The organism is Vallitalea longa, from assembly GCF_027923465.1.
Lineage (GTDB): Bacteria > Bacillota > Clostridia > Lachnospirales > Vallitaleaceae > Vallitalea > Vallitalea longa.
Map to the genome: position 1 here is coordinate 1 of NZ_BRLB01000025.1, position 57671 is coordinate 57671.

Consider the following 57671-nt stretch of genomic DNA (forward strand, 5'->3'; position numbering starts at 1 on the left):
AATGTAATAAGTGGTTCAACCATTACTCTTCCAAGTGTACCTGTAAGAGAAGGTTACACATTTGAAGGTTGGTATACAGATACTGAATTAACAAAAATATTTGATGAAGATAGTATTATAACATCTAATATGAATATTTATGGTAAATGGAATAAAGAAATAGAGTATTACACAGTTGATTTCTATAAGACAGGTGAAGACACAGAAATATATCATTCAGCTAATGTAATAAGTGGTTCAACCATTACTCTTCCAAGTGTACCTGTAAGAGAAGGTTACACATTTGAAGGTTGGTATACAGATACTGAATTAACAAAAATATTTGATGAAGATAGTATTATAACATCTAGTATGAATCTTTATGGTAAATGGAAGGAAGAAAATACACATCCTGATAAACCATCAAGACCATCAAGACCAACAAGACCTACAAAACCAGCAGAACCAACTGTATCAGTCAATAAACCTGTTGTTAAAACTAATTCTGATATAGAAACAACTTTAATATCTCAAAACATATCACAAACAGCTGATATAACAAAAGACACTGCAATTTTAAAAGTTAAAGGTAATACTGTGAATGAAGTAGTTGCTAGTATAAAAGAATTAGAAGAAAACAACTCACAAGATAAATATGAATCTGTGATTGAATTTACATCTGAACTTCCTAAAGATAGCAAAGGTAAAAATATCAAGGAATCAAATGTAGAATTTAATAAAATCAATATTAATAAAATTGTTGAAGAAACAAAAGCAGATGTATTGTTATCAACAGAAGTTGCAGATATTAAATTCAGTAATGATGCTTTGAAAAATATAATCAATCAAGCCGAAGGATTAAAGCTTAATGTTACAGCACAGGCTGTTGATAAAAAAGAATTAACAGATAAAGTACAAAAAGCTGTCAATGAATATCCTATTTATAAGTTTGAGGTAGCATCAAACAACGAAAATATTTCAAATGTTGATAATTCAGAAGTGACAATAAGTATACCTTATGAGTTAACTAAAGATAAGAATCCTCAAAATATAGTCATCAACCATATAAGTGAGGACGGGAAATTTGAATTAGTAAAAGATTGTTATTATAACGAAGAATCAGGAAAAATCACATTCAAAACATCCGATTTCTCAACTTATGTTATAGGATATAATGATGTTGAATTCAATGATATTTCTACTAAGTGGTCTAAAGATTATATTAACTTTGTTGCTGCAAGAAATCTATTTAGTGGTACAGGTAATAAAGTATTCAACTCAGAAATGACTATGACTAGAGGAATGTTCGTTACTGTTTTAGGTCGTTTAGAAGGAATTGATACAAGCAGATATTCAGAAACAAGATTCTCAGATGTGGACATCAACGATTATTATGGAACTTACGTTCAATGGGCAAAAGAAAAAGGTATTGTCAATGGAGTAGGAAACAATAAATTCGCACCAAATGAGAATGTAACACGTGAACAAATGGCAGCAATACTTGTAAATTATGTTGAGAAAACCAATAAAGATCTTAACGATGTAACTAAGAATAATAAATTTACTGATGATGAAGAAATCAGTAATTATGCAAAAAATGCAGTAAAACAAATGAAAAAATGGGGAATTATCAAAGGAAAGAATAACAATGAATTCGACCCTCAAGGTAATGCAACAAGAGGTGAAGTAGCTAAAGTCATAACAGAATTCATTATCAACTCCATTAAGTAATGAATTAATATTGTAATAAATAAATAGTAGTTAAAAGATTATAGCTCCAAAAGAAAACTAATTATATAGTTTGCTTTTTGGAGCTATTTTTTTATTTTATAGTAAACTTTTGTTTCTTGAGCATATGAACTAGAAGCTGAACGCTACAATAAGTTGAATGTTGTAGATGTTTAGCTTTTTTATATAATAAAGAGCTTATAATTTGTTACAAAAGTAATTATATGTTGACAAATGCTCAATAGGGTGCTAAGATATAAACAAGTTACAAAATAACAATTAATGAGCAAATGTAACACATGAACAGGGAGGTTTTATTATGACTAACACAACATGCAGGATGAATCACATATTCAGACCGGACAAAAAAACTTTTATCATGGCTATGGACCACGGTTCCAACTTTAACGTGCTACCAGCCTTAAAAAAACCAGGAAAAGTTATAAGAGAGATAGCAGAAGCAGGAGCAGATGCTTTTCTGACTACTGTTGGATTAACTGAAAAATTTGCAGGGGATTTTCTTGGAAAAGGGATAATACTTCGTATTGATGGAGGAGTATCATTCTTAGGTGACCATTCAAAACCATTACAAACAGTAGTAACAGCAGAAGATGCTCTCAGGTTAGGTGCAGATTCCATAATTACTATGGGATTTCCTGGTTCCAAATTCGAAAATGAAATATTAAGTAATTTGACTCGTAATATATTGAGTGCTCATAAATGGGGAATTCCTGTTACAGCAGAAGCATTACCACGAGGATTTGAAGGTGGGGAAGACTCAAGGACTCCAGAAAATATTATGTTCTCATGTAGACAGAGTACAGAATTCGGAGCAGACATAATAAAGACTATATATACAGGAGATAAAGAAACATTTAAAGAATTAACAGAAAGCGTGTATGCACCTGTCGTTATTCTAGGAGGCTCCAAGAAAGTTCCGGAACGTGTATTGTTGCAAGAGATAAAAGATGCCATGGAAGCAGGGGGAGCAGGAGTGGCAATGGGACGTAACATATGGGGACATGATAATCCTGCAAGATATGCAGCTGCCATAGCTAAACTAATACATGAAGATTGTAGTGTAGACGCTGCGCTAAAAGAATTGAATCCTAAGTTTTAGTTGGAAAGGAGAATGAAGACATGAGCAAATATAAGGTTAACGTCATATCTAATGAAAAAGAAGTAACAACACATGAACTAGAGTTGAAACAGCCACAAGATAAACAAGTGCTTATTAAAGTAGATGCATGTGCAATATGTACTCTAGAACAAAGAGTATACAAAGGTGTAATGAAAAGATATCCTTTTGCTGGAGGGCATGAAGTAGCAGGAACTATAGAATCTATTGGTGAAAATGTAAAAAATGTAAAAGTGGGTGATAAAGTAGCAGTATTTTTATTAACATCTTGTGGTGAGTGCTATTATTGTAGAAAAGGATTAGAAAATCAATGTGTTCAATCCTTTAGAACTTCTATACATGAGGGTTTTGTCGGTCCAGGTGGATTGTCAGAATATATGTTGGTAGATGCAAAAAGAGTTTATAGATTAGCAGATGACATTAATATGTCACATGCAGCACTAACAGAACCATTAGCGTGCTGTGTACATAGTATCAACAACGCGAAAGTTGAATTAGGTAATGATGTAGTAGTTATCGGTGTGGGTATAATGGGAGGATTTCATATACAATTAGCAAAACTGAGGGGTGCTAGAGTAATTGCATGTGATATCAATAAAGGAAGATTAGATGTTGCTAGGAAGTTAGGTGCTGACATAGTCATTAATTCTAATGAGACCAATGCAATAGAACAAGTGAAAACATTGACTGAAGGACGTGGTGCAGATGTGGTATTTTGCACAGCCGCAATATCACAATTAGCTGCTGACAGTGTTGAAATGGTAGGAAAGCTAGGAAGAGTTATAATGTACAGTTCTTTTCATCCAGATAATCCAATAGATCTAAATGTCAACAAAGTCCATTCAAAAGAAATGATTATCACTGGAGCTGTGAATCCATGTACTTCTGATTTCTTAACTTCTACAAGGTTATTATCATACAATCTTATCAATGTATCCGATCTAATATCCGATGAGATAAATATTAATGATATACAAAAAGCATTTGAAAAGGCTATTGATCCATTAACATATCGTATTATTGTAAAATGCAATAGATAAATTTGAGTTTTGGGGTATTTAAGTAAACACTGTATTTTATAAAATATATATTTGGTAACTAGATAAATGCGTAAATGCAGTATACTACATAGTTGCATTTATCATCGATAAGTGAGATAATTAGCTAAAATTATATTATATTATTTATAAAATGGAGTGGTGTTATAAGATGACTAATGATAATGTTTTCGGAAATTCCCGTTTGGATTATATAAGAGTAGCCAATTATTACTATAAATCTGGTCTTACTCAAGAAGAGATTGCCCAGAATATGAATATATCACGTCAACGCGTTAATAGAATGTTGAGTAAATGTATTAAAATGGGTATCGTTCGTATTACTATTGAAGGTGTTGATGAGACAAATCTCGGATTAGAAACACAGCTTGAACAGAAATACGGTCTAAAAGCAGTCAGAATATCTGGTAATATATCTGAAGAGAATGTTTATGAAGAAATAGGAAAGACTGCTGCTAATTATCTAGCGGGTATTATTAGTAAAGGAGATATCATCGGCTTTTCTAGAGGAAGAAGTATGTCAGCTTTAGTTGATTACATGCCTGTCGTAAAGGTTAATAATGTTGTTGTTACTCAATTAATGGGAGGATGGAATAATCAACAAACTAAAATAAAGGTTGATGATATAGTTCATCGTTTTAGCGAAAAAATACATGCTGCATCCACGTTACTTTATGCTCCGGTTTTAGTAAATAATCCAAAACTTAGAGAAGCTATAATAAACGAGCCTTTTTTCTATGAAGCATATAATGTAATAAAATCCTGTTCTATTGCTGTTGTAGGAATCGGAGATGCGACAAGTAAAACAATCTTACCTAACATGGAAAAAGAAGATTATGAATATTGTATTCGTAATAATGCTGTTGGAGAGATATGTGCACATTTTTTTGATAAAGATGGAAAAGCCATAAAAACACCACTTGACGAGCGTGTCATTAATGTTGATTTAGATGATTTCTTTAATATACCATTACGTTTAGGGGTAGCTGGATCAAAGTCTAAGATTCCAGCAATTCTTGGAGCATTAAGAGGCGGATATATTAATTCATTAGTGACTGATCTTGATACAGCTCAGTTTTTAAATGATGTTGAATAGATAATATAAAATATAGCAATTTACCTCCTTAATCGGTGATTGTTACTAGATATGTTAAATAAATATTTAGTCAACAAATATGAGGAGGTTTTTTTGTGTCTAATTCTAAGAATAATAATCAACAAGGTTCTCTTGGTTTAGTAGCATGTGTTACTATTATTGTTGGTGGAATGATAGGTAGTGCTATTTTCTCATTATCGGGAATGACAATCTATTATGCAGGTCCAGCAGCTATTATTTCATGGATTATAGCTGCTATAGTTCTTCTTATGTACGGTCTACAAATCGCGGAGCTTTCTACGATTTATCCCAAATCAGGCGGCGTTTTTGTCTTTCCTACAAAATCACTTGGAAAAACAGAAAAACAAGGTAAAATATGGGGATTTATTTCCGCATGGGGTTACCTTAATGCTAATGTCGTAGGAATAGCATTTGCTGCAATTTATGTGGCTACTTATCTAAGCGTAGGATTCCCTATTTTTGAAGGAATGCAGATACCTTTAGCAATCGGTGCTTGTCTGTTTTGTTTTATACTTAATATATTGAAAGTTAGTGTAGCAGGTAAAGCCAATACCGTATTGGTCATATTATTAACTTGTACAATGATAGTTTTTGTAGTTATCGGGTTATGTACTAAAAATTGGGACTCATCTTTGCTAACTCCATTTTTCTCACAAGGAATTAAAGGTAGTACAGGATTTTTAAGTGCCATTCCTAATGCTATGGTTGCATATGGGTCAATAGTTGCAATAGCTTTCATGGTATCTGAAGTAAAGAATCCCAATAAGAATGTTCCAAAATCAATGTGCATAGCAATGAGTGTTGTCATAGTTCTATATGTATTGATTTTAATTACAACCGTAGGATTGATAACATCTAATTTCCTAGAAGAAAATCCTGGAATGCGTTTTATTCCACTATATGCTGCTGCATTTACTAAATTACAAGCATTTCCATGGCTTGCAAAAGTAATCTCAATATCAGCTGTTCTAGCTTTGCTTACAACAATAAATGTTCTCATAGCCATAACTTCTAGAGCTGTTGTAGCTATCGCTGATGGAGGAATGCTTCCAAAATCACTTAGCAAGATTAATTCTAGAACAGGTACTCCTATAATTGCAAGTATAGCTGTTACATTAGTAGCTATGATAATATCCTGTTTCCCTCAATTTACTGCTGAAATAGTTAATATAGGCTCTCTCTTAGCTGCTATAACTATTTCCATAAATTGTGTTTCATTAATAGTTGCACGTAAAAAAAATAAATATGTTCAGGGTAATTATCGTGCTCCCGGTGGTTCTTATCTTCCAATTATAACACTAGCGATAATTATAGTATCTTACATACCTGGAATAATCAGCGGAGCAGCCTTATGGTATTACATAATTGCTTGGTATGCTGTAGGAATAATAATTCTATTTATTAATCGTTCTTTGGCTAAGAAGTAAGATATTACTAACCTTTTATAACTATATAAATTGGAAATATATTGATAAGTAATTTAAGAAGGGATTGATCGGGTATGAAACATATTTTTGGAACAGATATGAAAGTTGGAAAATCATGTATAGCATTTGGACAATTTGATGGATTACATAAAGGTCATATGGCTGTTATAGATGAGCTTATTAAGGAGAAGACAAGTGATTCAACTTCTATTCTTCTAAGTTTAGATTATGTTTGTGATAGCATAAATGAAAAAGTTATATATACAGAAGAAGAAAAAGAACTTATACTCAGGAACAGTTCAATTGATTTGATGTTATCTTATCCCTTTACAGCGGATGTCAAGAGAATGGAGCCAGAGAGATTCATAAAAGAAATTCTCATAGATAAATTAGGTGCAAAAACAATTGTAGCAGGGGAAAAATGCAGATTCGGTAGAGATTGTAAAGGCAGTATCATGACATTGAAACATTTTGAGTCAAAATATAATTATAAAGTAGTCTGTCCAAAAACAGTTAAATATAAAGGACAAGCTGTTACATCTAAATTAATAAAAGATGAGATATGTGAAGGGAATATCAATAAGGCCAATGAATTTTTGGGACATGCTTTTAAAATGATCGGAGAAGTAGTTCATGGTAAGGCAATAGGCAGGACTGTAGGAATGCCTACAGCCAATCTAAAAGTAGCTGATAACAAATTGATGCCTCAAAATGGAGTATATGCGACTTTATCTGAAGTAGATAGTAAAGTAGTAAAAGGACTTACTAATATTGGTCTTAGACCTTCCGTTGATAATAATGATTATATAACCATAGAAACTTATTTGCTGGACTTTTCTAAAGATATTTACGGCAAGAAAATAGCTCTGGACATCCATACATATATAAGAGGGGTTATCAAATTCAGTAGTATAGATGAAGTAAAAAAACAGGTGGATAAAGATATACATTCCATTAGAAAATATTTGGATAATGTGAAATTATTGGATGTAATATAGATTATCATTCGCTTTTTAATGAAATACACAAAAACAGCTCATTACTCTTTTCACAAAATGGCTTTGAGCTGTTTCTTTATGTAATTAATCATTTAATATAAATCACATCTTACATTGGCAAAATCACAAGCTAATGATGATTTACCTAATAAATTACCATCTTCCAACAAAGCTACCCTAGGACATTTGGAACAATATTTATTGATACGGCATTTAGCACAAGTAGTATCTTTCCATTTAAGATTTTGTAGTTTGCTGATTAATGGATTATTATTCCATATATCATCAATAGAATTATTATATATGTTTCCTACCTTGATGAAATATTTATTACAGGGATATGCATCTCCATTACTGTCAATAAAAAGAGAATATTCAATGTTAGGACAAATCAATTCATTTTCAGTATGCTCATGTAAATTGAAGTCTCTTATTTTATCAATTTCCAGTAGAACTTCATGTAGCTGTTCTGAAGACATCCTTAGATCTTGTGGAGAGAAGACACCATTGGTTTTAGAAAAAACATCAGCATCAACTTGGTATCCGAATCCATTTTCGTCACAGAACTCTTTTATTTCTTTAAAAGAATTATAATTATAACTCATGATTATGGTCTTTATTTCCAAAGGAATATTATATTTCTTTATAAGCATTATGTTATTTAGTACTTTTTTTAGAGAACTAGGTAAGATTATAAAAATAAATAAAGTTAAAAATAATTATAACAATAAATAAATAAAGTAAATTTAAACTGTTGAATGATTTGGATTGAGATGTTAGTATTTATTGTAATATAAATAATATAATGGAGGGTAGATTATTGAAAAAATATTTTAAGGAAATTAGATTTCACATTTTTATGAGGGTCCTATGCTATGGATTTGTTACATTAGCTACAGCAGCCATTCCAGCATTGCAAAAACAATTATTTGATTTAATACTGGGAGAAGAAGCAATAATAGATTCATTCCCTGTCATTATAGTAACATATGTGGTATGTTTGTTATCTGCATCTCTCTTTGGTTATTTATCAATGCTGTATACATGGAAGGCATCTTTGAGATTCGAATTATCCTTGAAAAGAGATTTTTTTAAGTCAGTTTTCAACTATAAATATGAGGACTTTGCCTCAAGAGATATAGGTGAATATATTTCTATTCAAGGAAATGATATTACAGCACTTGATATGGATTATCTGACACCGTTAGTAGATATAATACAAGCATTTATCCAAATATTGATTTTTGGAGTTTTCTTATTCGTAAATGTAGACTGGAGAATATCTACAGTGATACTTATAGGTTCAATATTGACTATCATTATTCCTAAGGTTACTTCTAAACCCCTTGCCGATAAAAGGAATACATGGCTTAATCAAATGGGTAAATATGTATCAAGGATTAAAGATTTCCTTGAAGGATTTAAACTCATCCAAAGCAGGACAAGGAACAATATTAATAAAGAACATGAAAAAATATTGGAAGAAACAAAAAACATGAGATACAAATATGGAAAGTTCAAATCTCTGACATTTGCATTAGAAAATCTTGGCTTGAATATAGTAAGTGCAGTAGCTTTTATAATTGCTGCAATTCTATTATTGAACGGTGACTTGACAATGGGTTCATGTGTAGCAGCTTTTGGCTATATAAACAGTTTCATCTCACCTATCAATGATTTGATGTATGATTTTAACTCTGTCAGTTCACTAAAGAAAACAAAAGAAAAAGTAATTGCTTATTTAGAGAAAGAAATAAACCAAGATCTAAAAGTCAAGAAGAAATTCAACCAAAACATCACTTTTGAAAATATCAGCTTCAGATATGATAATTTTTCTTTGGATAACTTCAGTTATGAATTCGTTAAAGGTAAGAAGTATGCATTAATCGGTCATAATGGTTCAGGAAAATCTACTTTGATTAATGGATTGATGAACTATATTACTCCAATTAGTGGGAGAATAGATATTGATGGAGAAAACATAGATTCTATAGATACAGCACATATCATGTATTGCCTTAACCAAAATGAGCATATATTTTCTGATAGTTTTATAAATAATGCAACGGTATTTTCTTCCTATCAGGAATCAAGTTTGAATAGAGTAACTGATAATCTAAGATTGAAGATTATTGATAATCTAAAAACACAAGATAATTCACAGAATTTGAGTGGAGGAGAAAAACAAGTCTTGAGTATTATAAGAATGCTTACATCAAGTACAGAGATATGTCTAATGGATGAACCTTTTGCAGCTGTTGATAGTAAGACCACTGAAATATTAGAGAACATGCTGATGGATCTTCAAGACAAAACAATAATAATGGTAACTCATGATCTATCGGAGAATCTAGCTAAATTCGATGAAATACTTTTGATGGAAAAGGGTAAAGTAATAGGAAAAGGCACTTACAAGGAAATATCAGAGAAACAAGAATTCAAGAAACTAATAAAAACTTATTTGCATTAAACTACTTACATATATAATTATAAATATACTTAAAATGTCACTTTAAAACTTATGTAAACAATTTTACTCTTGCATTTAATGAAATTTGTGTTATACTTATGTTAATTGAATAGAAACCTTCAGGGCAGGGTGTAATTCCCGACCGGCGGTAAAGTCCGCGAGTGAAAACTGACTTGGTGAAATTCCAAGACCGACAGTAAAGTCTGGATGAGAGAAGGAAATGACGAAAGTATTAAGTGCTTTTGTTGTTGCGTAATATCTTAGTTAATGATTATTAACTAAACTCATGTATATAATCACCTTGAAGAAAATATTCTTCAAGGTTTTTTGTAATATAGGAAAGTTCTACTTTCTATTTTTCTTATAATATTTTATGAGGCGTAGACTTTTTTGTTATTATACAATAAATATTAATATACACATTGGTATCTTATTTCGAGATATATCAATTAATAAAATTCTTCTCACATCATATCCCTTGCAGATTTCTATCTTTAATTAGTATCAGTGTAACTTATGTTACAGGTTTGTACTAGGAGGTAGATAAATCGCAATGAAACAGTTAAAACCCAATAAAACCAATAATCCGTATCAGGAACAAGAACATATCAAATACATGAAAAGAGCTATAAGACTATCAAAAAAAGGCTTAGGACATGTTAGCCCTAATCCCTTAGTTGGAGCGGTAATAGTAAAACAAGGAAGAATAATAGGTGAAGGTTATCATGCTAAATTAGGTGGCAACCATGCCGAGATCAATGCACTGAATAGCTGCAAAGAAAATCCAAAAGACGCTACTATGTATGTAACCCTAGAACCATGCACCCATTACGGAAGGACACCTCCTTGTGTTGATGCAATTATAGAAAATGGAATAAAACAGGTAATAATAGGTTTTATAGACCCTAACCCATTAGTATCTGGTAAAGGTGTAGAAAAACTAAGGAATAATGGTATCTCAGTCATATGTGGTGTATGCCAAGATGAAATCAAGGAATTGAATAAAATATTCATCAAGTATATAACATCAAAAAAACCTTACTGCATATTGAAAACCGCTATGACAATAGATGGAAAAACCGCTTCTGTAACTGGCAAATCCAAATGGATTTCATGTAAGAAATCTAGAGAATATGTTCATAGAATTAGGCATGAAGTAAAAGGGATAATGGTAGGAATCGGAACTGTTATCACAGATAATCCCTTATTGACAACAAGATTGCCTAATGATAGAGGTATAAATCCCATACGTATAGTAGTTGATACGAAATGTAGAATCTCTCTAGATGCTAATGTCATAACTGGAAAAGGAAAAACAATTATAGCAACTACTGTTGATGCACCAAAAGAGAAAGTAAAGAATCTAGAGAAAAAAGGAATAGGGGTTCTTATTATAAACAAGAAAAACAATATGGTTGATATAAAACAATTGATAGGTATATTAGGAGAAATGGAAATCGACAGCATCCTATTAGAAGGAGGAAGCAGCTTGAATTTCAGTTGCTTAGAGGCAGGTATCGTAGATGAAGTAATTACTTTTATAGCTCCTAAGATTATTGGAGGCAACAATGCGAAAACGTCAATAGGCGGAATAGGTATACCACTTATCAAAGATGCTCATATGTTAGAAGACATGAATATCAAAAAGATTGATGAAGATATTATGATAAGAGCCAAAGTAAAACCGAAACCATGATTAAAGGGAGGAATGTTATGTTTACAGGATTAATAGCAGAAGTAGGGAAAATAGTCAAGGTAGAAAAAGGAATTGATTCTGCAAAACTGACTATAAAATCTCATAGATTAATGAGTGATATCAAAGTAGGTGACAGTATTGCCGTAAATGGTGTTTGTCTTACTGTAACATCATATGATAATACAATGTTTACTGTTGATGTCATGCCTGAAACAATGTCAAAATCCAATATCAGAGGACTGAGTGAAAATAGCTTAGTCAATCTGGAACCTGCTCTAAGAGTGGGGGATAGGTTTGGTGGACATATTGTGACAGGACACATAGATGGTATAGGTACTATCAGTAGTATGATAAAAGATGATAACGCTACTAGAGTTAGAATCAATATGAATGAAGAGTTAAACAAGTTAATAATCCGCAAAGGTTCTGTAGCTGTGGATGGTATAAGTCTAACAGTTGCTGATGTTTATGAAGATGGTTTTCAGGTTTCAATAATACCTTTGACAGGAAAGGACACAACTTTACTGAACAAGAAAATTAGAGACAAAGTAAATATAGAATGTGATATCATCGGTAAATATGTTGAGAAGCTCATGGCTAATGATAAAGATGAAGTGTCAAAGAAGTCAAGAGTGGATAGAGACTTGTTACTTGCTAATGGATTTATTTAAAATAGATTTTACATTAACATCCTATAGAGGTAATAGATATATGTTACTGTAAAAAGTAACTTAATACAGAATCATATGAATTTCGTATAAATTAATTAAGAGGTGAATGGAAATGAAATTTAACACTATTGAAGAAGCAATTAGTGATATTAAAAAAGGAAAAATGATTATTGTTGTAGATGATGAGAATAGAGAGAATGAAGGTGACCTATTAATTGCTGCTGAGAAGATCACTCCTGAAGCAATGAATTTCATGATTAAAAATGCAAGAGGAATTGTATGTGTACCAATGCTTGAAGAACGTCTTAACGAATTGAATATACCGTTAATGGTAAGTAAGAACACTGATTCTAAGAAAACGGCATTTACAGTTTCGGTAGATTATTGTGAAACGACTACAGGAGTATCTGCATATGAGAGATGTGAAACTGTTAATAAGTTAGTAGATAAGAACATTACTGGGGATAAGTTCACAAGACCTGGACATATCTATCCACTTATAGCTAGAAAAGGCGGAGTATTAAAAAGAGCTGGACATACAGAAGCAGCTGTAGATATGACAAAATTAGCTGATATGTATCCAGCAGGTGTTATATGTGAGATTGTGAATGAAGATGGAACAATGGCTAGATTACCAGAATTGATGAAATATGCAAGTAAGCACAATCTGAAAATAATATCTATAGAAGATCTAATCAAGTATAGGAAGAAACATGAGAAGATTATCGAAAGAAAAGCTTCTGCGAAGTTACCTACTAAATATGGTATGTTTGAATTATATGGATATGTTAATAAAATAGATAACGAGGAACATATTGCATTAGTTAAAGGTAAAGTAGATGATGGTGAACCTACTTTGGTTAGAATACATTCAGAATGTTTGACAGGAGATGTATTGGGTTCTACTAAATGTGATTGTGGAGATCAGCTGCATGAAGCGATGAGAAGAATAGGCCAAGAAGAAAAAGGTGCCATAATATATATGAGACAAGAGGGTAGAGGAATAGGACTCATCAACAAGATAAAGGCTTACTCATTACAAGATAAAGGAATGGATACAGTAGAAGCCAATCTGGCTCTTGGTTTCAAAGAGGATCTGAGAGAATATAGTGTAAGTGCTCAGATATTACAAGATCTTGGAATATCTAAAGTAAAATTGATGACTAATAATCCAGAGAAAGTAGAGGGGATAGAAAAATATGATGTAGATGTTGTTGAACGAGTTCCAATAGAAATTGGGTACAACAAGGATAATCAATATTATCTGGAAATAAAAAAAGAAAAGATGGGACATATATTGAGTCTCACAAGATAAATTTATAAAAATTATCTCAACGTTAAAGAAATAGGGAGGAAAAGCAAATATGAAAACTTTTGAAGGAAATCTGATAGGTGAAGGACTGAAATTCGGTATTGTCATAGGAAGATTCAACGAATTCATATCCAATAAATTATTGGAAGGAGCGTCTGATTCCTTAACTAGACATGGTGTATCTGAAGATGATATTGCCGTTGCTTGGGTACCAGGAGCATTCGAGATCCCTCTTGTTGCCAAAAAGATGGCGCAAACAGGGGAATATGATGGCATAATCTGTCTAGGTGCTGTAATAAGAGGAGCTACTTCTCATTTTGATTTTGTAGCCAATGAAGTATCTAAAGGTATAGCAAATGTTTCTTTGAATACAGAAGTTCCTGTAATATTCGGAGTTCTGACAACAGATTCCATAGAGCAAGCTATAGAAAGAGCGGGAACAAAAGCAGGTAATAAAGGATTTGAAGCTGGTATGGCAGCAATAGAGATGGCTAATCTGCTTCATAATATTAACTGAAAGAAGTCAAATGCAAAAAGGGTATTCAAAAAGCTTCGTGCTTTTTGAATACTCTTTTTGTTTAATTTATGTATGTATTAATCATAGTCAAAATTTAATGATTTGAATTCAATTGGGCTAGATAATATAATAAGTGTTTCTGTACTTCCATACTGTTGTATTTTGCCAATTAAAATTTCCAGGTCAGATGTATTGGTACAAAGTACTTTAATAGTCATGGAGTATTTTCCAGTAACATGATGACATTCAATGATTTTTTTGTATTCTTGAACTAGTGTTAAGAATTCTTTTCTTTTAGCGGATTTAATTGAGATGTTTATTATGGCTTTTACTGTTTTGCCTAATTTTTTAGGATCAACTATTGCTCTGTAACCCGTTATTATGCCACTCTTTTCTAGTTTTCTTACCCTCTCAGCAACAGCAGGTGGAGTTAGTGAAACTTTTTCTGCTAATATTTTCATGGGCATTCTTCCGTCATCTTGCAAATATTTAATTATATCGTAGTCGGTTGAATCCATTTCATCCCTCCTATAAAATAAATTATATCTGACAAGGAAATTATAATTTTAGTTTTTCTACCAAAATAACAATTTTTTTTTATTGAATATATAGTTATCTTACTTAATTGATATCAAATGTAGAGTTAAAAATATAAAGCCAATCCCCTTGTTCCGATATGTTTGCAAAAGTCTGACCTTTTCTTTTGCAATATAAAATATGGTTTACTTATCTATTATAACAGAAAAATAAAAATAAATCATCAACATACTTCGATTTAAAAAGATAAAATTATATATTTTTTCTAAAAAGGGTCCTATTGTATATATTGTCAATACTTAAATAAAATAATAAATATTATAGTATAACTAAAATTAATAAAGGATATAATAAAATTGATATATTTATCAAATAATTTGTTGCATGTTATACACAAAAAATAAATATAATGTTAATATACGAGTAGAGAGAGCTACATTCAATCAAAGACATTTAATTTGCGTTGAATATTACTTAAATAATACATAACTTTTTAACTGCAAAAAGAGATTTATAAATTAAGTATTAACAAGTTTTAATTCTCTTTTTGAAGCTAATGTAATTGAACTATTTCTTTAATTAAGTTCAATAAAGGAGAATAGGTATCGAAAATTTTATTTAAGATTAGGAGGCATAAGTATATGTCAGAAAAAACGCTTAATCCTTTTAAGATTGCACAGAAACAATTAAAAGAAGCATGCGATGCACTAGGAGAAGAAGATGCTGTATACGAATTATTAAGTCAGCCAGAGAAAGTATTAGAAGTTACTATTCCAGTTAAAATGGATGATGGAACTACTAAATTATTTACTGGATATCGTGTTCAACATAACGATGCATCTGGTCCTACTAAAGGCGGAATTCGTTTCCATCCTGGAGTAACAAAAGATGAAGTTAAAGCGTTAGCTACTTGGATGACTTTCAAATGTGGGGTTGTTGGTTTACCATATGGTGGCGCAAAAGGTGGAGTCATTGTTGATCCTACTGTACTCTCAAAGAGAGAACTTGAAAGGTTATCAAGAGGATATGTAAGAGCTATTGCTCCAATCATTGGAGAGAGAAGAGATATTCCAGCACCTGATGTAAATACAAATGGTCAAACAATGGCATGGATGGTTGATGAATATTCTAGCTTAAGAGGTGTTGGTCAAACATTACCAGCTTCTTTCACAGGAAAACCTGTTGAATTTGGTGGATGTTTAGCAAGAACAGAAGCTACTGGTTATGGTGTTATGCTTATGATGAGAGAAGCAGCTAAATACAAAGGCATGGATATAAAAGACATGAGAATTGCAGTACAAGGTTTTGGAAATGTTGGAAGTTATGCTGCAATGTATGCTCAAGCTTTTGGAGCTAAAGTTGTTGCTGTATCAGATGTTTCATGTTGTTTATATAATGAAAATGGCTTAGATGTTAATGATATAATGAAATATTCAAAAGAAAACAATAAACTAATTACTGGATATACTGGAGAATGTGAAGAACTAGATAGAAGTAAGATCTTTGGTATTGAATGTGATGGATTTGCTCCATGTGCACTTGAAAATTCAATAACAAGTGAAACTTCTAAAGAAATTAAAGCTAAGATCATTACTGAAGGTGCTAATGGTCCAACTACTCCAGAAGCAGAAGAATATCTACTTGAAAAAGGAGTATTCTTAATACCTGATATATTAGCTAATTCAGGTGGAGTTATTGTTTCTTATTTTGAATGGGTACAAAACCTACATAACTACTATTGGCGTTTTGATGAAGTACAAGAAAAACAAGAAGTAAAAATGGTTGATGCTTTTGTAAAAGTTATAAACGCTATGGAAGAAAGAAATGTAGATATGAGAAAAGCTGCTTATTTAGTAGCTATTAAGAGTCTTGCAATGCCAATGAGACTCAGAGGATGGTTCTAGATAAAATAATTAACTAAGGAACAATGTAGCAACATTTGAAGCTTTAACTGTTCCTAGGATACGATTAATAATATTGATTGGATACAAATTTATACTGGTTTTTGTGAAGTGGTAGTTTTTATGAAACCCTAGATATCTACATTTATTGAAAATAAATATAAATATATTTAATCGTTCCGTAGTTAAATTTTAGTAATATATATAGTCTTCCTTAAAATTAATTAACTACTAATAACTGTGACTAATGCTATTACTTTTAGTATTAATAATTAGTAGTAAACGAGTAAAAGTACCAAAATCTAATTTAGTACTTTTACTCGTTTTTTCATGATTATATTTTTATAAAAGAAGGTTTAAATAACCTGTTCATTAATTTAAGGCACTGTTCAATGCATGAACAAGTGTATCTTCATTAAAATCTTTTATATGTTTTTCATATATTTTTCCGTTCTTAGTAATTACAGCTGCTGGAAATTCTTTTATATCTAGTCTATCAGAGATTCCTCTTGATTTGTAAACATCTACTCTGTTAACAGATATTTTGTCTCCAAAATAATTTTCTATCTTTTCAATGTCTGTTAGGAATTCTCTTGAACCAGTATCTATAGCATTATAAATATATGTTAAACCAGGTTTTTCTTTTTGCATTATAACAGTATTGAATGTTTCGTGCTCAGCTATGTATTTCTCTGATGCGAAACCAGCAATGGCACCGTCACCCACAGCTGTAGCAACTTGTTTTAACCATTTTTCTCTAACGTCACCACAAGCGAAAACACCTTCAATATTTGTCTGCATTTTTTCATTTGTAAGTATATAACCTTGCTTAGTTAGATTAATCTGATCTTTGAATATTTCAGTATTAGGTATATAACCGATGAATTCAAAGCATGTGTCGCATTTTACTGGTTTAAGTTCACCTGTTTTTAGATCTTTGAGGACAACTGTGTCAAGGTGTTCTTCACCTTCAAAAGAATCTGTAACGGTATTCCAGATAAATTCCATCTTAGGATTTTTCAAAGCCGCTTCTTTAGCTATTTCATTACAGTCCATGATTCCTTCATCATGCATAACTGATACAATAACTTTATTAGCGAATTTAGTTAAGAACATTCCTTCTTCGATTGCAGCATCTCCGCTACCTATAACGACTACATCTTTACCAGTATTCGCAGCAGCATCACAAGTTGCACAGAAAGAAATACCTTTATCAAATAGATAATTTTCTTCATTTCTTGCTTTTGTAACTCTTGGACGTCCTCCTGTAGCTAAGACTACAGTTTTTGCTATGAATTTATTTCTAAATGTTTCAACGATTTTTTCTTCACCTTCAAGCTGAACACTCTTGACATCTGTCAATTTGAATTTTACACCCATTTTTTCAGCTTGTTTTTTCATTTGGTTAGTGATTTCTTCACCTTTTGGACTATTAGGAAATCCAGGGTAATTCTCTATTTCATTGGTATAAGTAGCAAGTCCTCCTACCAAAGCTTTTTCTATAAGAAGAGTACTTAGTCTGGCTCTAGCTGAATAAATTGCAGCAGTTAGACCAGCTGCTCCACCGCCAATTACGACAACATCATAGTTTTCAACACGCTTTTCTCTTGGCATGACCAATCCTCCATTAATTTATATTTGGGTTAATAATAGGAAACAAACGTTTAAGCATAAGTTCAAGATAATTAATTACAAAAAATCTAAAACCCCAGATTTTTCGTAATTAAAACATGAACTAAAATGCTTAAGCCGATAATAATGAAACAAACGTTTAAATACAAGTTCAAGTAACCATTTAACATAAATCTAAAACCCCAGATTTTTGTTAAATGGAACATGAACTAAAGTATTTAAGCCGTAATAAGGAAACAAACGTTTAAGCATAAGTTCAAGATAATTAATTACAAAAAATCTAAAACCCCAGATTTTTCGTAATTAAAACATGAACTAAAATGCTTAAGCCGTTTGTTACATAAAGTGTTTCACAAGTAATTTACTTCCGACAATGGCACCGAAGAACATGGCTATGGCGAATACCCAACCGGATAGTGATAGGGAAGCTATTCCGCTGAATAATGCTCCGATGTTACATCCGTAGGCGATTCTTGCACCGTATCCCATCAAAAGACCACCTAGGACTGCAGCGAATACTTGTTTTTTTGATTTTATTTTCTTGAATTTAAATTGTGATGCTAGTAGTGTGGCTAGTAATGCACCGAATATGATACCAAGATTTCTCATAGTACCAGGATCGTTCAAGAATCCATTATTCAATGTAGCTTGAGCACCATCACTACTGAAGTAATACCATTTATCTACGCTGCCGCCTATTGCTTCATAGATCCATGCACCCCAGTTAGCGAATACACCAGATACACCCCAAGGGTTACCTGAAGTCGCTAGAGTTACAATCTGGAATAATGATAGCAAGACAGCACCTGTTATATAAGGCCAAGCATCTTTCAACCACTTTTTATAGAATTCATTTTTACTAACTTTGTTAAAATATTCTTTAAACGAACTCAAAATGACACCTCCGCATAAGGCATGTTTTTATAGAATAGAAAAGTTCGAATTTCTATTTATTTTAAATTATTTAAGGCATAGCTTCATTGTATTCTATTGATTTAGTGAGTTTTTTCTATTATTACTTCCCACTCACCGTCATCTACTTCTTCAACTTCAACATTATGGCCATCTTTACGTGCCCATTCTGGAACATTCTTCATAGCACAGCTATGGTCTATTTGAACAACTAAAACGTCACCAACAGCTAATTCTTTTAATTTATTTTGAGCCTTTACTAAAGGTACTGGACAAGCTTCTCCTAAACAATCTATAACTACTTCATTCATAATAATATCCTCCTATTTTCTAATTTTTTTATTTTATATTTTTACTTCACTAATTAATTATCTGCTTTTGCTTTTTCATATTTAACTGCTGCTATGTATAATAGCAGAATTATCAACAATTGGATGACGACAGCTCCTAACCAACCGAAAATGTCTGGTAAGAAGATAGCTTTTCCTTTGCTTATGATATGTTCTTTCCACCATCCGAAGTCGTGTGCTCCCCAGAATGAACCAACTATGAAGAACGCTAGTGAAAGTAACTGCATAGAGAATCCTTCACCTACACGCATTAATGTACCTGAAGCACAGCCACCAGCAATAACCATACCTATTCCGAATAGAAATGCTCCAATAACAGTAGCAAGACTAATTGGTACTACATATCCCATACCAGGAACAGGAAGACCATTTCTGAAATATCCGTATTTGATTGCTGTAAAACCTATTGTAGTAATGGCAAATGCTATAAGAACAGCACGTGTCAATGATGTACTACCAGTCAAGTAAGGGTCGCGCATGGATGCTGTAAAGCAGAATCTAGCTTTTTGTAAGATGAAACCAAACAAAATTCCAGTCATCCAGAATAATAGAGTATTATTGGTTTCTAAACCTAACAATACACCTATAAAAGTTATAACAATTAAAACAAGAATACCAATAGGTATCTGATTTTTCTTAGGTTTTCTTCTTCTTGTTCTTGCACGAGAAGATGAACTTCTCCTAATAGTAGAAGTTGTTCCATTTTCACTCATGGTAAACACTCCTTAAAGATTATTGTATAATTTAACTTGTAGCGATAAGCCACTTATTAGGGTATATACAAACTTTGGTTACGTTTGTAATATACGGATATACATATTTTCACAAGTACTAAGGTTCTTTAAACTAGATTAACTTATAAGATTTAATAAGATTGTTGAGTTTTTAACAATTTCCCAATTCCTATGATACCATATAATTATAAAAATGTAATATGCACTTTGCTAATACTGTATTAATTTTTTTTATAGCATAATATTTAATAGTTAATTGTATATATGTTAAAATAAAGTAAAAATATATAAGATTTATCAATGCGAATATATAACATTTAAAATTTTATTGCAATTTTTTCTAGTTTGTTTTATAGTAATGCTTATAGAAGATAGTTAATTTGATAACAAAGATTGGAGGGATAATATGCATTTAGAATCTTTAAAGTACTTTAAAGATGTAGCATTTGAAAAGAGCATTTCAAAGGTTGCTAAGAAATCACATATTTCTCAATCAGCATTAAGCCAACTTATACAAAAGCTTGAAGAAGATTTTGGCTATAAGTTATTAAACAGAAGCAACAAAGGTGTTGCGCTTACTGATATGGGGGAAATAGTCCTAAAATATTCTATAAACATTATCAGAAACTACGAAGCTATGGTGGAGGAATTAGAAACAACAGTAAAACAAGTCAACAAAGTCAGAATAAATGGTACTTGGGCATTGGTGACATATTCATTACCTTGTGTTATATATAAAATAAAGAAAAAATATCCTAATCATCAATATGAGTTGATTGCCAGTAAAAAGGAAGATACTATAACTGATGTTCAGAATGATATTTGTGATTTTGGTATTATCAATGGTAATATCAGTAGTGAACATGGATTATTCACTCATTCCATAGGGAAAGAAAAAATAGTTCTTATAGCCCCTGGTAAATACAATATTACTGATAAAATAAAACTAGAAGATCTAGTGAAATACGATATGATAATGTGTAATAGTAATAATCATATCAGTAATAACTTGAAAAAGGAACTGAAAAATATTGACAAAAGTCTAGATGATCTCAATATCATATTCAATGTAACTACAGATGGAGCTGTGAAACTAGCAGTTAGCAATGGATATGGATTGGCTTTTGTACCTTATGAAACCATAAAACATGAACTATACGAAAAAACAGTAAAAGTTATTGAAATAGAAAATGTAAGTCTAGATGATGAGATATATGTTGTCAGTAAAAAATTCAATAAATTGAGTAAAGCTCAGAAAGAATCCATTGAATATTTTATGGAAATTGGTCAAAAAAGTTTTTGCTAATGTTTAGTTACAGTTATTTCCCATACACCATTAAAAACTTCTTCATAGTCAAATGAACAAGTTACTTTATTGAAATATTCTTTTATTGATTCTACTACACAGCTATGATCTGTTATTAAAGTAAACGATTCTCCAGTATCCATTTTTTTATATTCTTTTTGTGCTTTCAATAATGGAATTGGACAAAAATCACCGAAACAATCAATTTTATTCATCATAAAACTCCTTTTATTGTAAATTCAGGGTCGGCATGTTAATAAGCAAATTATAACATAATTGCTTATAAACTAAAACATGACATTTATCAATTATTAAAAGTATTAACATATTAATAAAAAGCTAAATAATTACTAGAGGTGGTTACAATTGGAAATACCTTTCAACAAACCTTATTATACATATAAGGCAATAGAAAACATAGATAATGTGATAAAAAGTGGAAAGATAGGAGCAGACGGTTATTATACCAGTAAATGCAGAGAACTGTTAGAAAAGAGATTAAATGCAAAAAATCTATTATTTACCACTTCTTGTACCCATGCACTTGAATTGGCAGTAAAGCTGATAGACCTGAAGAAAGATGAGCAAGTCATCATGCCCTCATATACTTTTCCGTCCACAGCCAATTGTGTATTAGCTGATGGGGGAAAGGTTGTATTTACTGAAGTCAATCATGATGATTTATGTATAGACACTTCCAAGATAGAAGAAAAAATAACTCCCATGACTAGAGCCATTATAGTGGTTCACTATGGAGGAAGCCCATGTGATATGGATAAGATAATGGATATAGCCAATAGAAATGACCTTTTTGTCATTGAAGATGCAGCTCAGGGATTGTTCAGTACTTATAAGGGACGACAGCTAGGTACTATAGGACATTTTGGATGTTATAGTTTTCACGAAACCAAAAACGTTTCTTGTGGTGAAGGCGGAGCCATTCTGATTAATTCCAATGATGAACATCTTATAAGAAGGGCAGAATATATAAGGCAGAAGGGTACTAACAGAATAGATTTCAATAATAAAAATGTGGAATTCTATCAATGGGTTGATGTAGGTTCTAGTTATTGCCCATCTGAGATGTTAATGGCTTATTTATACGCACAACTGGAAAGTATGGATATCATTCATAAAAAGAGGCTAAACATATTCAATAGATATGTGAATGTGTTGGATAAGATAAAGTCTGATAAAATCTTTTTCTATTCTAAAGGAAATGACGAAGAAGATTTTAATGCCCACATTTTTTATATTATATTCAAGAAAGCTGATTATGCTGATGGATTCATTGATATATTAAAAGATAATGATATTATGGCGTATAGACATTTTGTCCCATTGCATCTAAGTAAAATGGGATTAGCACTAGGTTATCAAGAAAATGATTTCCCTTACGAAAGGGACTTGTATAAAAAGCTTGTAAGACTCCCCATATATGCTGATATGACAGAAGAAGAGCTATCCAAAGTAGAAGAAAAAATCATTGATGCAATTAAAGAAATCTGAGGTAATGAAGAAAGGAATCACTATGATATCAATAATAATACCAGTATATAATAGTGAAAAAACCATAAAAAAAGTTTGTGAAAAAATTATCAAGGTGATAGGGGATAGTAATATAGATTACGAAATCATCTTAATAGATGATTATAGCATAGATAAAAGTTATGAAATCATGAAAAGTCTTAACAAACAGTATGAACATATAACATGTATCAAGTTGAAACACAACTACGGACAGCAGAATGCTTTGTTATGTGGACTTAGACATGGTCATGGAGATTATTTTGTAACTATAGATGATGATCTCCAGAACATGCCAAAGGATATCATGACTCTAATAAAAAAATTGAATCAAGGTTATGATGTGGTATATGGCATACCAGATACAAGGGTTCATAAGAATTATAGAAGTATCGGCACGAAACTGAAAGAGCTAATGTTTTCTCTAATACTCAGAAAGCCTTTCAATATCAAGCTGACTTCATTTCGTATAATAAAAAGAAGTATTGTTGATAAGATTGCCAAAGAAGAAGCCTCTTGTGTATATCTATCAGCATCTATACTGAAATATACCAGAAACATTGGAAACGTATATGTTCCTTACTATAATAGAATATATGGAAAATCCAATTATGATTTTAGGAAATTATATAAACTGTTTTTCAATATTTTAGTATATTATGGTAATATGAAATTGTTCAACAGATATAAAAAAAATTCTCCCCAATATATAATTGATGAGATATTGAAATAATATATCTGAATGTTAATATACATGTAGCTAATAAAAGAACGGAAAAATAGCTCAGGCAAGAAACTCATGGATATCTATAGCTTGAGCAAAATGAAAGGATTAGATTACAGTCATGAAATTAATGATATTAGGCGCATCTGGTGCTCAACTTAATGCTATAAAAAGAGCTAAAAAAATGGGTTATAAAGTATTGGCCACAGATTATTATACCGATTCACCTGGAAAATCAATCGCAGATGAATGTGGTTTGGCAAGTACTTTCGATTATGACGAATGTCTAGAAGTCGCTGAAAAAGCCAGCATTGATGGTATAATGACTACAGGTACAGACCAACCTGTATATACAGTCAATAGAATTGCAGAAAAACTGGGGTTACCTCAGTTTATATCAGTAGATACAGCTTATGGAGTGACCAATAAGCGGTATATGAAAGAAAAATACAAAAAAGCCAATATACCCACTACAGATTATCGTATAATAAAAAAAGATTTCAAAGATGAAGAATTACAAGGACTGAAATTCCCTGTTGTAGTAAAACCCTTTGATTCTCAAGGTCAGAGAGGAATATTTAAACTAAATACCATAAAAGACGTGAGAAAACGTTTTGATGATGTCATAGAATATTCCAGAGAAGATGCCATTCTAGTTGAAAGCTACTACAAGAATGATGAGATAACTGTAAGTGGCTGGGTCAGGAACGGACAAGCAAAAGTACTGACAATAACTGATAGAGTCACTTTTGGAGACGATAAAAACATAGGAATATGCTCATCCCATGAATTTCCATCAAAACATTATAAAAGATATAAAGACGAATTCATAGATCTGACACAAAAAATTGTAGATGCCTTCCATATATCAGAAGGACCAATATATTTCCAAATGTTCGTTGGTGACGAAGGAATAAAAGTCAATGAAATCGCCTGTAGAATCGGTGGCGCATACGAAGATGAATTCATTCCACTTATAACAGGTGTAGATATACTTAAAATGGTTATAGACGGTATTATGGGACAAGATATAGATTATACACAACTAGAAAAATACGACATGAAAAACAACAAAAACCATCTCACCGTACAACTATTCTTCGCTAACTCTGGTACCGTAACATCAATTACCCCAAAAGAAGATATTCTAGAATTAGATGGTGTTCATAACATGAACTACAATTATAAAGAAAATGACTATATCAAACCTATGGAAAATGCTTCTGTAAGAGCTGGTTATGTTATTGTAACAGGAAAGAGCAACGAAGATATACAAACCAAAGTAAATAATGTCTACAAAAAAATGCTAATGCTAGATAACCAAGGCAACAATCTAATTATCAATGGACATCATTATAAACGTTATGTAGAATAATATTTAATATAAAATGCAAAACTTATTTTACTAAACTAAATAATCCTTTAACTTCCCCTTGGTTACAACGAAGGGTATAAGTGTTAATAATCACGCAGACCGACCGTTTCTCAGGGTAAGGCAAGTGATTATTAACACTTATACCCTGACCTACCAACTATCGTTAACTATATATAACTAAATATTCATATAGCAACAAGTATTATTATAGACAGAAAGGATGACATGTAATGAAATCAAAATTCATATTGGCAATAATAATCATCATGTTATTAATGACAGCTTGTGGAAAAAAACATGATAATACTGTAAAAATTGCCCAACAATATGGTCTAGCCTATGCTCCCATCCAGATTATGAAAGAAAAAGGATTCCTAGAAGAAGCTCTCCCCAACAATAAAATCGAATGGGTTAAACTCTCCAATACAGCAGCTATACGTGAAGCTGTCCTGGCAGACAATCTAGATGTAGGTTTTATGGGAATACCACCCTTTTTAATAGCACTAGATAATGGTATGAAATGGAAAATGATGACAGGTCTTTCTAGTTGTCCTATAGGTTTAGTTACATATGACCCTAATATAAAATCACTAAAAGACTTCGCACCAACAGATAAAATAGCTCTTCCACAGCCTGGTAGTATACAACACATACTATTAGCTATGGCATGTGAAAAAGAACTAGATAAAGCAGATGCTCTAGATAATCAATTAGTCTCTATGAAACACCCTGACGGTTTCTCCGCACTATTTGCCAAACAAGATATAAAAGCACACTTTACTTCACCACCCTATCTGTTCGAGGAATTAGCTGATGAAGACAATCATATGGTTGTATCTGGTGAAGAAGCAATGGGGACCGAATTCACTTTCATAGCAGGAGCTTGTACAGAAGACTTCTATAAAAACAACCAAGAAGAATATAATGCTATAAAAGAAGCAGTAAAAAAAACCATAGAATATATGGAAAACAATAAAGAAGAAACCCTTGATATATTATCAGACTTATACCAAATGGATAAAGAAAAAGTAGAAAGTTATATCAACTATGAAGGTATGGAATACTATACAGACATTAAAGGTGTTGATGAATTCATAGATTTCATGGTAAGGAACAACTACCTGGAAAAATCCTACAAAAGTGAAGAGGTCATATGGCAATGAGAAAAAAATACTTACATCGAATAATGTGGTTAGGACTGATATTAATCATATGGGAAGCCGTTTATTACTCCAATATGTATGCCAGACAAATATTCCCTTCAATAGAACAGATAATAAAATCACTTGCCAGTAGTATTACAAAAGGTGATTTACTGATGCAGGTAGGATTCTCATTCATAATCATACTGAAAGGTTTGATTATTGGAATAATCCTAGCTGTACTATTCAGCTTCCTAGACTATTTCTTCAAGAAATTCAGCAGTTTCCTAGATACCATCATAGGCATACTCCACCCTCTTCCAGGAATAGCCCTCCTACCACTAGTAATAATATGGTTCGGTGTAGGAGAAAAAGCCATACTCTTCATCATAATACACTCGGTACTATGGCCTATGACCATCAACATGAAAACAGGCTTCAGATCAGTAGACAAAGAATATATAGAAGTATCCAAAAACCTAGGCATGAACATCTGGCAAATCTTCTACTATGTACTTATCCCCCTCAGCCTAATGCATATAGTATCAGGCTTAAAAATCGGCTGGTCCAGATCATGGCGAGCACTAATCAGCTCCGAAATGGTCTTCGGAGCCATCGGCCCATTTGGCGGCCTGGGTTGGTTTATCTTCGAAAAAAGAGTCTACATGGATACCGCCGGAATGTACGCAGGCCTATTAGTAATAATAATCATAGGCATGATCATGGAAGACCTTATCTTCGGAAGAATGGAAAAAGCCTGTACCAAAATATATAGCTAATATAATATTCTAACACACTAAAAGAATTTTAAAATTTTATAATAAATGATAATAAAACAACTAGATTAAGTATAATAAAGATATGAGTACTGAGTACAGCATAATAATACCCCACATAAATCAATCCTAATATACACTAAAATCTCTTCCCAACATACTTAAGAGCCCCACCAAAATACAAAAACCATATATAGTGATAAGAACGACTTTTACAGCTTGTTGCCATTTCTTCAAATCAGATAAAAGCAACAAATGTAACTAGAGTGATTATCACTATATATGGTTTCCCTACAAAACCGTTGTCTCCTAACAACAAACTAATCTCTCACTTCTCTACCCTATAAATCCACACCCCCCACTCATAATCCATCATATACCTACTTATCCTAATCCCATACAAAGAATCCCTGAACTCATGAACCAACCTACAATTCTCTTCAATAAACCTCTTCATATCATCATAATAATAATCTTCCCCATACAAAATACTCCATCCACTATTTCTATGGATATAATCCAATTCTTCCATAAATACAATGTACTCAATGTTATTATGGTTTATATAATCTTCAAAAGACATATTATTCTCTTCCAAATATGTCAAATTTCTATAATCCAATAACATACCATTCTCAAAATAGAATTCCATATTAAGATTACCAAGTGTTTTAACCCCTTGAGGAATAATCTCTAATTCATCAAGATAATCATTATAATCATAACGACCATACACACTACACTCTTCAAAAGTAAGATAGAAAGAAAAACCAATCAATATTACCATAAATATAATCATAAACTTCTTACTATAATTGATAATGTTGCTAAAAAGCGCAAATACAAGTAAATAGAAAAACGGAAAAACAAAGACAACATTAGTCTGATTATATCTACCTATTATTATAAAACCTATATTAATGCCAACAATACATATCAATAATTTCAGAATCATCAAGTTATCAGGCAAACAATCATCATCAATAACTTTCTTGATTAAACGACTAATAATCAGATAAACAATGGAAATAAGAAATACAATACCAAACACATTAAGATATACTTTTATAGGTGGTGTATAATAAGTACCACTAATTCCATTAAACAAATTCATATAATAATTAGGCATTGTTAATATTTTATCAATTATGCTAGACGATACTCCCAATGATTCTCCAAAACTAGTATAATGACTGATAAAATCAGCATCACCTATAAAACTCAATATTACGAATATCAATGCAGTCAAACCAGTTGTCCCAATCAAAATTAATAGATTACGCACTTTTTTATGCTTATAGATTATATCAATCACATACAGCAACCCAAAAACAATAGCTACTACAAAACTGTTAGGATGAATACCAACTGACAAACCTATGATGAGTCCAAGAAATATATGAGTATTTCCACCCCTACTTCTTGATAGATAATAATAAAATCCAAGCATTAAGACAAACACAATAATAATTTCCTGTCTAGCGAAATGGGAAGCATATATGAATTGTATATTAAAACTCAATAATACAGTGATAAGAATGGAATACAAATAGTTACCAAACAACTTACAACATATTTTATAGAACAATAACAAAGAAATTGTACCGAATATAAGAGAAATCAATCTTACAGAGAAAATGTCATAACCGAAAATAAGTATAAAAGGCATCTGAATCAAATGAAACAATACTTTTATACAATGAGGAAACCTAGGAAACAGATCAAAAAAAGTTTCAGTAGCAAAGATTGATCCATTCTCCATCATATTTCTTGTTAATCCACTAAGCCAAGGTTCATCTGAATGAACAAAGGGAAATATTTCTAGATAATTCAAACTAATGATAAAGTATAATATTAGATATAGAACAATTATAAAAGTATATTTTTTAGATTTATTCATCACATTCAATCCTTTGATTACATATTTTGGCAGTTTGCATTTTTATTAACATAGTTACTATATTATATCATAACCCTTTAATAAAATACATGTTGCCTACCCTATTAAAGTATTAAATGTTGTATCAGTAAATCTTATAACCATTGCCATGTTTATGGTGTATAATTGTATTCATAAGAAAAAGTGTTGTGATTAACAATTTCCCGGATTGTATATTATTTAACAATGTTAGCTGTTAAATAACTAACGAATTATTACAACGAAGAGACTTAATAGATGGATTGAATGAAATAGTTTGAGTTATAAGACTATATACCATTGATTCATGACATAAATGTTAATCTTGTATTCTACATTACAGTATGGATACTAATATAATTCAGAAAAATATTTTTGCCTTGATTAGTGGAACATGGAACTAATGATATAAGTCAAAAATATATAGGAGGAGTTAGGCATGAACTTCAAAACTAAACATAAAAGAGGTATTTTGATTCCTCTGCTTATTGTGTTTGTTTTGCTTTTTACTTCCTGTAATAAAACAAGTTATGAAGGAAGTAATAATGTTGTAGAACCAACTGAAGTCAAAGAAACTATGAATAATAGTGATGTTATAGTTATTGATGCTAGATCCGAAGAAGACTATGCAAAAGGACATCTTGAAGGTGCTATAAGTCTTAATCCAGATAAGCTTACTATATCAGAACCTGTTAATGGTATGTTAGCTCCGAAAGAACAAGTTGAAGAAGTACTAAGTGAAAAAGGAATTTCTAATGATAGTACAGTATATATCTATGATAATAGCGGCGGAGTATACTCCGGTCGTGTTTGGTGGGTACTGAAGATTTATGGCCACGAGAATGTGAAAGTCATTAATAATGGTCAAAAAGGTCTAGAACTTGCTAATCTTCCTATGTCACTTGAAGTACCAGAGTTATCATCAACTGATTATGTAGCAAAAGATGCTGATGAAGACATGATCGCTACAATGGATTATGTAAAAGCTATTGCTGAAAATGATAAAAGTAAAGAAAAAATTATAGATGTAAGAAGTAAAGCAGAATATGATGAGGGTGCTATACCAAATGCTATTTTCTATCCTCATACAAAGAATTTATATACTGATGGAACATTCAAATCAGCTAGAGACACTTATCTATTCTATAATGATTTAGGTCTTGAAAAAGATGATACAATAATTCTCTATTGCAAATCATCATTCCGTGCTGCTCAAACAGCACTAATACTTGATGAAGCTGGTTTTGAAAATGTAAAAGTATATGATGGAGCATGGTTGGAATGGTCTTCTGGCGATATGCCAACAGAAAAAGAAGAAACCACAGTACCTAGTGCTCAAGATGCTTCATAGATCATCATAAATTTATATACTTAATTTTATTAAATATGGAGGGAACATGATGAAAAAACTTAATAAATTAATAGTATTACTTTTATTGGTAGTAATGGTATTAAGCGTTGCAGGTTGTGGTTCTAAAGATAAAGATTCTACAAGTTCAATGGATTTAGGCAATAATACTGAATCTACAACATCAAAAGATTCTACAGACGATGAAAAAGATGATACATCCAAAGATTCAGAAAGTGATGCTGCAAAAGATGAAGAAAAAGATAGCAATGAAGCTTTTTCTATTGAAGAAGGAGTTAATGCTTATTTCGCAAATATGCCTGAGCATATCTACAAAATAAGCCAAAAAGAATTCATAGATAAAGTAAAAGCTGATGATGACATGGTAATAGTAGATATTCGTACAGCAGAAGATTACAAAAAAGGTCATGTAAAAGGAGCTTACAATGCACCTTGGGGACCAGCTATCGCAGAAAACATCACAAAAATATCACAAGACAAAGATGTATTCATTTACTGTTATTCAGGACAGACAGCAGGTCAAGCAGTAATGACATTGAATTTAGCTGGAATCAATGCAAGAAGTGTTAACTTAGGATTTAATTTTGGTATTTCTAAAGTTGAGGGATATGAAGATGTTATAGAAGAAACAGTTAATGAATTCGGTGACGAAAATTATGATGTGCCTGAAGAAGTTAAGACAGCATTAACAGAATACTATAACGGATTAGCAGAAGTAAAAGATACTAAATTCAAGAATTATAAAGTATCAGAAGAAGATTTAAAAGATATGGTTGATAACAAAGAAGATTTCTGTCTATTATCAATCAGAGGTGAAAAAGATTACAACGAAGGCCATATAGATGGAGCCAAGAATATACCTTGGGGAGCAGGAATGGAAAAACAATTCTCTACTCTACCAAAAGATCAAAAAATAGTAGTTTACTGCTATACTGGACAGACAGCAGGTCAAACAGTAGCAGGACTCAGATTATTAGGATATGATGCTTGTTCACTTAACGGTGGATTAGGTATGGAAGCTAATGCTCCACTTGGATGGATCAATAATGAATTTGAAGTAGTAAAATAATATAATTTACAAAACTGTCAGTAGAAGTCTACTGGCAGTTTTTTGATATAAAAAATTAAGATGTCGTGTTAATGTCGCCTTATTTAATGTTAATATCAAAATAAGTTAACGATCACAGTTAACTAAAACATATAAATTGCAATTTATAAATAATCTATGAGAAGGTGTTTATGTGATTGATAGTTCAAGAAAAATGAGTTATTCACTAGATAAGGACAATATGTTTAGACGACTTAATAATGACACATTCAAAACATCAGTAAAAATAAATCATAAAGAGGTAAAGAAAACTCCAGTAATTAATTATGCTGCAAAATCAAATTGTGACATCATGGTTACTAATTTTACCCTAGCAGAAGGGGAAACAGAACCATTAAAATCAGGAGGACCAGCTAAATTTACATTTCAAATAACTAATTATACCAGTGTTGACCCACACACCTACATCTTGCTATATATAAATTGAATGGTGCTTCCAGTTTTTCTAAAAATCCTGTTGGATACTGCCACTCTAATCATTATACTCCTTGTGAAAATGTTGATTCCCAATTCAATGGTTTTTGGTACAGTGGAAATAGGTCTTGTAACCTCAAATTTTTTGATCCTATCTACTATATTGTGTTAATAATAATATTCAATTAATATAATTTCTAGTTTTTCATCTAAGTGGAATACTAAATAGTCTCCCCCAAAAGAATAGATAATTTTTTTAGGAGTTTCATCAACGTATTCAATCATACCATAATTGCTTCCATGACTAATATTTCCATATAATGGTTTAACTGGTGTATCAAAATGCACAATGATTTCTTTTTGCTCATTTGGAAATTTATCAATGACTTCATTTAGACTATCACCAATTTTAATATCCCTTATAATACAGATATCTGGTTTATCAATAGTTATATGTTTTATAATATTATCTGGGTTAACAAATGATATACTATAACCATCATATATATTCTCTGTATAAGTTTCATCTCCTATATAGGGTATTATTTTACTTTCATTAGGCTCTCCAAAACTGCTATTAGGTTCATAGAATAAAAAATGATTGATTCTGTTACCGTTTAGCATTAATTCACGAGTATAAAAAGGCATTTTATTTAATATGTTGGTATTGTCATTTTTGTTTAGAGTAATAGTATGTTGCTTTTCATAAGATTCATATGAGTAAGTTATTATAGAATGATTATCGTTAAAATTAATTTTACCCTTGACCGAAGAATATATATCAACACAAGAATTATCCGTTATATTAAATTCTGCAATATTTTCAGAAATAAATATAGCTTTGCCATTAAAACCATATTGACTATATTGTTGTTCATCATAACCCCATTCATAATATTTAAAATCAAAGTCCTTATCAGTTTTATTAGATATAACCATTATGGATTCATAACTGTTTATAGGAGACTCCCATATTTCCTCTTTATTTGAACAAGTTTTATTTACAAGATCTTTTTCTTGTTTCTGGTCAAGATTCTCGCTACATGTTAATGTATCACTAGTAGCATTATTTTTTTCTGCATAGGTATTAACAGAGTTACTACGTGATTGAATGATTTCTTTACTAGATGCATCATTATTAATTATGGACTTTTTGTCAGTCATATTATTTTCTATAGATTCATTATTAGTGTTGATTTCATTGTCAGTTAAACTTGTTTGCATAGATGACGAACAACCAGTTATTATTATTATATATAATAACAATTCAGATAATAAATATTTCAACATTCTCAATGATATAACCCCCAAATCAATATATTATCTATTTCTAATTATAACATTATTTGGAACTAAATGTATATAATCATTTGTAATTGGATAACTTGATAATATAATAGCTATTTCAGTGCTATATATAAAATTATTTAATAATAAGGCAGGTAATTATAATGAAAACTATTTTAGGATTCAAAGTGAGCAATAGACTAGAAGAAGTTGATAGAGTGCAAGATGTTCTTACAGAAAAAGGTAATATCATTGATACCAGGTTAGGATTACATCAAGATTCTGAAGAAGGAATCATACTATTAGAACTCAACGAAGATAATGGATGTGAAGAATTGGAAAGCAAATTAAATTCTATTGAAGGTATTGAAGTAAAGAAGATAACTTTTTCATAAAAAATAAAAGGATTTATTTCATAGGATTTAATATTATGGGATAAGCCTTTTTTTGTTTTTGGTCATTAATAAGAATAAGAACAGTTTTTGTAATTTTAAACAGACAAGTTATAGAATATTGTTAAAAACAAGTATACTTGATATAATTAGAAAAAACGTATGGAGCTGGTTAAGATGAAAATTGATAGGTTGATGGGGATATTATTGATATTATCTAGAAAAGGAAAGGTTACAGCTCCTTATTTAGCTGAGCATTTTGAAGTTTCCAAAAGGACTATCAATAGAGATATTGAAACACTTTGCATGGCTGGTGTACCCATTATTACCCGCCAGGGCAGTAATGGAGGAATATTAATCCAAGAAGGTTATAACTTTGATAAAGCTATCTTGAGTAAAGAAGAATTAACGAAAATAATAACTGGATTGAATGCACTTAATAGCATAGATAGTTCATCTGATACAAGTAATATTTTAGATAAATTATACTCAGGTAATAGTGGTATAAACGATATTATTGACATAGAACTAGGTTCTTTTTATACGGAAAGTGTTTCTAGAAAAATAAGAATGGTACAAGAGGCAGTAAAAAAATCCTATAAAATACAGTTCATATATTATAGTAGAAGAGGTAAATCAAATAAGATTGTTGACCCTTATAAAGTAGTATATAAGTGGCAGAACTGGTATCTATACGCATTTTCTGATAAAGTTAATGAATTTAGATGGTATAAGCTTAATAGATTGTGGGATTTACAGATAACCAAAGATAATTTTATCCTTAAAGAAATCAATAAAGATATAACTGAAAAAATGGATGATATCTTTTTATGTAATTATGTATTAAAAGCATCCTTTGACAAAAGTGTTGAATATATTCTGGTTGAGAATTATGAGAATGAAAGTTATATAGAACAAGATGACGGTAGATTATATTTTGAAAGAGATTTTACCAATTTTGATTTCATGTTAAGTTGGGTTCTGAGTTTTGGTGATAAAGTGATTGTTTATGAACCTGAGTGTCTTATTGAAAAAATTAAAGAGATAACTGATTTTAACCGTAACCAATATATCTGACTCAACATGACATACAGCTGTCACGTTTGTTATGCCATAATGGAGGTATAATACGTGGAGGTGTATAGAGTGAGATTACATGAAACAATAAAAAAGACAAATGATATTCTGAAGAAAAGTGAAGTTGGTTATGTTGGTTATATTAAAGGTGATGGATTCCCTAGTGTTGCAACACGTTCTTTTTGTGGGATACCTAATATCCTTCATAGTCATATCAGTACAGCAAGTAATGGCAATTTAGCAAAGGCTATAGTTATTAATAATAAGATGAGTATTTGCGTTCATGAAGGAAATGATAATATAACATTGATTGGAACTGCTCATATCATTACTGATATGAAAGTGAAACAGACAATGTGGGTAGATTGGTTTATCAATCATTATCCAGAAGGTGTCACTGACCCCAATTATATGCTTATTGAATTTCGTGCAGATAGACTATCATTATGGGTGGATAGAGAATGTGTAGAAATATCATTGACAGATATCATGGAGATACAATCTAATTGCGGATCCATGTGTAATACATGTGATTACAAGTACAGTCATGGTTGCCAAGGTTGTATTGCACTAAAAGGTAAACCTTTTTGGGGAACATGTCCAGTCTCAAAATGTTGCCAAGATAAAGGTTATGATCATTGTGGACAATGTCCAGATATGCCTTGTGAACTACTTAAGAGTTTTTCTTGTGGTGATGATAAAGAATGTGATAAACCTAAAGGATCAAGACTAGAAATTCTAGAAATGTGGAGTAAATTAAAGTAAAGGACTAATATCAATAAAGTTTATTTATGTAATATCAAAATTTATTACTTTTCAAGCCATATAGAATAAAAAATTATATTTTTAGAAGCAAGGCAACTCATTATGTGAGTTAGCCTTATTTATTTGTACGAAGAATTACTTTGCATTTAAAGATTTTTATGAAAATTAATGTTCTAAAAAAAACAGATGATATTTCTCATTTAACTATTCATATATTGGTTTTTCATTGATGATTCAAAAAAATTATTATGCAGTATTTATTTTTATTCCAAATGGAAATTCATATGTACTATCTGTATTTGATAAAAATTTAATAATTGAGTATACTTTTATTAGATAATATAAAATTTTTCAATAAAATGTAAAAAAAATTTTATATATTTATACTTGACATTACTTGGATATCCAAGTATAATCTAAAATAAACTTGGATGTCCAAGTATTTTATTATAAAAGGATGTGTAATTGTGAAAGCTGATAATACATTATATTTAATTGGAAGGGTTAGAGTCCTCATAAATCAATTTATAATTTCAGAATTGAAGAAACAAGGAATTACGGGAATTGTACCTTCTCATGGTAAAATAATCTTATCGCTTTTAGAAAAAGAAAATTTAACAATGAGTGAATTAGCTGGTAACATTGGTAAAGATCCTTCTACCATTACGACTTTGGTTAAAAAACTTAATGATCTTGGTTATACCCATATGATTAAAGATACTGTTGATAAACGTGTTAACAGGGTATCTTTAACATCAAAAGGTAAGGATTTGGAACAAGCCTTTGTTGTCATATCTGAAAAAATTTATAATAGACAATATAATAATATTGCAGACGAAGAAAAAGAAATTTTTAGAGAAGTATTAAGAAAGATGATAGATAATTTTAGTTAGAAAAAGGAGGTTAATTTATGAAGAAATTAGTACCCATAGTATTAATCATACTACTTGGTTCGACGATATTAGCTAGTTGTAAATCAAAAACAGAAGACAATACGTTAACAATAGGTATGGAACTTGCTTATCCTCCGTTTGAAACAAAAGACGAAGAAGGAAATCCAACAGGTGTAAGTGTTGATTTAGCAAAAGCTTTAGGTGAGTATTTGGATAGACCAGTTATAATTGAAAACATTAATTGGGACGGACTTATACCTTCACTTCAGACAGGCAAAATTGATGCTGTAATATCATCAATGACAATAACCGAAAAACGAAGAGAAGTAATTGATTTCTCAGAGCCTTATGCTGATGCTTATCTTGGTTTATTGGTGAATAAGAATTCCAATATAAACAGTATTGAAGAGTTAAATCAAAAAGGCAAAGTCATCAGTGTAAAAAAAGGTACTACAGGTTATCTATATGCAACCAATAACCTTATGAATACTAAGATTAACGCACTTTCTTCTGAAAATGCATGTGTAGTTGAAGTTACACAAGGTAAAGCTGATGCATTCATATATGACCAGCTAACAATTTACCGTCAGAATAAATTAAACGAAGAAACCACAAAAGCATTATTGATACCATTTCAAGATAGCGAAAATTGGGGTATTGGTGTCAAGAAGGACAATACTGAATTGCTTAACAGCATAAATGATTTTTTGAAGGATTTTAAAGAGAATAATGGATTTGATGATATAACAGAAAAATATCTAAAAGAGGAAAAACAAACATTCGATGAGCTTGATTTTCCATGGTTTTTCGATTAGGGAGAAATTATGAGACGAAAAGATAGAAAACCTACATTAACAAATAAAATCATCAGTGTTGTATTAGTCATTTTAATTTTAGTATTTTTTATGTGGTTATCCCTTAATGCAATAGGACTGAAATTAGATTTTTCTACATTATTAGAATATAGGCAGAGATTATGGCAAGGATTCTATATGACCATAATCATTTCTATCGGTAGCTTATTTATGAGTTTACTGATTGGATCAATTACCGCTGTTGGACAAAAATCCAATATACTGACAATTAAATATCTATGTAAGGCATACATTCAGATAATAAGAGGAACTCCCCTATTGGTTCAAATATTTTTCTTCTATTATATAATAGGAACGGCTTGGGGAGTTAATAATAGATATATAGCTGGAATACTGATACTATCACTCTTTGAAGGAGCATATATATCAGAAATAATAAGAGGTGGTCTTGAAAGCATTGGTAGTCAGCAGTATGAAATTGCAAGAGCTATAGGACTTAACTCTAAAAAAACTTTTAAATTTGTTACATTTCCCATATTGATGTCACATATTTTGCCAGCTCTAACTGGTCAGTTTGCTTCTATTATAAAAGATTCATCCCTACTATCTGTTATTGCGGTAATTGAACTTACTCAAACAATACAGGAGATAACTGCTGATAATTTCAGGATGTTTGAAAATTATATATTTGTTGGAGCTTTGTATTTTATACTTACCTTTGCTGTGTCATTATTATCTAGAATGTTTGAGAGGAGGTATAAACATGAATATAGAACTAAAAAACATTTGTAAGAGTTATGAAGGCAATGTAGTTCTAGAAAATATCAATTATGAAGATAATATTAATTCTATAGCAATCATTGGTCCATCAGGAGGCGGAAAATCAACTCTATTACGTATCATTGGTGGATTATTGCTTCCTACATCTGGTGAAATGTATATTGATGGCAACATAATTAATTTTGACGAGAAATCATTACAAGCTTTTCGCAGAAATATTGGATTTGTTTTTCAATCAAAAGGATTATTTGAGCATTTGACAGCTATGGAAAATGTTATACTGCCTCTTATACATACTTTTGGTATAAACAAAGATGATTCCACCCAAATAGCGAGTAAGCTGTTTGATAGATTTGGATTGGTACAGGAAAAAGACAAATATCCATCACAGCTATCTGGAGGCCAACAACAGCGAATTTCCATAGCTAGAGCTGTCGCTATAAAACCCAAACTTTTATTATTGGACGAGCCAACTTCTGCATTGGATCCAGAATATACAGGAGAGGTACTTGACATGCTTAATGAATTTCAAAATGATGGTTTGGATACTATAATAGTTACCCATGAAATGGGATTTGCAAAAAATTCTTGTGAAAAGGTCATATTTTTGGCAGAAAATACTATCATTGAGAGTGGCAAAAGCAGTAGAATTTTTAGAGAGCCTAAGAGTAAGCAGTTGATAAGTTTTCTTGATAAGATATTAGAGTGGAAGGTTTAATTTAATGCAGGCAGATAAAGGATTATAGCTTTGGGTTATATTTAATAGTGAATATAAGGTAAAGGCAAATATTATATTATGAAAATATTTGTCTTTACCTTTTTATACATAGTAGCTTAATTGCTTGGTTAGCTTGATCCAATTAGATTTTGTTAGTTATTGATGTATTGACGGTTATACTATTGGATTCATTGATTTGATAAAATAAATTCAGCTATATCATCAGTAACTTGTTTATCTACGTTAGAAGCTATGGAATATTCAGTTGGAGAAGGAGTGCCTTCACCTTTCATAAATAGATGATTAAGCCCATCATATAATTTGAATGTAACGGTATCCTTGGATTCTAAGCTTTCTTTCCATAGATTGAAATCATCTAGAGTAACTTGGTAATCTCTTTTCCCTTGCAAGAATAACATTGGTTTAGTAATTTCTTGTGCCATTACTGTAGGTCGATAATCTTTTAGGTCCAACCAATATTTTTTACCTGTGCCTCCTAAATCTTTTGCGGTATAAGTACTTGATTCGTCAAGTGATTTTACACGATCATAAACATTTTTATAATAATCAATTTGTTGTTGCTCTTCATCAGTAACAATATTATCCAAGTTAGCTAGATAAGGAATCTGATAAACTAATAAATCTTCTAATGGCCTAGCAGAACCTGCAAGGAAGATGTATCCATTTGCATCAGGAAGTTCATTAGCTATACGAGGCATTAAATATCCTCCCAGACTATGTCCTATAATATATATACCTTTAGCAGTGATATCTTTATTGTCAACAAGATAATCATATGCATAGACTACATCATCTATGGTTTCATCATATACAGTTAATTGATCTTGATTAGCGATTATTTTATTCCTATGAGTGTAAGTCCTTTTATCATATCTGAGAACTCCAATGCCATTACTTACAAGTGAATATGCTATGTCTCTAAAAGGTTTATTTGGTCCGATAGTCTCATCTTTATCACTTGGTCCGGAACCTTGTACAAGAATAACTATCGGGTACTCATCTTTGCCTTTTGGAACAGTCAATAAACCAGATAATTTGTATTCATCTGCACCAAATTCAACGGGTATTTCTTCTGCATTTTCAGGGAGAGAAACGTCTAGGTCAGCTCCTTCAGAGGTTGGTAATAAATTAAAGCCTAGTATGGATTCGTTTTCATCAAACATGACAATACACATGAGATTGGATTTGCTACATTTACTTATTATGGTTACTGTTGTATTTTTATCCTGAGTAATTGAGTTAGTGGATAAAATCTTTTCAAAATCTCCAACCAAACCAGTAATTTGGGTATCTGCTTTTGCTAAATTATCTTCACTTAATTGATTTTGTAATTCTTTAGAAAAATTAGTATCATCAATTATGGATTTAAAGTCTTTGTTTATATATAAGTTGAATAAATCTATAGCTGTTTTTTCATACTTATTATCAGTATCATTTGATTTTTCTTGTTCTGGTGAGGTGCCATTTTCTGTGGATTCTGATTGATTGCTATCTGTGATGGGTTCATCAGATTTTGAGTAATTATTGCATCCTGAAAATGTAAGTAAAATGATTAGTGTAATTAATATAAGCTTTTTCATAATAAATCCTTCCTTTCTTATGAAGTCATTTTATTATTGATGACTTGGCTTAGACTATCTTTAATTTAATGTGGGTAAAGCGTTAAGCCTTTCATAAGCTTACTCACATAGAATATTGAAGTGGTAAAGTCCAGTTGATATTAATAGGTTACTATAATAATTAGATTATTAGACAAATATCTAAATTACAATAATTATAATATATAAACTAAATATAGTCAAGATATTGATTTTATCTTTGGTATAGAATATAATGAATTCATGTAAAAATTTAATATATGCAAATAATACTACTATGTTATAGTGTATTATTTGCAAAAGTAAGTTGTGTTTTAAGGAAACTGGTGAAAATCCAGTACAGCCACCGCTACTGTAATTTACTACTAATGTAATAGAGGTCACTGGACTTAATAGTTTGGGAAGACATTACATTGGGTTATATGTATAAGTCAGGATACTTAGCACTGATTACTTGAATATTAAATCCAGATTGCGTGTGGAGATATGGGTTTGTTTTAATGTATATTTCAATTATTCTATGACATTTCTTCAAACGATATCCCCAAAAATCTTAAGTTTTTATAATCGAATATGTTAATGATAACCTAAGTAGTTATGTAAAATAATGAAAAAATGGAGTGAATAATAATGAATAATATTATGTTTCAGGGAACTGCTTCAACTGTGGGTAAAAGCATATTGACTGCTGCTTTATGTAGAATTCTAAATGATGATGGAATTAGTGTAGCTCCATTTAAATCTCAGAATATGGCGCTTAACTCTTTTATAACAGAAGATGGAAAAGAGATGGGCAGAGCTCAAGTTGTACAAGCTGAAGCCGCACGTATTAAACCACAAGTTGAAATGAATCCGATTTTATTGAAACCTACAAGTGATGTAGGAAGTCAAGTAATTCTAAATGGTAAGATATATAAGAATATGTGTGCCAAAGATTATTTCGGTACAAAGGCAGGACTAAAACAGCACATAATGGAATCTTATAATAAGTTACAATCCAAACATGAGGTTATAGTAATAGAAGGAGCAGGAAGTCCAGCGGAAATTAATCTCAGAGAAAATGATATCGTTAATATGGGAATGGCTGAGATGGTTGATGCTCCTGTTGTCTTAATAGGAGATATTGATAAAGGAGGAGTTTTTGCTTCAATCTATGGAACAGTTATGCTTCTGGAACCTGAAGAAAGAAAGCGAATAAAAGGGTATGTCATAAATAAATTCAGAGGTGACGTCAAGATACTTCAACCTGGTATAGATATGTTCTATGAAAAATTGCAAATACCATGTTTGGGGGTTATCCCTTATGAATCACTAAAAATAGATGATGAAGATAGTGTTACTGAAAGATTTGATATGAAAGAAGAGGCAGATATCATTATAGGGGTACTGCGGTTACCACATATGTCCAATTTTACTGATTTCACAGTATTTGAATTAGAAGATAATGTATCTGTAAGGTACATAAAAGAAAATAAAGATTACGAAGGAATTGACCTTCTGATTATTCCAGGCAGTAAAAATACCATAAAAGATATGGAATATATACACAATTCATCACTGAAGGCAGGTATATATAGAGCTCATAGGAATGATGTCCCAATTATTGGTATATGCGGAGGGTATCAAATATTAGGTGAAACCATTGAAGACGAAAAAGGTGTAGAAACTTCAATGTCAAGTATTAACGGATTAGGTTTGTTAGAAATTATTACGGAAATGGAAGATAGCAAACAAACTACCCAAATAACTGGAAATATAATAGAAGATATTCCTTTTGCAGAAAAATCCTATAATCTACAAGTTAGTGGATATGAAATACATATGGGTAAAACCGAGTTGATGGGTGATAGTTTACCACTTATTAAATTACAAGATGGACGAATAGACGGTGCAATGAACGCCAAGAAAAATGTAATGGGAACATATCTTCATGGAATATTCGACAACGATGAGTTAAGAAAACTGATCCTTGATAATATAAAGAATAAAAAAGGATTGGACATTGATAGTAACATTGATTACGCTAAGCTAAAAGACATTGAGTACGATAAATTAGCAAAACTAGTAAGAGATCATATGGATATAGATAAAATAAAAGATATTATTTATAATAGATAACTCAACTTTATAATTATTAATAAGGGTAAAGTATTATAATCACGTAGACATATCATTTCTATGGAGAAGGCATGATTATAATATTTTGCCCTGCTTACTGAAATATAATAAAAAATTAGAGGTGCTATAATTGAAACCCATAATAATATTATGTATAGCCATATTACTAGATAGAATATTTGGCGACCCTGTTAATATACCACATCCTATTATATATATAGGAAAATTAATCAGTAGATTAGAAAAGACAATAAGAAAGAGTAGAATACCTTTGAAGATTGGAGGTTTCGTACTTCTAATTACGACAGTCGGAATAACATTTTTTTCTATAACCCTAGTGCTATTCGTATGTTCTAAAATTCATCCATACATACAAGATATAGTAACTACCTATTTATTATATACTGCTTTGGCTGCTAAATGTTTAAAAGATGAAGTATTAAAAGTATATAAAGCAATAGAAAAGGATGATTTGGAATTATCTAGAAAACAGTTATCTTATTTAGTTGGAAGAGATACTAACAATTTAACTAAAGAAGAAATTATAAGAGGAGCAATCGAAACAGCAGCAGAAAATACTGTAGATGGAGTACTTGCTCCATTAATGTTTATAGCTATTGGATTTATTGTAAATATGCCTGTACAATTTGTATTTATGTATAAAGCAGTTAATACACTGGATTCTATGGTAGGATATCTCCATGTTAAATACAAAGATATTGGTTTCGCTTCTGCTAAGACAGATGATATATTTAATTATATTCCAGCTAGGTTAGGAAGCTTTTTTATGTTGTTAGCTGGAGGAGTACTCAGATATGATTTTAAAAAAGGATTAAAAATATTGAGAAGAGATAATAAAAATCATAAAAGTCCAAATTGTGGCTATCCAGAATCAGTAGTTGCAGGACTGTTGAATATTCAAATAGGTGGAACTAATACATATTTTGATGAGGTTGTGGTGAAACCAACCATTGGTGATCCTGGAGAAAAATTGAATGGTAAGCATATTGTTAAATCTACTAGTGTAATATATGTTTCTGAGATTATAACACTAGTTGTGATATGTTTAATTATGTTTTCAATATCATTTATTTAATTTATAATTCTTAATTTGTCTGCATTAAGTTACTTGTTAGAATAAGATTGATCAATTGTTTTACTAGAAAGGAATGAAATATATGAATAAGCACGGAGGATTCTATGGTAGACAGGGAGTTGTTGATTATAGCGTTAATATTAATCCGTTAGGTGTATCAGATAATATAAGACAAGCTATAATATCTAGTATAGATAATATATGTAAATATCCTGATATTGGAGGGAATGCAGCAAAAGAGGCGATTAGCAAACATCTTAATACAGATGTTGATAATATAATTATGGGGAATGGTGCTAGTGAATTAATATATTTGTTTGCTAGAGCTATACAGCCTAAGAAAGTACTGATTATTGAACCAACATTCAATGAGTACAGAAGAGCTTTTACATTGGCTGGTAGTGAGATATATAGTTATGTTTTAGATAATAATAATGATTTTACATTCGATATGGATGCTTTTTCCAATAAAGTGGAAGAGATTAAACCTGATGTTGTAGTTTTGTGTAATCCTAATAATCCTACTGGAAAATATATTGGTATTGATTTAATAGGTAAGCTTGTAGATATTGTGAAACAAGAGAATAGTTTTCTATTTATTGATGAGTCTTTTGTTGAGTTTACGGGTAATGAGCCTATTGGTAGTGCTATTGGGTATGAATGGATATTATCTCTTAGATCAATGACTAAGTATTATGCTGTGCCAGGATTAAGGATAGGTTATGCTGTGAGTAATATAAAAGTTATAGAGATGATGGAGAAGTACAAGGAGCCTTGGACTATGAATACTTTTGCTCTTGATATAGTGCCTAAGGTAATTGAAGATAGGGAGTTTCATGAAAAAGCTAATAGGTGGGTTAGTGAAGAAAGGGAATATATGTATGATGCGTTGAAGAAGGTAGAAGTTCTTGAGGTGTATAAGAGTTATAGTAATTTCTTTTTGTGTAAGTTGAAATATTTCTCAGGAAATAAATTGAATGAGGAATTGTTGAAAGATGATATGTTCGTTAGGGTTTGTGATGATTTTGTGTCGTTGAATGATAGGTTTGTTAGGATTGCTTTGAAGGGGAGGGAGGATAATTTTAAGTTGGTTTCAAGGTTAGTCAGGGTATAAGTATTAATAATCACTTGCCTTACCCTGAGAAGCGGTCGGTCTGCGTGATTATTAATACTTATACCCTTCGGTTTGGCAAGGGGGAAGTGGAGAGATTAGTTAGTTTGGTATAAGATATGCTTTATATAAGTTAAGTGTTTTATATTAATGAAAGAATGTTTATAATAAAATTACATAAGAATTATGTATTTAGTTGGTTTATTTTAGATGAATTATAAATTCAGTGAGTTAGTAAATATGATAATTTAGATATATTGAAGGAGTGATTGTAGTGGGAATTACTATGGTGACAGGTGGTGCTCGTAGTGGTAAGAGTAGTTACGGGGAGCAGTTGGCTAAGGAGAGAGGTAAAAGGATTGCTTATATAGCGACGGCAGTTGTAACTGATAAGGATATGGAGGAGAGAGTTAGGAAGCATAAGGAGTCGAGACCCAAAGAGTGGGTGACTATTGAGAGATATAAGGGGTTTGATGATGTTGATAAGGAAATAGTTGAGCAGACGGATTTGTTTTTTTTGGATTGTATCACTACTATGGTCACTAATTTGATGTTCGATAAGGATATTGATTATGATACTTGTAGTAATGAGGATATTCAGATGGTAGAGGATTATGTTTTTAGTGAGGTAGATAAGCTTTTGGATTTTATGAGTGACAATAATAAGGATATTATTCTTATAACTAATGAGGTTGGAATGGGATTGGTTCCAGCTTATAGGTTAGGGAGTATTTTTAGAGATATAGCGGGAAGAGTTAATCAGTATTTAGCTGGGAGAGCTGATGAAGTGTATTTTATGGTGTCTTCGCTTCCTATGAAAATTAAGGGAGATGATAGGTAATGAAGGGTTTCATACTTATGTTGACTTTTTTGACTAGGATTCCTATTAGATATAAGTTTGATTTTAATAGTGATGATTTTATTAAGGGGATAAAATATATGCCTTTGATTGGGTTAATCATTGGAGGGATATTATTTCCTATAAGACATTTTGGGGATAAGTTGGTTCCCATGATACTGTCATTGTTGATAATTTTAGTTTATTTGATTGTCACTGGTGGACTACATTTGGATGGGTTGGCTGATGTCAGTGATGGTATTTTCAGTTATAGGGATAGAGATAGAATTTTTGAGATAATGAAGGACAGTAGGATAGGGGCTTTTGGTGTTACTGCTTTAATATTGTACTTTATGAGTATGATAGTACTGTTAGGGTATAGTAATGATGTCACTATATTGTTGTTTCCTGTAGCTGGAAGATGTTTTGCATTACTTGTTTGTTCTCTTAATAAGTATGCAAAGGAAAAAGGAATGGGAAAAGATTTTATTGATAATACTAGGATTTCACATGTTATTGGTGGATTTATATTACTAATAATATTAGTTAGTTTATTTCAGAAATGGTTGTTGTTGATAGCTACAGTGATAACAGGGATAATCGTACTTTTAGTAAGTTCAAGTGTTAATAAAAAGCTTGATGGTATAACAGGAGATGTTATTGGTATGACTGTTGAATTTTCACAGGTTGTATTTTTATTAAGTGCCTATTTATTAGAAAGCTTATTATAAAAGATGTTATGTAAACTTTGCTGAGCCATATAGTAATTATTATTGCCTTATTATTTTAAATATACATAATAATTTATGTTAGATAATAGTTTTATCAAAAAATATATAATAAATAAGTTATTTATTAACCTTTTTTAAAAGTAACTTTTTATATCTGATTTTTTCATACTAGTTAAATAAAATGATAATGTTATTATCCTTTTACTATTATAGAGATACATTTTATATATGGAGTTTTGTGGAAAAGCTAACTAATTATATAAATTATTAGACTCGAATTGATGATGATATTATGGGGGTGTATTATGAAATTTATTTTTATAAGGCATGGTGAAACATGTGCTAATATTGACAAGCTCATATATGGGATAACACATTCTGAATTTACCGATAATGGATTGAAACAGATAGATAAAATATTAGACTATGTCAGGTTACAAGAAGTGGATTATTTTTATTCTAGTCCATTGAAAAGAACTCAAATTATTGCTGAGAAAATACAAGAATGTATTGGAAAGAAAGCTCAGTTTATTGATGAAATAGGAGAAATGAATTATGGTATTTTTGAAGGATTAACTTCTGATATAGCTTTACAAAAATATCCTGATGCTTATAACCAATTCATGAATGATTACAAGAATTATGTTATTCCCGAAGGGGAAAATGTTTTGGATTTTGATAAACGTGTTATTAGTTTTATAGATAAGATTAAAGATAAAGAAGGTACAAGCGTTATTGTAACTCATGGTGGAGTTATTAGAACAGCTATAATGCATTTATTAAATCTGAGCAGCGAAGATCGCTGGCATTTTAAGATTTTACCAGGAATGATTATAGAGATTGAATATAAATATGAATATGGTGTACTGTTGCAGATGATCAATAATTAAATTGATTATTAAAAAATTCAATTGTAGGAATAAAGGTTATTTGAATATGAAAATTTATGGAAGAGGTAGAATAAATGATTAAAAAATTTAGGGATATTACTTTAATTAGTTTTGATAATGAAAATGTATTAACCGTTGCTTGCGATTCATGTGGAGGTATAGGTAATAAAGAGCATGATGTAATAAAAGTTGACCCTTATATTACTGGATATTATACAGCTATAGTATCTCTTTCTGAAACTATAGCATTGGGAGCAGAACCTATAACTGTAATTAATACTTTTGCTGTTGAAATGAAAGATACAGGCAAGAGAATTCTTGATGGAATATATGCTGCATTAGATGAAATTGAAGTAGATAAGGAGTCGGTAGTTACTGGAAGTACAGAAGAAAATATTCCCGTTACAGTTACAGGAATTGGGTTGACTGTTATAGGAAAGGTCAATATGAAGAACTGGAACTATCCAAAGGCAAAATCAGGTAATATAGTTGTGGCAGTAGGGATTCCAAAAGTAGGGAATGAAGTAGTTGGTGATAAAGGTGAAATCATGACTTTAAAGATATTGAAAAGAATAAAAAGCCTTAACTTCATAGAGGATGTTTTGCCAGTAGGCTCTAAAGGAATATCTTATGAAGCTGGTGAAATGGCGAGAACAAGTAATTTGGAATTCAGACCATGTAAAGATGTAAGTCTTGATTTAAATAAAACAGCAGGACCTGCTACTTGTGCGGTTGTAGCTATGGATAGTAAGCATTTGGAAGATTTGAAACAAATGATGAATATTCCTGTTAATGTTGTCGGAGAATTCATATAAACATTTATTGATTAATAGAAAGAATATAATATTTTACTTGGAATTTTATGAGGATTTAATTAGAAGAGCAGAACTTTTCTTTAATGAATATTTTTTTTAGAGTATTAGTTTTTTGGTAATTATTAATATTGCTGCATTATAAGTTACAATTGGTAAACTTAATTAAATTTTACATTGGAATATAATTAAATATATAAATATACTTAATCATACATAGAGTGCAATATGTTATAAAAAATGCATTTTATCCCATAAATAATGTCGTTCGTCAGGATTTATTGAAATTATATTGTAAAAGATATAGTATTAATCAAGAGGAGGGGGTATTATTATGGGATTAACAAATTAAGCAAATACAATAGTATATTAAAAATAAAGGGTTAAATATTGAAGTAACAGGGAAACCAGATAGGGCTACATTTCAAGCTTCACAGATGATTGGAATAGGTGGATTAAATGATAATAGTTTTATTCAAGAACATAATTATATAGGACAAATCAAAAAGCTGAATTTTTGTAATAATTACCATAATACCTCTGCTAGTTCTATTTATCTTATAGGATATAATGTAGCTGCTGCTGCAAATCCAAGTTTCTTGGACGGAATAGGAGAAGCACTATCATATAAATATTTACAGTAAAGAACAAGGATTTAGAGTCCATATTACATGGGACTAAATTGGAGGTATAAAATGGATAAGCAAATAAAAAAAATTATTGTTAGAAAAGGGATATATAATGACTATGATTTTGTAAAAAAATACAAAAAGTGTATACAAGAAAATCAAGGGAAATCCTTACATGAGTTTGTTAAAATACTAAATAATAATGGTATATCTAAAGTGATTCTAGATGTTCCCAATAATGTTGATATTATGGAGAGTAAATTATATTCTGCATACAAACAAATTCTTGAAACAGGAAATGATAATGAATTGTTTGAAATTTGTTACCAACTTAGAAATGATGTTGCTATAAAAATTACTGAACATGTAAGAATTTACAGATTAATTGAGGAATTAGAGGGAAAAAATATTAATATTCTTCCGTGGTATCATAAAGATATTAATCTCTATATCTCTGATTCATGGTGGGAAACAGATGAAGAAATTTTAAATGATTTTAGCACAATTTCTTTCTTGGATTTCTTTATAAAATATAAAGCTTTTGGGTGGTATAATAAATCACAAAATAAGGAATAGATAAAAAATAAAATATGTATGAAAATAAGTATGATAGAAGTATACTCAGATTCATATGATATGACATTAGATAGACATGATAGATGAAAGAAGAAAGCTATTAAACATATAAAATAAAGTCATGATACTTTTGATGATTAAACAATAAGCACCTTGTATTGGTGCTTTTATTATATATCTTAATATTTGTTTGATTATTTATTGGAACAATGGGATATACCACAATAGCTATGTTTATTATCACAATACTCTTAATAAGTGGGTAATCTTATTAATAAGATTATTAAAAAGCAGTCTCTTAAACATAGATAGATTTATCTAATAAAACTTTTGGATTGTAAACATGTATTTAGACAACTTTTTAAGGCTTTTTCTCGTAATGAATTGGTTTAGATATTCTAATAATGAATTAGAGCATGATGTAATAAAAGTTGATTCTTATATTAGCGGATATTATACGGCTAATCTCTTTCTAATTCATGAAAAAGCACTTTATCATGCAATATACGATGAACATAATGATGTTGGAATATTTTCTAATTAATGTAACAGTAGACAATTGAAAGGATATTTAATTATGAAATCAAAACAAATTATATTAGTTTTTATGACGGTATTGTTTTTTTCTATAATAGAATTTGTACTTAAAATAAAACTAGATATGAATATATTGAACACAACGATTTTACAGAGAACTCTTAATGGAAATAATTGTCTTATGATTATATCATATGAAATGGTACGTTTGATATTGATAACTATATCCATAATTATACTACTAAATATTCTAAAATTTAGAGAGTATTCAATAATAAAAATATTAATAAAAGTTTTTTTAACAGAGCTTGCTATTTTTATTATTAATACTGTATTTGAAAATATTTATGCTCCATCGTTTATAATATTTTTAACAAGTTGTATTTCAATCATTTTATACTATACTGTGCTAGTATATATAATATATGAAAATAGATTTATAGCTCAGTTTCTTAAAATAAAAGGAAAATACTGTGTAATAATAATTGCTTTTTGTTGTTTATACTTTATTAATAATAGAATATTTATACATATATTATTCCAAAATTTTGAGTATACACTTTGGTGGGCGTTTAACCAAAATACGAATATGATAATATTTGATTTTATGAATAAGGTAATTTCCTGTATATTGTTCATATCATTGATATTAATTTTTAATGAAAAATTTATAGATGAAAATAGTAAAATATAATAAAAGCTTAAAGTATATTCTAAGATTTGAGAAGAAATAGAAATTTTTCATATATAAAAAAATATATGGTATCATATTATTAGTACTTAGTAAGGAGTAGCAATGATTATAAAAAAAAGAGAAAAAGATAAAAAATTAGTTTTTATACTTATAGTAGTATGTATTTTTATTTCAGCAATATTCATTTGTAATAATAACCAGTATAAAGATAGAAATTATAATGATTATATGTACGAATTCTATGAGATATATTTTCAGATAGCAGAAACAATCGATAATATAAGTTCAAAGGATATTAAAATATTAAGAGAGTCAGAAAATCAACAGGAGATTAATGAATTGAATACTATACTTATGGCAATGGAAAATGATATACCTAAGAATAAGAAGAGTAATTATAATAAATTAAATAATTGGTATATAGAATTAGTTGAATTAAGTGATGAAAAATATGAAAATTGGTGGGAATTAACAATTGAAGAAAGAAGAAAAGCTTATACTCAAATGGTAATAATAAGATTAAGATTAGTTGATTGGCAAGATAATAAGAGTGGTATAGCGTGGGAGAAATAAATGAAAAACATAAACTTTAATCTTTTAATTATATGTGGTCATATGAAGGATTAATAGGGAGTGAAGATATATGAATGAGAAAAATATTTCGCTATGGATAGGAACTTTTAAAGATAAAAATATAATGAAAGAGTATTTTACAGTCGGTCATTCCAAAGATGGTGATAGGGTAAATTCATTATTTGAAGATGCGTTTTTACTTAAAGATGTAAATGATTATTTTCGTGAGATAGCATTTTATGATGACATTAAAAAATCTATTGAGTTATTAATAAAAGGATGTTCATATGAGGAGCAAGTAATTCCTAAATTTATGGCAAATGTCAAGGGTGCTGAGGATTATGAAGGAAATACAGTTGCTCTTCTGTACAACTACAAGTTTAATGGTAGTAAAGTTCTTGACGAAGGTGGTGGTTATAGTATTATGTATATTGGAACTGTATCATATGACCAAGACTAGTTTACATGAGTTCTCTAAAATAAATGAATATTTTATAACAGTATCAATCACAACCGTGTAATTGGTACTTATTTTTTAGTTATTTCAGAAGCTAAATAATGGAAGGGATAGTATAATGAAACTGAACAAAAAATATATATTAATTTTTTTGATTATACTTTTTATAGAAATAGGTATTGCTTCTTTTTTAGAGGATAGCATTATTAGACCTTATATTGGAGATATCTTAGTAGTTGTTTTAATATATACATTGATAAGAGGGCTAATACCCAAAGTAATAAAGCTATTGCCGATATATATTTTTATACTTGCTACAATGGTAGAGTTTGCTCAATATTTGCATATTGTAGATATGTTGAATTTACAAGATAGTAAATTGTTATCTATTATTATTGGTTCAACATTTGATGTAAAAGATATTGTATGCTATTTGATTGGTACTGTGATTTTATTTATATGGATAAAAATAGAAAAAAATATAAATAATAGCTAGAAAGATGACTTGTACTATTAGAAAGCAAGAAGCTTAATAATTTATTTCAGTTTATTTATAAAACTGCTTGATTAGAACATATTTTAAAAGTATAACAATAAAGACAAAATAATGTTGACAATTAGATACTTTGTAAGGATAATAGTATATAAAGCAGATAAATGTTGTTTTATAGTACTTTTATAAAATTGTAGTAAGGGGGATGTTATGAATTACTTAATTCTAACTGAAAGAGCTAATTTAGGACCAAGTGCTATTGTTTTTTTTATGCTGATTCTATTAATATTTTGGATTTTATCTTTATTGAAGAAATCGTTTTCGGCTAAGGGTAGAAAACATGAGTACAATGAGGAAGATGTACATGAAAATGAAGTTTATACTGAATCATATGCCATGATGACAGATAGATATGATGTAGAATCATATGACGATGATGAAGATACAGATGAATATGAAGAAGAAAGTTATGAAACATATGAAAATGATAGCTATGAAGAAAGCAATGGAACATATGATGATAGTTATGAAGAAAACAATGAAACATATGAAGATGATAGCGATGAAACATATGAAAATGATAACTATGAAGAAAACTATGGTACATATGAAAATAATAGCTATGAAGAAAGCAATGAAACATATGAAGATAATAGCTATGAAGAAAGTTATAATACATTTGATGATAGTGATTCTTTTGATGAGTAAAAAATTAGCACCTTGTAGGAGGTGCTTTTTATAATGTCTATAAAAACTAACTTGTATATCAACTATAGGCAAAATAAAGGAGATTAGAATGTCTAAAAAAGACTATAATAGAATTTTATATTTATTGATTATTTTATTATATGTATTAGAAGGTAATTATGATACCTTTACTTAATCATAATTTAGACGAGCAATAATTGTAATATATAAAAATCTTATTAGAGTAACTTGTTTATAGTTTTATAATTAAGTTATGAACAACCTATAATATTTCTTCCTGTTTGAGTGGATTTTTAATTACAATCTTAATATTGATAGTTTGAAAATTACATAGTAATACGATATAATAAAAAAGAAGATTTTGCAAGTATCTAATGAGGAGGCAAACTATGGATAAAAAGAACTTCTCAAGCATCGGAAATGAAATCAAGGATAGTGTTCGAAAAGCAGTCAACACTAGAGATTTTAATCAATTAAATAAAGATATTGGAAATACCATAAACAATACTTTAGATGATTTTAAAAGTTCTATAGGATATAATCATAATAATAGCAAGAATAGAAAAAAATGTGATAATAAGCACATATATAATGAACGATACAAGGACAGGCATTATAGATATAACCATCATTCAAATAATCCACCTTGTGAAGAAAACCAAGTTAATAAAAATAAGGATATTTCTAATTATATGCAATTTGTAAAGCCAGTTGGAAGAATATCTGGAATATTATTTACTGTATTTGGTAGTATTGGACTTGGATTGTTTGGAATTGCCATCATTGTGATGGGTATACTTGGATATGTTTTGGATAATAGCCTTTTTTATACCATTTTAAAGGGATTAGCACCGTTGTTTGGTGTTAGTATATTTTTGACTGGAAAAGGTGGGTCAATAAGAAAGAGATTAAAACGTTTTAATAAGTATATCAAGTATACTAAAAATAAAAATTATTGTATGATTAAGGAATTATCTAATTATACTGGATTTAAAAAAAGGTTTATTATAAAAGATTTGCGTAAAATGATTTATTTAGGTATGTTTCCAGAGGGACATCTGGATGACCAAAAAACTTGTTTTATGCTTAATAATGAAAGTTATGATCAGTACCTTAAGCTTCAGGAAAAAGTGAAAGCTGAAAAGTTAGAGAAAGAACAAGAGGTTAGTAAGAAAACGAAAGAAACAAGTAACGACGAAATTAAAAATTCTGAACTTAAAAAGTCTATAGAAGAAGGTAAATCATATATTAGACAGATCAGGGAAGCAAATGATGTTATTTCAGGTATAGAAATCACTAAAAAATTGTATCAGTTGGAAGATGTAACAAGAAAAATTTTTAATTATGTTGAAAGTCATCCAGAAAAGCTTTCAGATATTCAAAAATTTATGGACTATTATCTTCCTACTACTGCGAAATTATTGAATGCTTATAAGGAATTGGATATGCAGTCGTCACAAGGGGAAAATATTTGCTCAGCAAAAATGGAAATAGAGAATACGCTGGATACCATTAATTTAGCTTTTGAGAATTTATTGGATAGTTTATTTCAAGATGTAGCAATGGATGTAGCAACGGATATATCGGTATTAAACACTATGCTAAAACAAGAAGGGTTAACTGAAAAAGATTTTTAATTAATTAGGAGGATGAAAAATGAGTAATCAAGAACCAACTTTAACTTTTGATGCTTTATTTGATGAGACTGTAGAGAAGGAAAATAATATGCAAGATATGATGTTGCAGAAATCTGAGCAGGTAAATAAAGAAAATCCCGCATTCAATGAAACTATGTTGACAAAAGAAGAACGAAAAATAGTTGAAGAGTTCTCTGAAAAGATTGAATTAGACAAAACTAATCTCATTCTCCAATATGGTGCAGGAGCTCAGAAAAAGATTGCAGATTTTTCTGAAACAGCGCTTAATAATGTTAAAACAAAGGATTTAGGAGAAGTAGGAGAAATGCTTTCAGGTGTTGTTTTAGAGTTGAAAAGCTTTGATACAGAAGAACAAAAAGGTCTATTTGGAATTTTTAAAAAGTCTTCCAATAAAATAAATGCAATGAAAGTAAAATATAATAAAGCAGAAGTAAATGTTAATAAAATCTGTCGTACACTTGAAAGTCATCAGATTCAGTTATTAAAAGATGTAGCCATGTTGGATAAAATGTACGAAATGAATAAAACATATTTTAAAGAGCTCTCTATGTATATATTGGCTGGTAAGAAAAAACTTGCTAAGGTTCAGTCAGAAGAACTTTCAGCTTTAGTTGAAAAATCATCTAAAAGTGGACTTCCAGAGGATGCACAGGCCGTAAATGATATGATGTCAATGTGTAATCGTTTTGAAAAGAAAATTCATGATCTTGAATTGACCAGAATGATTTCCATTCAGATGGCTCCACAGATTAGGTTGGTGCAAGGAAATGATACTCTTATGGCTGAGAAAATCCAATCTACTATAGTAAATACAATTCCACTATGGAAAAGTCAGATGGTACTTGCTCTAGGTGTTGCACATTCCGGTCAGGCAGCAGAAGCGCAAAGGAAAGTTACTGACATGACTAATGAATTATTAAGGAAAAATGCCGAAACACTCAAAATGGCAACTATTGAGACCGCAAAGGAATCTGAAAGAGGAATTGTAGATATTGAAACTCTACGCACTACCAATGAATCTTTGATTTCAACTCTTGATGAGGTAATGCATATTCAGAATGAAGGTCGCCAAAAGAGAAAAGAAGCAGAAAAAGAACTTAATCGTATTGAAAATGAATTAAAGCAAAAATTACTTTCTATCAAAGGTTAGTAAAGATATCCATGAGGTTATGTTTTAGTTACTGAAAAACATAGCCTCTTTTTTTGATTAACGATTAAATTCTAAAAATACATTTAGCCTTCTGGTTGAAAAGCTATTATTCTTGAAATTCCAATTTCACAATTAATAAAAGAATGTAAAAAAATATATAGAAGAGTTAATAAAGATATTAAACGATTGGAAATTTAATTTATAAATTATTCTATATTCAATTAAAATAAAGCTGATAGGGTAAAAAATCAACTGTTAAAGAATGTAATTATACATCATATGGTTATACCAGCAAACAAGGATTTTACCTATAATTATTTTAATCTTAAAAAAATAACTAGCATAATACATAATAAGTAGTATGTTATAAAAAGATTGCCAAAAGTAATGGATGAGTATATTAGTGGAAGAATTGTTAATATGCCTCAAAATATACTTAACAGCTATAATAAAACCAAAAGAGCAGGTTCACATGCAGAAGTAAATGCTTTGAATGAAGCATTACTAGCAAGAAAAGGGGCAAACATAGATGAATTTATGATACATGTGATAAGTACTAAAGGCTTAGGACCTAGTATTCCACGAGCAGGTATTCCAATGCCAAGATGTCAACACTGTGAATATATAACAAATGGATCAAATTATTATCCGGAGGTGTTAAAATATGGGAAATAATATATTAACTAAAGAAAATGTAATGAAAAATGGTGTTAATTTCGAAAAATTATATAATGAGTATTGTAGTGATAGAATTCTAGATAAAGCTGAAGATAAAGGTGGAAAACTGTTTACAGGATTGGTTTATGAGCTTAATAATAATGGACAATTAGCATATTATTGTTTTTATAAAGATGGATTAGAAAATGGGCAGTATGTTGAATTTTACGAGAATGGAAATGTTCAAAGTGTTCAACATATGAAACATGGAACTATAGTAGGTAAAGAAAAGATATGGTTTAAAAATGGTATGATAAAATCTGTAGGCGAATATGAATACGGTGTATGCTTAAATTTAAAGGAATGGAATGAAAAAGGTGTTTTAATTAATCAAAAATTAGAACCTACTGAAAAAGACAAAAAAATGATAAACAACCAAAAAGATTGGCATAAAACTATGGGAAGAGAATGAGAATAGTATGGAAATAAAAGAAGTTCATAATTTTGATGTTTATAAAGAATCTAAGTTTATAGAGATACAAAACAAATTAATAAAAAAAATAATATTGAAAAATAATTTTAATAAAAGTAGTATAAGATTAATTGCAGGTGTGGATTTGGCTTATTGGAATAATGGAAATAAGCAGTATGGAACGCGTTCAGAGAATTACCACTAGTTATAGAAGCTTCAAAAAAATTATCATCAGAACCTGATATATTTATTTTTGATGGTAATGGATATTTACATTTTAATCATATAGGTATAGCTACGCATGCTTCATTTTTCTTATGTAAACCAACTATAGGAGTTGCAAAAAGTTATTTAAGAGTTAATTCAGTTGATTTTGATATGCCAAAAAATAAAAAGGGGTCATACACTGATATTGTAATAAATAAAGAGGTATATGGTAGAGTTCTTAGGACAAGAGAAGGTGTAAAGCCTATATTTATATCATGTGGAAATTATATTGATTTAGAAACTTGTACAGAAATAGTACTTAACTTAATTAATAATATTAGTAGAATACCAATCCCAACAAGATTAGCTGATTTAGAAACACATATTAGTAGGAGGGCATTGAGCTAAAGCTAATTAATAATAAAAGTTACTGTATACAGAATATATATAATTATGGAAGGCTTAAAGTATTGATACCTTAAGTCTTTTATTTATAATCTGTTAAATCTATAGCAATTTGAAGCTAAATAATGAAAGGGATAGTATTATGTAAAAAATATATATTGTTTGTTATTATTCAAGAAGAAGATAGCTATGATGAAAACAGTGAACAAATGAACATATTAGTTATATGAATGTAATAATACATTTGGTTATAAGAGTCTTTTGGTGAGTAAATAATAAGACCTTATTTGGGTGCTTTATTAATAAAAACGAAATTTCAATAAAACTAATTTGAACATTAACAATAGTTACATAAAGGAGATCAAAATGTCAAAGAAAAACCACAATATAATTTTATACATAATGATTATTTCATTATATATACTAACATGTATTTGTTTATTTCTTGCAGAAAAGGGATACACAACAATAGCTGAATTAATATTCTCCATTCTCCTAATAAGTGGAAGTATATTAGGATTTGTTAAAAAAGCAATAGTATTTTTACCATTAAGAACATCAATAAAAACAAACTATTATGGAAACCAAGACAAGTTCATGCATATCTTTGGATATTTCATGAATGGATTAACACTTTTATTTGGAGTGTATCTATTGATTAATATACTAATTAATAA

Annotated in this window: 59 protein-coding genes and 2 riboswitches (1 of these 61 running past the window's edge); of the genes, 49 read left to right on the forward strand and 10 right to left on the reverse strand. The window is 30.3% G+C overall.

Annotated elements, in window-relative coordinates:
• The 6 genes from QMG30_RS22760 to QMG30_RS22785 all read left to right on the forward strand — a co-directional run.
• Positions 1-1710, forward strand: a 1710-nt coding sequence (locus QMG30_RS22760; protein WP_281819398.1) for an S-layer homology domain-containing protein, incomplete at its 5' end; no start/stop codon positions are given.
• A gap of 316 nt (positions 1711-2026) precedes the next feature.
• A complete protein-coding gene (locus QMG30_RS22765; protein WP_281819399.1) occupies positions 2027-2827 on the forward strand; it encodes a class I fructose-bisphosphate aldolase in 801 nt (266 codons plus the stop codon).
• A gap of 20 nt (positions 2828-2847) precedes the next feature.
• Positions 2848-3885: a zinc-dependent alcohol dehydrogenase gene (locus QMG30_RS22770; RefSeq protein ID WP_281819400.1), complete on the forward strand. Its 1038-nt coding sequence runs from the start codon at positions 2848-2850 to the stop codon at positions 3883-3885.
• 169 nt (positions 3886-4054) lie between these two features.
• Positions 4055-4999: a sugar-binding transcriptional regulator gene (locus tag QMG30_RS22775; protein WP_281819401.1), complete on the forward strand. Its 945-nt coding sequence runs from the start codon at positions 4055-4057 to the stop codon at positions 4997-4999.
• Between the two features lie 95 nt (positions 5000-5094).
• On the forward strand, positions 5095-6447 hold the full coding sequence (locus QMG30_RS22780; protein WP_281819403.1) for an APC family permease: 1353 nt from the start codon (positions 5095-5097) through the stop codon (positions 6445-6447).
• A gap of 74 nt (positions 6448-6521) precedes the next feature.
• On the forward strand, positions 6522-7445 hold the full coding sequence (locus tag QMG30_RS22785; RefSeq protein WP_281819404.1) for a bifunctional riboflavin kinase/FAD synthetase: 924 nt from the start codon (positions 6522-6524) through the stop codon (positions 7443-7445).
• A 92-nt stretch (positions 7446-7537) separates the two neighbouring features.
• On the opposite strand, the gene QMG30_RS22790 is transcribed toward QMG30_RS22785, so the two are convergent.
• On the reverse strand, positions 7538-8050 hold the full coding sequence (locus tag QMG30_RS22790) for an SPASM domain-containing protein (RefSeq protein ID WP_281819405.1): 513 nt from the start codon (positions 8048-8050) through the stop codon (positions 7538-7540).
• Between the two features lie 215 nt (positions 8051-8265).
• On the opposite strand from QMG30_RS22790, the gene QMG30_RS22795 reads away from it, so the two are divergent.
• The 5 genes from QMG30_RS22795 to ribH all read left to right on the forward strand — a co-directional run bounded on the left by QMG30_RS22795 (position 8266) and on the right by ribH (position 14111).
• Positions 8266-9915: an ATP-binding cassette domain-containing protein gene (locus tag QMG30_RS22795; RefSeq protein ID WP_281819406.1), complete on the forward strand. Its 1650-nt coding sequence runs from the start codon at positions 8266-8268 to the stop codon at positions 9913-9915.
• Between the two features lie 111 nt (positions 9916-10026).
• Positions 10027-10138: riboswitch (FMN riboswitch) on the forward strand.
• 330 nt (positions 10139-10468) lie between these two features.
• Positions 10469-11611, forward strand: coding sequence for a bifunctional diaminohydroxyphosphoribosylaminopyrimidine deaminase/5-amino-6-(5-phosphoribosylamino)uracil reductase RibD (gene ribD / locus QMG30_RS22800; protein ID WP_281819407.1), 1143 nt, complete (start codon positions 10469-10471; stop codon positions 11609-11611).
• Between the two features lie 17 nt (positions 11612-11628).
• Positions 11629-12282 carry a riboflavin synthase gene (locus QMG30_RS22805; RefSeq protein WP_281819408.1) on the forward strand — a complete coding sequence of 218 codons (654 nt, stop codon included), beginning with the start codon at positions 11629-11631 and terminating at the stop codon, positions 12280-12282.
• 112 nt (positions 12283-12394) lie between these two features.
• Positions 12395-13597: a bifunctional 3,4-dihydroxy-2-butanone-4-phosphate synthase/GTP cyclohydrolase II gene (locus QMG30_RS22810; protein ID WP_330680829.1), complete on the forward strand. Its 1203-nt coding sequence runs from the start codon at positions 12395-12397 to the stop codon at positions 13595-13597.
• Between the two features lie 49 nt (positions 13598-13646).
• The gene (gene ribH, locus QMG30_RS22815) at positions 13647-14111 is read left to right on the forward strand and encodes a 6,7-dimethyl-8-ribityllumazine synthase (RefSeq protein WP_281819410.1); all 465 of its coding nucleotides are present in this window, start codon (positions 13647-13649) and stop codon (positions 14109-14111) included.
• A gap of 77 nt (positions 14112-14188) precedes the next feature.
• Here the strand turns inward: ribH and QMG30_RS22820 are convergent, their stop codons facing one another.
• Entirely contained in the window at positions 14189-14629 is a 441-nt protein-coding gene (locus tag QMG30_RS22820) for an Lrp/AsnC family transcriptional regulator (protein WP_281819411.1), read from the reverse strand.
• A 660-nt stretch (positions 14630-15289) separates the two neighbouring features.
• Between QMG30_RS22820 and QMG30_RS22825 the strand changes: the two genes are divergently transcribed.
• Positions 15290-16552, forward strand: a complete 1263-nt coding sequence (locus QMG30_RS22825) for a Glu/Leu/Phe/Val family dehydrogenase (RefSeq protein ID WP_281819412.1) — start codon at positions 15290-15292, stop codon at positions 16550-16552.
• A gap of 369 nt (positions 16553-16921) precedes the next feature.
• Here the strand turns inward: QMG30_RS22825 and QMG30_RS22830 are convergent, their stop codons facing one another.
• The 4 genes from QMG30_RS22830 to QMG30_RS22845 form a co-directional block, all read right to left on the reverse strand.
• Positions 16922-18163: an FAD-dependent oxidoreductase gene (locus QMG30_RS22830; RefSeq protein ID WP_281819413.1), complete on the reverse strand. Its 1242-nt coding sequence runs from the start codon at positions 18161-18163 to the stop codon at positions 16922-16924.
• Between the two features lie 354 nt (positions 18164-18517).
• Positions 18518-19075 carry a YeeE/YedE thiosulfate transporter family protein gene (locus tag QMG30_RS22835; RefSeq protein ID WP_281819415.1) on the reverse strand — a complete coding sequence of 186 codons (558 nt, stop codon included), beginning with the start codon at positions 19073-19075 and terminating at the stop codon, positions 18518-18520.
• A 101-nt stretch (positions 19076-19176) separates the two neighbouring features.
• Positions 19177-19404: a sulfurtransferase TusA family protein gene (locus QMG30_RS22840; RefSeq protein WP_113673518.1), complete on the reverse strand. Its 228-nt coding sequence runs from the start codon at positions 19402-19404 to the stop codon at positions 19177-19179.
• 53 nt (positions 19405-19457) lie between these two features.
• Entirely contained in the window at positions 19458-20156 is a 699-nt protein-coding gene (locus tag QMG30_RS22845; RefSeq protein WP_281819418.1) for a YeeE/YedE thiosulfate transporter family protein, read from the reverse strand.
• A gap of 427 nt (positions 20157-20583) precedes the next feature.
• Between QMG30_RS22845 and QMG30_RS22850 the strand changes: the two genes are divergently transcribed.
• Positions 20584-21483, forward strand: a complete 900-nt coding sequence (locus tag QMG30_RS22850) for a LysR family transcriptional regulator (RefSeq protein ID WP_281819419.1) — start codon at positions 20584-20586, stop codon at positions 21481-21483.
• Here QMG30_RS22850 and QMG30_RS22855 read toward each other — a convergent pair.
• Positions 21480-21698 (reverse strand): sulfurtransferase TusA family protein, encoded by a 219-nt coding sequence (locus tag QMG30_RS22855; RefSeq protein WP_281819421.1) that lies wholly within the window; start codon positions 21696-21698, stop codon positions 21480-21482. The two genes, QMG30_RS22850 and QMG30_RS22855, sit on opposite strands and share 4 nt — an antisense overlap.
• 151 nt (positions 21699-21849) lie before the next feature.
• Between QMG30_RS22855 and rffA the strand changes: the two genes are divergently transcribed.
• The 5 genes from rffA to QMG30_RS22880 all read left to right on the forward strand — a co-directional run bounded on the left by rffA (position 21850) and on the right by QMG30_RS22880 (position 27030).
• Positions 21850-22992 carry a dTDP-4-amino-4,6-dideoxygalactose transaminase gene (rffA, locus tag QMG30_RS22860; RefSeq protein ID WP_281819422.1) on the forward strand — a complete coding sequence of 381 codons (1143 nt, stop codon included), beginning with the start codon at positions 21850-21852 and terminating at the stop codon, positions 22990-22992.
• Positions 22973-23743 carry a glycosyltransferase family 2 protein gene (locus QMG30_RS22865; RefSeq protein WP_281819479.1) on the forward strand — a complete coding sequence of 257 codons (771 nt, stop codon included), beginning with the start codon at positions 22973-22975 and terminating at the stop codon, positions 23741-23743. The genes rffA and QMG30_RS22865 overlap by 20 nt, the downstream gene beginning before the upstream one ends.
• Before the next feature lie 112 nt (positions 23744-23855).
• Positions 23856-25109 (forward strand): ATP-grasp domain-containing protein, encoded by a 1254-nt coding sequence (locus QMG30_RS22870; protein ID WP_281819424.1) that lies wholly within the window; start codon positions 23856-23858, stop codon positions 25107-25109.
• 230 nt (positions 25110-25339) lie between these two features.
• Positions 25340-26272, forward strand: a complete 933-nt coding sequence (locus tag QMG30_RS22875) for an ABC transporter substrate-binding protein (RefSeq protein ID WP_281819427.1) — start codon at positions 25340-25342, stop codon at positions 26270-26272.
• Positions 26263-27030 (forward strand): ABC transporter permease, encoded by a 768-nt coding sequence (locus QMG30_RS22880; protein WP_281819428.1) that lies wholly within the window; start codon positions 26263-26265, stop codon positions 27028-27030. The genes QMG30_RS22875 and QMG30_RS22880 overlap by 10 nt, the downstream gene beginning before the upstream one ends.
• 325 nt (positions 27031-27355) lie before the next feature.
• Here the strand turns inward: QMG30_RS22880 and QMG30_RS22885 are convergent, their stop codons facing one another.
• Positions 27356-28927 (reverse strand): ArnT family glycosyltransferase, encoded by a 1572-nt coding sequence (locus tag QMG30_RS22885; protein ID WP_281819429.1) that lies wholly within the window; start codon positions 28925-28927, stop codon positions 27356-27358.
• 457 nt (positions 28928-29384) lie between these two features.
• Here QMG30_RS22885 and QMG30_RS22890 point away from each other — a divergent pair, with 457 nt between their 5' ends.
• The 3 genes from QMG30_RS22890 (at position 29385) to QMG30_RS22900 (ending at position 31849) form a co-directional block, all read left to right on the forward strand.
• Entirely contained in the window at positions 29385-30296 is a 912-nt protein-coding gene (locus QMG30_RS22890) for a sulfurtransferase (protein ID WP_281819430.1), read from the forward strand.
• Positions 30297-30345: 49 nt separating this feature from the next.
• Positions 30346-31383, forward strand: a complete 1038-nt coding sequence (locus tag QMG30_RS22895; RefSeq protein WP_281819432.1) for a rhodanese-like domain-containing protein — start codon at positions 30346-30348, stop codon at positions 31381-31383.
• 172 nt (positions 31384-31555) lie between these two features.
• Positions 31556-31849: a hypothetical protein gene (locus QMG30_RS22900; RefSeq protein WP_281819434.1), complete on the forward strand. Its 294-nt coding sequence runs from the start codon at positions 31556-31558 to the stop codon at positions 31847-31849.
• 155 nt (positions 31850-32004) lie between these two features.
• Here QMG30_RS22900 and QMG30_RS22905 read toward each other — a convergent pair whose 3' ends face one another.
• The gene (locus QMG30_RS22905; protein ID WP_281819436.1) at positions 32005-33132 is read right to left on the reverse strand and encodes a hypothetical protein; all 1128 of its coding nucleotides are present in this window, start codon (positions 33130-33132) and stop codon (positions 32005-32007) included.
• Positions 33133-33287: 155 nt separating this feature from the next.
• Between QMG30_RS22905 and QMG30_RS22910 the strand changes: the two genes are divergently transcribed.
• The 7 genes from QMG30_RS22910 (at position 33288) to QMG30_RS22940 (ending at position 38563) form a co-directional block, all read left to right on the forward strand.
• Positions 33288-33518 (forward strand): hypothetical protein, encoded by a 231-nt coding sequence (locus tag QMG30_RS22910; RefSeq protein WP_281819438.1) that lies wholly within the window; start codon positions 33288-33290, stop codon positions 33516-33518.
• A 174-nt stretch (positions 33519-33692) separates the two neighbouring features.
• Positions 33693-34592 (forward strand): helix-turn-helix transcriptional regulator, encoded by a 900-nt coding sequence (locus QMG30_RS22915; protein WP_281819439.1) that lies wholly within the window; start codon positions 33693-33695, stop codon positions 34590-34592.
• A gap of 69 nt (positions 34593-34661) precedes the next feature.
• Entirely contained in the window at positions 34662-35357 is a 696-nt protein-coding gene (locus tag QMG30_RS22920) for a DUF3795 domain-containing protein (protein ID WP_281819440.1), read from the forward strand.
• A gap of 467 nt (positions 35358-35824) precedes the next feature.
• Positions 35825-36250: a MarR family winged helix-turn-helix transcriptional regulator gene (locus QMG30_RS22925; RefSeq protein ID WP_281819441.1), complete on the forward strand. Its 426-nt coding sequence runs from the start codon at positions 35825-35827 to the stop codon at positions 36248-36250.
• 17 nt (positions 36251-36267) lie between these two features.
• A complete protein-coding gene (locus tag QMG30_RS22930) occupies positions 36268-37065 on the forward strand; it encodes a transporter substrate-binding domain-containing protein (protein WP_281819443.1) in 798 nt (265 codons plus the stop codon).
• A 9-nt stretch (positions 37066-37074) separates the two neighbouring features.
• A complete protein-coding gene (locus QMG30_RS22935; protein ID WP_281819444.1) occupies positions 37075-37857 on the forward strand; it encodes an amino acid ABC transporter permease in 783 nt (260 codons plus the stop codon).
• Positions 37829-38563 carry an amino acid ABC transporter ATP-binding protein gene (locus QMG30_RS22940; RefSeq protein WP_281819445.1) on the forward strand — a complete coding sequence of 245 codons (735 nt, stop codon included), beginning with the start codon at positions 37829-37831 and terminating at the stop codon, positions 38561-38563. The genes QMG30_RS22935 and QMG30_RS22940 overlap by 29 nt, the downstream gene beginning before the upstream one ends.
• A 188-nt stretch (positions 38564-38751) precedes the next feature.
• Here QMG30_RS22940 and QMG30_RS22945 read toward each other — a convergent pair whose 3' ends face one another.
• Positions 38752-40164, reverse strand: a complete 1413-nt coding sequence (locus QMG30_RS22945; RefSeq protein ID WP_281819446.1) for a prolyl oligopeptidase family serine peptidase — start codon at positions 40162-40164, stop codon at positions 38752-38754.
• A gap of 311 nt (positions 40165-40475) precedes the next feature.
• Positions 40476-40644: riboswitch (cobalamin riboswitch) on the forward strand.
• A gap of 168 nt (positions 40645-40812) precedes the next feature.
• Between QMG30_RS22945 and QMG30_RS22950 the strand changes: the two genes are divergently transcribed.
• The 21 genes from QMG30_RS22950 to QMG30_RS23045 form a co-directional block, all read left to right on the forward strand.
• Complete coding sequence (locus tag QMG30_RS22950; RefSeq protein WP_281819448.1) at positions 40813-42300, forward strand: cobyric acid synthase; 1488 nt, start codon at positions 40813-40815, stop codon at positions 42298-42300.
• Between the two features lie 130 nt (positions 42301-42430).
• Positions 42431-43396, forward strand: a complete 966-nt coding sequence (gene cbiB / locus QMG30_RS22955) for an adenosylcobinamide-phosphate synthase CbiB (protein ID WP_281819450.1) — start codon at positions 42431-42433, stop codon at positions 43394-43396.
• Between the two features lie 82 nt (positions 43397-43478).
• Complete coding sequence (locus QMG30_RS22960) at positions 43479-44510, forward strand: pyridoxal phosphate-dependent aminotransferase (RefSeq protein ID WP_281819452.1); 1032 nt, start codon at positions 43479-43481, stop codon at positions 44508-44510.
• 271 nt (positions 44511-44781) lie between these two features.
• On the forward strand, positions 44782-45348 hold the full coding sequence (gene cobU, locus QMG30_RS22965) for a bifunctional adenosylcobinamide kinase/adenosylcobinamide-phosphate guanylyltransferase (protein ID WP_281819453.1): 567 nt from the start codon (positions 44782-44784) through the stop codon (positions 45346-45348).
• Positions 45348-46076: an adenosylcobinamide-GDP ribazoletransferase gene (cobS, locus tag QMG30_RS22970; RefSeq protein WP_281819455.1), complete on the forward strand. Its 729-nt coding sequence runs from the start codon at positions 45348-45350 to the stop codon at positions 46074-46076. Before cobU ends, cobS begins: the two co-directional genes overlap by 1 nt.
• Positions 46077-46381: 305 nt before the next feature.
• Positions 46382-46966 (forward strand): histidine phosphatase family protein, encoded by a 585-nt coding sequence (locus QMG30_RS22975; protein WP_281819457.1) that lies wholly within the window; start codon positions 46382-46384, stop codon positions 46964-46966.
• Between the two features lie 74 nt (positions 46967-47040).
• Entirely contained in the window at positions 47041-47781 is a 741-nt protein-coding gene (locus tag QMG30_RS22980; protein ID WP_281819458.1) for an AIR synthase related protein, read from the forward strand.
• A gap of 434 nt (positions 47782-48215) precedes the next feature.
• Positions 48216-48422: a hypothetical protein gene (locus tag QMG30_RS22985; RefSeq protein WP_281819459.1), complete on the forward strand. Its 207-nt coding sequence runs from the start codon at positions 48216-48218 to the stop codon at positions 48420-48422.
• Positions 48423-48473: 51 nt separating this feature from the next.
• Entirely contained in the window at positions 48474-48983 is a 510-nt protein-coding gene (locus QMG30_RS22990) for a hypothetical protein (RefSeq protein ID WP_281819460.1), read from the forward strand.
• Between the two features lie 379 nt (positions 48984-49362).
• Positions 49363-49527: a hypothetical protein gene (locus QMG30_RS22995; protein ID WP_281819461.1), complete on the forward strand. Its 165-nt coding sequence runs from the start codon at positions 49363-49365 to the stop codon at positions 49525-49527.
• A gap of 789 nt (positions 49528-50316) precedes the next feature.
• Complete coding sequence (locus tag QMG30_RS23000) at positions 50317-50787, forward strand: hypothetical protein (RefSeq protein WP_281819462.1); 471 nt, start codon at positions 50317-50319, stop codon at positions 50785-50787.
• Positions 50788-50857: 70 nt separating this feature from the next.
• Entirely contained in the window at positions 50858-51247 is a 390-nt protein-coding gene (locus QMG30_RS23005) for an immunity 22 family protein (RefSeq protein ID WP_281819463.1), read from the forward strand.
• Positions 51248-51362: 115 nt separating this feature from the next.
• A complete protein-coding gene (locus QMG30_RS23010; protein WP_281819464.1) occupies positions 51363-51740 on the forward strand; it encodes a ribosomal maturation YjgA family protein in 378 nt (125 codons plus the stop codon).
• Positions 51741-51947: 207 nt separating this feature from the next.
• Complete coding sequence (locus tag QMG30_RS23015) at positions 51948-52445, forward strand: hypothetical protein (RefSeq protein ID WP_281819465.1); 498 nt, start codon at positions 51948-51950, stop codon at positions 52443-52445.
• 389 nt (positions 52446-52834) lie between these two features.
• On the forward strand, positions 52835-54082 hold the full coding sequence (locus QMG30_RS23020) for a 5-bromo-4-chloroindolyl phosphate hydrolysis family protein (RefSeq protein ID WP_281819467.1): 1248 nt from the start codon (positions 52835-52837) through the stop codon (positions 54080-54082).
• Positions 54083-54170: 88 nt separating this feature from the next.
• Positions 54171-55253 (forward strand): toxic anion resistance protein, encoded by a 1083-nt coding sequence (locus QMG30_RS23025; protein ID WP_434784585.1) that lies wholly within the window; start codon positions 54171-54173, stop codon positions 55251-55253.
• Between the two features lie 387 nt (positions 55254-55640).
• Positions 55641-55928: a YwqJ-related putative deaminase gene (locus QMG30_RS23030; RefSeq protein ID WP_281819468.1), complete on the forward strand. Its 288-nt coding sequence runs from the start codon at positions 55641-55643 to the stop codon at positions 55926-55928.
• Positions 55918-56382: a toxin-antitoxin system YwqK family antitoxin gene (locus tag QMG30_RS23035; protein ID WP_281819470.1), complete on the forward strand. Its 465-nt coding sequence runs from the start codon at positions 55918-55920 to the stop codon at positions 56380-56382. The genes QMG30_RS23030 and QMG30_RS23035 overlap by 11 nt, the downstream gene beginning before the upstream one ends.
• A 7-nt stretch (positions 56383-56389) precedes the next feature.
• Positions 56390-56587, forward strand: a complete 198-nt coding sequence (locus tag QMG30_RS25115; RefSeq protein ID WP_330680834.1) for a hypothetical protein — start codon at positions 56390-56392, stop codon at positions 56585-56587.
• A gap of 38 nt (positions 56588-56625) precedes the next feature.
• Complete coding sequence (locus QMG30_RS25120; protein WP_330680836.1) at positions 56626-56997, forward strand: endonuclease V; 372 nt, start codon at positions 56626-56628, stop codon at positions 56995-56997.
• 363 nt (positions 56998-57360) lie between these two features.
• A protein-coding gene (locus QMG30_RS23045; protein WP_281819471.1) for a hypothetical protein crosses the window boundary here: on the forward strand, positions 57361-57671 show its 5' portion. Its footprint extends 19 nt past the window's final position; the window shows 311 of its 330 coding nt (coding positions 1-311); its start codon is at positions 57361-57363; its stop codon lies beyond the right edge, outside the window.

Bases quoted from the DNA above. Each gene is read 5' to 3' on its own strand.
- QMG30_RS22880 (WP_281819428.1), top strand. From the start codon at position 26,263: ATGGCAATGAGAAAAAAATACTTACATCGAATAATGTGGTTAGGACTG.
- QMG30_RS22785 (WP_281819404.1), top strand. From the start codon at position 6,522: ATGAAACATATTTTTGGAACAGATATGAAAGTTGGAAAATCATGTATA.
- QMG30_RS22870 (WP_281819424.1), top strand. From the start codon at position 23,856: ATGAAATTAATGATATTAGGCGCATCTGGTGCTCAACTTAATGCTATA.
- QMG30_RS22855 (WP_281819421.1), bottom strand. From the start codon at position 21,698: ATGAATAAAATTGATTGTTTCGGTGATTTTTGTCCAATTCCATTATTG.
- QMG30_RS22840 (WP_113673518.1), bottom strand. From the start codon at position 19,404: ATGAATGAAGTAGTTATAGATTGTTTAGGAGAAGCTTGTCCAGTACCT.
- cobS (WP_281819455.1), top strand. From the start codon at position 45,348: ATGAAGGGTTTCATACTTATGTTGACTTTTTTGACTAGGATTCCTATT.
- QMG30_RS22790 (WP_281819405.1), bottom strand. From the start codon at position 8,050: ATGAGTTATAATTATAATTCTTTTAAAGAAATAAAAGAGTTCTGTGAC.
- QMG30_RS23030 (WP_281819468.1), top strand. From the start codon at position 55,641: ATGGATGAGTATATTAGTGGAAGAATTGTTAATATGCCTCAAAATATA.
- QMG30_RS23010 (WP_281819464.1), top strand. From the start codon at position 51,363: ATGAAACTGAACAAAAAATATATATTAATTTTTTTGATTATACTTTTT.
- QMG30_RS22975 (WP_281819457.1), top strand. From the start codon at position 46,382: ATGAAATTTATTTTTATAAGGCATGGTGAAACATGTGCTAATATTGAC.
- QMG30_RS22810 (WP_330680829.1), top strand. From the start codon at position 12,395: ATGAAATTTAACACTATTGAAGAAGCAATTAGTGATATTAAAAAAGGA.
- QMG30_RS22995 (WP_281819461.1), top strand. From the start codon at position 49,363: ATGAATTGGTTTAGATATTCTAATAATGAATTAGAGCATGATGTAATA.
- QMG30_RS22825 (WP_281819412.1), top strand. From the start codon at position 15,290: ATGTCAGAAAAAACGCTTAATCCTTTTAAGATTGCACAGAAACAATTA.
- QMG30_RS25115 (WP_330680834.1), top strand. From the start codon at position 56,390: ATGGAAATAAAAGAAGTTCATAATTTTGATGTTTATAAAGAATCTAAG.
- QMG30_RS22950 (WP_281819448.1), top strand. From the start codon at position 40,813: ATGAATAATATTATGTTTCAGGGAACTGCTTCAACTGTGGGTAAAAGC.
- QMG30_RS22945 (WP_281819446.1), bottom strand. From the start codon at position 40,164: ATGAAAAAGCTTATATTAATTACACTAATCATTTTACTTACATTTTCA.
- QMG30_RS22940 (WP_281819445.1), top strand. From the start codon at position 37,829: ATGAATATAGAACTAAAAAACATTTGTAAGAGTTATGAAGGCAATGTA.
- QMG30_RS22775 (WP_281819401.1), top strand. From the start codon at position 4,055: ATGACTAATGATAATGTTTTCGGAAATTCCCGTTTGGATTATATAAGA.
- QMG30_RS22895 (WP_281819432.1), top strand. From the start codon at position 30,346: ATGAAAAAACTTAATAAATTAATAGTATTACTTTTATTGGTAGTAATG.
- QMG30_RS23025 (WP_434784585.1), top strand. From the start codon at position 54,171: ATGCAAGATATGATGTTGCAGAAATCTGAGCAGGTAAATAAAGAAAAT.
- QMG30_RS23035 (WP_281819470.1), top strand. From the start codon at position 55,918: ATGGGAAATAATATATTAACTAAAGAAAATGTAATGAAAAATGGTGTT.
- QMG30_RS22885 (WP_281819429.1), bottom strand. From the start codon at position 28,927: ATGAATAAATCTAAAAAATATACTTTTATAATTGTTCTATATCTAATA.
- QMG30_RS22765 (WP_281819399.1), top strand. From the start codon at position 2,027: ATGACTAACACAACATGCAGGATGAATCACATATTCAGACCGGACAAA.
- QMG30_RS22875 (WP_281819427.1), top strand. From the start codon at position 25,340: ATGAAATCAAAATTCATATTGGCAATAATAATCATCATGTTATTAATG.
- QMG30_RS22990 (WP_281819460.1), top strand. From the start codon at position 48,474: ATGGATAAGCAAATAAAAAAAATTATTGTTAGAAAAGGGATATATAAT.
- QMG30_RS23015 (WP_281819465.1), top strand. From the start codon at position 51,948: ATGAATTACTTAATTCTAACTGAAAGAGCTAATTTAGGACCAAGTGCT.
- QMG30_RS22770 (WP_281819400.1), top strand. From the start codon at position 2,848: ATGAGCAAATATAAGGTTAACGTCATATCTAATGAAAAAGAAGTAACA.
- QMG30_RS22845 (WP_281819418.1), bottom strand. From the start codon at position 20,156: ATGAGTGAAAATGGAACAACTTCTACTATTAGGAGAAGTTCATCTTCT.
- QMG30_RS22910 (WP_281819438.1), top strand. From the start codon at position 33,288: ATGAAAACTATTTTAGGATTCAAAGTGAGCAATAGACTAGAAGAAGTT.
- QMG30_RS22960 (WP_281819452.1), top strand. From the start codon at position 43,479: ATGAATAAGCACGGAGGATTCTATGGTAGACAGGGAGTTGTTGATTAT.
- QMG30_RS23000 (WP_281819462.1), top strand. From the start codon at position 50,317: ATGATTATAAAAAAAAGAGAAAAAGATAAAAAATTAGTTTTTATACTT.
- QMG30_RS22985 (WP_281819459.1), top strand. From the start codon at position 48,216: ATGATTGGAATAGGTGGATTAAATGATAATAGTTTTATTCAAGAACAT.
- QMG30_RS22805 (WP_281819408.1), top strand. From the start codon at position 11,629: ATGTTTACAGGATTAATAGCAGAAGTAGGGAAAATAGTCAAGGTAGAA.
- QMG30_RS22820 (WP_281819411.1), bottom strand. From the start codon at position 14,629: ATGGATTCAACCGACTACGATATAATTAAATATTTGCAAGATGACGGA.
- QMG30_RS23005 (WP_281819463.1), top strand. From the start codon at position 50,858: ATGAATGAGAAAAATATTTCGCTATGGATAGGAACTTTTAAAGATAAA.
- ribD (WP_281819407.1), top strand. From the start codon at position 10,469: ATGAAACAGTTAAAACCCAATAAAACCAATAATCCGTATCAGGAACAA.
- QMG30_RS23020 (WP_281819467.1), top strand. From the start codon at position 52,835: ATGGATAAAAAGAACTTCTCAAGCATCGGAAATGAAATCAAGGATAGT.
- QMG30_RS22935 (WP_281819444.1), top strand. From the start codon at position 37,075: ATGAGACGAAAAGATAGAAAACCTACATTAACAAATAAAATCATCAGT.
- QMG30_RS22915 (WP_281819439.1), top strand. From the start codon at position 33,693: ATGAAAATTGATAGGTTGATGGGGATATTATTGATATTATCTAGAAAA.
- QMG30_RS22890 (WP_281819430.1), top strand. From the start codon at position 29,385: ATGAACTTCAAAACTAAACATAAAAGAGGTATTTTGATTCCTCTGCTT.
- QMG30_RS22930 (WP_281819443.1), top strand. From the start codon at position 36,268: ATGAAGAAATTAGTACCCATAGTATTAATCATACTACTTGGTTCGACG.
- QMG30_RS22830 (WP_281819413.1), bottom strand. From the start codon at position 18,163: ATGCCAAGAGAAAAGCGTGTTGAAAACTATGATGTTGTCGTAATTGGC.
- QMG30_RS22980 (WP_281819458.1), top strand. From the start codon at position 47,041: ATGATTAAAAAATTTAGGGATATTACTTTAATTAGTTTTGATAATGAA.
- QMG30_RS22850 (WP_281819419.1), top strand. From the start codon at position 20,584: ATGCATTTAGAATCTTTAAAGTACTTTAAAGATGTAGCATTTGAAAAG.
- QMG30_RS22865 (WP_281819479.1), top strand. From the start codon at position 22,973: ATGCAATTAAAGAAATCTGAGGTAATGAAGAAAGGAATCACTATGATA.
- ribH (WP_281819410.1), top strand. From the start codon at position 13,647: ATGAAAACTTTTGAAGGAAATCTGATAGGTGAAGGACTGAAATTCGGT.